46 protein-coding genes and 1 pseudogene are annotated in these 57,671 nt (G+C 64.2%); 18 read left to right on the top strand and 29 right to left on the bottom strand.

Features of this window, described 5'->3' with window-relative positions; all coding sequences use genetic code 11:
* Nucleotides 1-56: 56 nt before the first annotated feature.
* Nucleotides 57-832, bottom strand: a pseudogene (locus NKH52_RS26250) (SapC family protein).
* Nucleotides 833-889: 57 nt separating this feature from the next.
* Here NKH52_RS26250 and NKH52_RS26245 point away from each other — a divergent pair.
* Both NKH52_RS26245 and NKH52_RS26240 read left to right on the top strand, forming a co-directional pair.
* A complete protein-coding gene (locus tag NKH52_RS26245; RefSeq protein WP_352735765.1) occupies nt 890-1,186 on the top strand; it encodes a hypothetical protein in 297 nt (98 codons plus the stop codon).
* Nucleotides 1,187-1,196: 10 nt separating this feature from the next.
* Nucleotides 1,197-1,466, top strand: coding sequence for a DUF6916 family protein (locus NKH52_RS26240; RefSeq protein ID WP_352735766.1), 270 nt, complete (start codon nt 1,197-1,199; stop codon nt 1,464-1,466).
* A gap of 319 nt (nt 1,467-1,785) precedes the next feature.
* Here NKH52_RS26240 and NKH52_RS26235 read toward each other — a convergent pair whose 3' ends face one another.
* The 6 genes from NKH52_RS26235 to NKH52_RS26210 form a co-directional block, all read right to left on the bottom strand.
* A complete protein-coding gene (locus NKH52_RS26235; RefSeq protein WP_352735796.1) occupies nt 1,786-2,319 on the bottom strand; it encodes a GNAT family N-acetyltransferase in 534 nt (177 codons plus the stop codon).
* Nucleotides 2,320-2,337: 18 nt separating this feature from the next.
* Entirely contained in the window at nt 2,338-3,654 is a 1,317-nt protein-coding gene (locus NKH52_RS26230) for a DUF8189 domain-containing protein (RefSeq protein ID WP_352735767.1), read from the bottom strand.
* Between the two features lie 28 nt (nt 3,655-3,682).
* Complete coding sequence (locus tag NKH52_RS26225; protein WP_352735768.1) at nt 3,683-4,204, bottom strand: phage tail protein; 522 nt, start codon at nt 4,202-4,204, stop codon at nt 3,683-3,685.
* A 9-nt stretch (nt 4,205-4,213) separates the two neighbouring features.
* Complete coding sequence (locus tag NKH52_RS26220) at nt 4,214-4,687, bottom strand: phage tail protein (RefSeq protein WP_352735769.1); 474 nt, start codon at nt 4,685-4,687, stop codon at nt 4,214-4,216.
* 42 nt (nt 4,688-4,729) lie between these two features.
* Complete coding sequence (locus NKH52_RS26215) at nt 4,730-5,227, bottom strand: phage tail protein (RefSeq protein ID WP_352735770.1); 498 nt, start codon at nt 5,225-5,227, stop codon at nt 4,730-4,732.
* Nucleotides 5,228-5,488: 261 nt separating this feature from the next.
* Complete coding sequence (locus tag NKH52_RS26210) at nt 5,489-17,956, bottom strand: beta strand repeat-containing protein (RefSeq protein ID WP_352735771.1); 12,468 nt, start codon at nt 17,954-17,956, stop codon at nt 5,489-5,491.
* Between the two features lie 257 nt (nt 17,957-18,213).
* Between NKH52_RS26210 and NKH52_RS26205 the strand changes: the two genes are divergently transcribed.
* Both NKH52_RS26205 and NKH52_RS26200 read left to right on the top strand, forming a co-directional pair.
* Entirely contained in the window at nt 18,214-18,780 is a 567-nt protein-coding gene (locus NKH52_RS26205; RefSeq protein WP_245273202.1) for an invasion associated locus B family protein, read from the top strand.
* 67 nt (nt 18,781-18,847) lie between these two features.
* A complete protein-coding gene (locus tag NKH52_RS26200) occupies nt 18,848-20,092 on the top strand; it encodes a M24 family metallopeptidase (RefSeq protein ID WP_352735772.1) in 1,245 nt (414 codons plus the stop codon).
* A 204-nt stretch (nt 20,093-20,296) separates the two neighbouring features.
* Here NKH52_RS26200 and NKH52_RS26195 read toward each other — a convergent pair whose 3' ends face one another.
* The 5 genes from NKH52_RS26195 to NKH52_RS26175 form a co-directional block, all read right to left on the bottom strand.
* Complete coding sequence (locus tag NKH52_RS26195) at nt 20,297-21,733, bottom strand: amidase (protein WP_352735773.1); 1,437 nt, start codon at nt 21,731-21,733, stop codon at nt 20,297-20,299.
* Between the two features lie 320 nt (nt 21,734-22,053).
* Nucleotides 22,054-23,145 (bottom strand): Gfo/Idh/MocA family protein, encoded by a 1,092-nt coding sequence (locus NKH52_RS26190; RefSeq protein ID WP_352735774.1) that lies wholly within the window; start codon nt 23,143-23,145, stop codon nt 22,054-22,056.
* Nucleotides 23,146-23,450: 305 nt separating this feature from the next.
* Nucleotides 23,451-24,614 (bottom strand): ABC transporter substrate-binding protein, encoded by a 1,164-nt coding sequence (locus NKH52_RS26185; RefSeq protein ID WP_352735775.1) that lies wholly within the window; start codon nt 24,612-24,614, stop codon nt 23,451-23,453.
* A gap of 72 nt (nt 24,615-24,686) precedes the next feature.
* On the bottom strand, nt 24,687-25,547 hold the full coding sequence (locus NKH52_RS26180) for an ABC transporter permease (protein ID WP_127808615.1): 861 nt from the start codon (nt 25,545-25,547) through the stop codon (nt 24,687-24,689).
* Nucleotides 25,544-26,371 carry an ABC transporter ATP-binding protein gene (locus tag NKH52_RS26175; RefSeq protein ID WP_027037522.1) on the bottom strand — a complete coding sequence of 276 codons (828 nt, stop codon included), beginning with the start codon at nt 26,369-26,371 and terminating at the stop codon, nt 25,544-25,546. The genes NKH52_RS26180 and NKH52_RS26175 overlap by 4 nt, the downstream gene beginning before the upstream one ends.
* Before the next feature lie 336 nt (nt 26,372-26,707).
* On the opposite strand from NKH52_RS26175, the gene NKH52_RS26170 reads away from it, so the two are divergent.
* Nucleotides 26,708-27,652, top strand: a complete 945-nt coding sequence (locus NKH52_RS26170) for a MurR/RpiR family transcriptional regulator (protein ID WP_352735776.1) — start codon at nt 26,708-26,710, stop codon at nt 27,650-27,652.
* A gap of 116 nt (nt 27,653-27,768) precedes the next feature.
* Nucleotides 27,769-29,583 (top strand): NAD(P)/FAD-dependent oxidoreductase, encoded by a 1,815-nt coding sequence (locus tag NKH52_RS26165; RefSeq protein WP_352735777.1) that lies wholly within the window; start codon nt 27,769-27,771, stop codon nt 29,581-29,583.
* A 234-nt stretch (nt 29,584-29,817) separates the two neighbouring features.
* Here NKH52_RS26165 and NKH52_RS26160 read toward each other — a convergent pair whose 3' ends face one another.
* Both NKH52_RS26160 and NKH52_RS26155 read right to left on the bottom strand, forming a co-directional pair.
* Complete coding sequence (locus NKH52_RS26160) at nt 29,818-31,050, bottom strand: amidohydrolase/deacetylase family metallohydrolase (protein ID WP_352735778.1); 1,233 nt, start codon at nt 31,048-31,050, stop codon at nt 29,818-29,820.
* Nucleotides 31,051-31,078: 28 nt separating this feature from the next.
* Nucleotides 31,079-31,444, bottom strand: a complete 366-nt coding sequence (locus NKH52_RS26155) for a RidA family protein (RefSeq protein ID WP_013528752.1) — start codon at nt 31,442-31,444, stop codon at nt 31,079-31,081.
* 219 nt (nt 31,445-31,663) lie between these two features.
* Here NKH52_RS26155 and NKH52_RS26150 point away from each other — a divergent pair, with 219 nt between their 5' ends.
* The gene (locus NKH52_RS26150) at nt 31,664-32,149 is read left to right on the top strand and encodes a hypothetical protein (protein ID WP_352735779.1); all 486 of its coding nucleotides are present in this window, start codon (nt 31,664-31,666) and stop codon (nt 32,147-32,149) included.
* 79 nt (nt 32,150-32,228) lie between these two features.
* On the opposite strand, the gene NKH52_RS26145 is transcribed toward NKH52_RS26150, so the two are convergent.
* Entirely contained in the window at nt 32,229-32,864 is a 636-nt protein-coding gene (locus tag NKH52_RS26145) for a methyltransferase family protein (RefSeq protein ID WP_352735780.1), read from the bottom strand.
* A gap of 263 nt (nt 32,865-33,127) precedes the next feature.
* Here NKH52_RS26145 and NKH52_RS26140 point away from each other — a divergent pair, with 263 nt between their 5' ends.
* The 4 genes from NKH52_RS26140 (at nt 33,128) to NKH52_RS26125 (ending at nt 36,422) form a co-directional block, all read left to right on the top strand.
* Nucleotides 33,128-33,385, top strand: a complete 258-nt coding sequence (locus tag NKH52_RS26140; RefSeq protein WP_352735781.1) for a hypothetical protein — start codon at nt 33,128-33,130, stop codon at nt 33,383-33,385.
* Nucleotides 33,386-33,417: 32 nt separating this feature from the next.
* Complete coding sequence (locus NKH52_RS26135) at nt 33,418-34,215, top strand: COG4705 family protein (RefSeq protein WP_352735782.1); 798 nt, start codon at nt 33,418-33,420, stop codon at nt 34,213-34,215.
* Nucleotides 34,216-34,383: 168 nt separating this feature from the next.
* Entirely contained in the window at nt 34,384-35,061 is a 678-nt protein-coding gene (locus tag NKH52_RS26130) for a winged helix-turn-helix domain-containing protein (RefSeq protein ID WP_352735783.1), read from the top strand.
* Nucleotides 35,058-36,422 carry a HAMP domain-containing sensor histidine kinase gene (locus tag NKH52_RS26125; protein ID WP_352735784.1) on the top strand — a complete coding sequence of 455 codons (1,365 nt, stop codon included), beginning with the start codon at nt 35,058-35,060 and terminating at the stop codon, nt 36,420-36,422. Before NKH52_RS26130 ends, NKH52_RS26125 begins: the two co-directional genes overlap by 4 nt.
* A 143-nt stretch (nt 36,423-36,565) precedes the next feature.
* Here the strand turns inward: NKH52_RS26125 and NKH52_RS26120 are convergent, their stop codons facing one another.
* Nucleotides 36,566-36,994: an Lrp/AsnC family transcriptional regulator gene (locus NKH52_RS26120; RefSeq protein WP_292337749.1), complete on the bottom strand. Its 429-nt coding sequence runs from the start codon at nt 36,992-36,994 to the stop codon at nt 36,566-36,568.
* A 123-nt stretch (nt 36,995-37,117) separates the two neighbouring features.
* Here NKH52_RS26120 and NKH52_RS26115 point away from each other — a divergent pair, with 123 nt between their 5' ends.
* Complete coding sequence (locus NKH52_RS26115) at nt 37,118-38,221, top strand: saccharopine dehydrogenase family protein (protein WP_352735785.1); 1,104 nt, start codon at nt 37,118-37,120, stop codon at nt 38,219-38,221.
* A gap of 276 nt (nt 38,222-38,497) precedes the next feature.
* On the opposite strand, the gene lpdA is transcribed toward NKH52_RS26115, so the two are convergent.
* The 4 genes from lpdA to NKH52_RS26095 form a co-directional block, all read right to left on the bottom strand.
* Entirely contained in the window at nt 38,498-39,889 is a 1,392-nt protein-coding gene (gene lpdA, locus NKH52_RS26110) for a dihydrolipoyl dehydrogenase (protein WP_352735786.1), read from the bottom strand.
* 334 nt (nt 39,890-40,223) lie between these two features.
* Nucleotides 40,224-41,612 carry a dihydrolipoamide acetyltransferase family protein gene (locus NKH52_RS26105; protein WP_352735787.1) on the bottom strand — a complete coding sequence of 463 codons (1,389 nt, stop codon included), beginning with the start codon at nt 41,610-41,612 and terminating at the stop codon, nt 40,224-40,226.
* 1 nt (nt 41,613) lies between these two features.
* Nucleotides 41,614-42,627 carry an alpha-ketoacid dehydrogenase subunit beta gene (locus NKH52_RS26100; protein WP_352735788.1) on the bottom strand — a complete coding sequence of 338 codons (1,014 nt, stop codon included), beginning with the start codon at nt 42,625-42,627 and terminating at the stop codon, nt 41,614-41,616.
* Between the two features lie 3 nt (nt 42,628-42,630).
* Nucleotides 42,631-43,863 carry a 3-methyl-2-oxobutanoate dehydrogenase (2-methylpropanoyl-transferring) subunit alpha gene (locus tag NKH52_RS26095; RefSeq protein WP_352735789.1) on the bottom strand — a complete coding sequence of 411 codons (1,233 nt, stop codon included), beginning with the start codon at nt 43,861-43,863 and terminating at the stop codon, nt 42,631-42,633.
* 451 nt (nt 43,864-44,314) lie between these two features.
* On the opposite strand from NKH52_RS26095, the gene holA reads away from it, so the two are divergent.
* Nucleotides 44,315-45,358: a DNA polymerase III subunit delta gene (gene holA / locus NKH52_RS26090; RefSeq protein WP_352735790.1), complete on the top strand. Its 1,044-nt coding sequence runs from the start codon at nt 44,315-44,317 to the stop codon at nt 45,356-45,358.
* Nucleotides 45,359-45,447: 89 nt separating this feature from the next.
* Here the strand turns inward: holA and NKH52_RS26085 are convergent.
* Both NKH52_RS26085 and NKH52_RS26080 read right to left on the bottom strand, forming a co-directional pair.
* Nucleotides 45,448-46,394 (bottom strand): IS630 family transposase gene (locus NKH52_RS26085; protein WP_352735797.1). Its coding sequence is split into 2 segments (ribosomal slippage): nt 45,448-46,145 and nt 46,145-46,394, totalling 948 coding nucleotides; the frame shifts between segments, so codons are not numbered across the junction.
* A gap of 449 nt (nt 46,395-46,843) precedes the next feature.
* A complete protein-coding gene (locus NKH52_RS26080; RefSeq protein WP_352736827.1) occupies nt 46,844-47,251 on the bottom strand; it encodes an ACT domain-containing protein in 408 nt (135 codons plus the stop codon).
* A 157-nt stretch (nt 47,252-47,408) separates the two neighbouring features.
* On the opposite strand from NKH52_RS26080, the gene NKH52_RS26075 reads away from it, so the two are divergent.
* The 3 genes from NKH52_RS26075 (at nt 47,409) to NKH52_RS26065 (ending at nt 49,257) form a co-directional block, all read left to right on the top strand.
* The gene (locus NKH52_RS26075; protein WP_352736825.1) at nt 47,409-48,338 is read left to right on the top strand and encodes a bestrophin family protein; all 930 of its coding nucleotides are present in this window, start codon (nt 47,409-47,411) and stop codon (nt 48,336-48,338) included.
* A 110-nt stretch (nt 48,339-48,448) separates the two neighbouring features.
* Nucleotides 48,449-48,859, top strand: coding sequence for a DoxX family protein (locus NKH52_RS26070; protein ID WP_352736823.1), 411 nt, complete (start codon nt 48,449-48,451; stop codon nt 48,857-48,859).
* 134 nt (nt 48,860-48,993) lie between these two features.
* Nucleotides 48,994-49,257 carry a YMGG-like glycine zipper-containing protein gene (locus NKH52_RS26065; RefSeq protein ID WP_023811331.1) on the top strand — a complete coding sequence of 88 codons (264 nt, stop codon included), beginning with the start codon at nt 48,994-48,996 and terminating at the stop codon, nt 49,255-49,257.
* 80 nt (nt 49,258-49,337) lie between these two features.
* Here NKH52_RS26065 and rpsP read toward each other — a convergent pair whose 3' ends face one another.
* The 7 genes from rpsP to NKH52_RS26030 form a co-directional block, all read right to left on the bottom strand.
* A complete protein-coding gene (gene rpsP, locus NKH52_RS26060) occupies nt 49,338-49,739 on the bottom strand; it encodes a 30S ribosomal protein S16 (protein WP_023811330.1) in 402 nt (133 codons plus the stop codon).
* A gap of 51 nt (nt 49,740-49,790) precedes the next feature.
* The gene (locus tag NKH52_RS26055; protein WP_352736821.1) at nt 49,791-50,117 is read right to left on the bottom strand and encodes a chorismate mutase; all 327 of its coding nucleotides are present in this window, start codon (nt 50,115-50,117) and stop codon (nt 49,791-49,793) included.
* A 7-nt stretch (nt 50,118-50,124) separates the two neighbouring features.
* Nucleotides 50,125-51,747 carry a signal recognition particle protein gene (gene ffh, locus NKH52_RS26050; protein WP_352736819.1) on the bottom strand — a complete coding sequence of 541 codons (1,623 nt, stop codon included), beginning with the start codon at nt 51,745-51,747 and terminating at the stop codon, nt 50,125-50,127.
* Between the two features lie 278 nt (nt 51,748-52,025).
* The gene (locus NKH52_RS26045; RefSeq protein WP_352736817.1) at nt 52,026-52,976 is read right to left on the bottom strand and encodes a CPBP family intramembrane glutamic endopeptidase; all 951 of its coding nucleotides are present in this window, start codon (nt 52,974-52,976) and stop codon (nt 52,026-52,028) included.
* A 165-nt stretch (nt 52,977-53,141) separates the two neighbouring features.
* On the bottom strand, nt 53,142-53,741 hold the full coding sequence (locus tag NKH52_RS26040; protein WP_352736851.1) for a DUF1236 domain-containing protein: 600 nt from the start codon (nt 53,739-53,741) through the stop codon (nt 53,142-53,144).
* 63 nt (nt 53,742-53,804) lie between these two features.
* Nucleotides 53,805-54,902, bottom strand: coding sequence for a zinc-binding metallopeptidase family protein (locus NKH52_RS26035; protein ID WP_352736849.1), 1,098 nt, complete (start codon nt 54,900-54,902; stop codon nt 53,805-53,807).
* 91 nt (nt 54,903-54,993) lie between these two features.
* Nucleotides 54,994-56,241 carry a flavin monoamine oxidase family protein gene (locus NKH52_RS26030; protein WP_352736847.1) on the bottom strand — a complete coding sequence of 416 codons (1,248 nt, stop codon included), beginning with the start codon at nt 56,239-56,241 and terminating at the stop codon, nt 54,994-54,996.
* Nucleotides 56,242-56,382: 141 nt separating this feature from the next.
* Here NKH52_RS26030 and NKH52_RS26025 point away from each other — a divergent pair, with 141 nt between their 5' ends.
* Nucleotides 56,383-57,180, top strand: coding sequence for a lytic murein transglycosylase (locus NKH52_RS26025; RefSeq protein WP_013528807.1), 798 nt, complete (start codon nt 56,383-56,385; stop codon nt 57,178-57,180).
* Between the two features lie 106 nt (nt 57,181-57,286).
* The coding region (locus NKH52_RS26020) for a helix-turn-helix domain-containing protein (RefSeq protein ID WP_352735829.1) at nt 57,287-57,671 on the top strand (385 nt) is incomplete at its 3' end.

The following is a 57,671-nucleotide window of genomic DNA, read 5'->3' as shown; positions in this document are numbered from 1 at the left end:
ATACCGATTCAGCGGATCAGCAAGTTGCGCGCTCTGCCTCTTTAGACTCGAGAGCCTTACTCCGCCTTCCGCAGCGACGCCTGATGCACCAGCGAGGTCCAGCTGTTGGTCGAGGCGAGGTGGCAATAGAGCAGGCCGAGCGCGCCGGATTTGCGCAGGTCGAGGAACGCCTCGTCGCTCAATCTGTTGAAGGCCGGCTCGTCGATCACCTGGAAATCGGTGAGGTTGAGCACCTCGCCGCCTTCCAGCGTCACCTTGCTCTGGCGCGGTGAAAACAGGCTGTGTGCATCGATCTTTTCGACCATCTCGCGGGTGGCTCTGAAGTCGATCTGGAACTGGTTGCAGAAGGCGAGCGCCTGTTTGGTCGCTTCGGTCGGCTCGTTGCCGGTGAAGAACGGCAGGATCTTGTCATCGCGGGACGGCGCCAGCAACTGGTCGACGACCCGGTCGCTGGCCCGTTCGACGCACAGCGTCAGCCGGCCGGCCGTTGTCGGGTCTTCGGCCAGGATGAAGGATAGCGCCGGACATAGGCGGGGATGTAGTGCGGCCCGGTCCATTTGCCGTCGGCATCGACGAACAGGTTCTCGTTCTGGCGCACGCCGGTGATGATCACCGGCGACTTGGCCGGGCCGATAAAGACGATCGGGTAGGAGCGCATCGCCGCCGGCATTTCCGACGCGACCACCGGAATGGCGTGCGCGGAGCGGGCGAAGCCGAAGTCGCTGCGCGCGGTCAGGCCAAGCGAGCCGTGCCGCGCCGGATTGAGCGCCTCGGGCCTCGAATAGAACAGCGGCAACGCATCGCTCGCCACGTTCGTCTTTGCATCCGCCATCATCCGTCTCCCGCACGCCCATCAGGCTGCCAATGGTCCCGAAGCCGGGATCTATGCTTGTTTGCGCTGATCTTGGATCGAAAGGAATCCCGCGCAGGAACAAAGTACTACAGCGTCTCTTGCGCGCATAAAAGGACAGGCGGTGCTGTATTTTGGGGTTTTGCGGCGGCCGATTGTCTTGGGGAGCGCGACCGCCGGCCTGCCCGCCTCTGGACAGCTTGCGGCGAAGCGGCGACAGTGCCGCCGCTGGAGCGATTCCAGGAAAAGTGTGGAGCGGTTTTCCCTTGGCAATTGCGAAGAAACAAAAGCCGGATCAGCGATCCGAAGGCTGAACCGCTCCAGCGGATAGATTGAGGCAAACGGAATGGCGTCGGTGTCGGATTTCGAGCAGGGACAAACCTTCACCATCGAAGCCGGGGGCCGGCAGATCCCGCTCGAACTGAGCGCGGTCAAGCCCATCGCCGCCAGCCCGCGCCCGGGTGGCGGTTTCTCGCTGCTGTTCAAAGGCCCGCGCGAAATCGCATTGCCGCAGGCGACCTATCTTTTCACGGGGGAAAGCGGCAGCCACGAGATCTTCATCGTGCCGGTCGCCGCCGATGCGGCCGGGCGGCTTTACGAAGCGGTGTTCAATTAGAGACTTGACGCAGGGAGGTCTGATCGCTTCGAAATTAGCTGAAGCCTCTCCTCTTCGTTCGTCATCCTAGGGCGAAGCAGTCGCGAAGCGACGTCGCGGAGACCCTATGATCCATGCCGCGACTTTCGAGCGCGACAACGGTGCAATGCTGTTTTACTGCCGGCTCGGGCACCCAGGCTGTCCGAGGCCCTTCTTGAAGCGCAGCAATCTTGGACAAAGGTCGCGGCATGGATCCGAGGGTCTGCGCCGCGTCGCTCCGCTCCTTGCTCCGCCCTAGGATGACGAAGCTGGTGAGAGCCGCCGCTTGCGATGCTCGCCGTCACAAACCAGCCGCCCCGCCCCCCGGCGCACAGGCCATCAGGTCATAAACGCCCTTGTCCTCGACGACCGCGAAGCCCAGCGCGACATAAAGCCGTCTCGCCGGATTGTGCTTCTCGACATGGATCGACGCTGATTTGCCGGCTAACCATGCCTCGTCGATGAGGTCGCAGAGCAGTGCGGTGCCGTAGCCCTTGCGGCGATGATGCGGCAGGAAGGCGATGTCGATGATGCGGTGCTGGCTTGGCCAGCGCTCGACATAGAGGCGGCCGATGTCTTCGCTATCGCGTTCCACCACCAGCCAGTCGGCCTCGGGATAATGTTTTCGGTAATGCGCGTGCTGGGCCTGGAACTGCATGCCGAGGAATTCGGCCTTCTGCGCCTCGCTCCACGACGTCACCGCGAGTTCTTCGAGACGCGTCGAAGCATAGAGCCGCGACAGGAACGGCATGTCCGCGTCCACTGCCGCACGAAAGCGGAGCCCGGCCGTGTCAGACCGGGACCAGACCGGACGGGCCTGCTTCGCTTCCGCCACGCTGGCGTAAATCAACCGTCAGACCGGCGGCGTCAGGTCGCGCACGACGACGATCTGCTTGAGATTGTTGTCGGTCAGCGACGTCCAGTTATACTCCCATTCGGAACTGTCGATGCCCATCTGGTTGATCGTCCACAGGCCGTTGGTGCCGTCCGGCATGAGCGCCAGGCTGAACAAAGCGAGCCGGCCGTCGGCATTGTAGTTGAGCGCCAGGCGCGTCGAGCGAAGGGATGCGCCGAAATCGCGCCATCCCGACCAGTTCTGGGTATAGGCATCCCATTGCGCGTTGAATTGGAGGAAGTGCTGCTGGTCGGCGGCGACCAGCACGATATCGCCGTCGCCCTGGATGCCGGCGGCAAGCGCAAGGTTGGGCGCCCTGGAGTAGCCGGGTGTCGCCCACTGCGTCCACGTATCCGATCCGGCGGGCATCTGGCGCGTGTGCAGCACCTGGCCGTTCTGGGTCAGGGCGAACAGATTGGTGGCGCCCAGCGGGCCGACGACCGGCGCCATCTCGATGAAGCCACCTGTCTGGGTCGTGTCGATCTGCACCCAACCCGTCCAGTCGGCGGCCTTCAGGGCCTGCGCCTTCGCCTGCTGGCAGCGATAGAGATGCAGGTTCGAATTGATGCCGAACAGGGCGATGCGGCCGTCGCCTTGGCGTATCGCCGAAACCGTCACCAGCCCGCCGGGGATCTGGATCCAGTCGCTCCACGGTTTGGCCGGCGGCGTCAGCACGTCGACGGTGACGACGATCGGTGTCGTCGTGCCCGGCGGCGTGATGGTTTTCTGCACCTGCACGATCTGGTCCGGATTCTGGTAGATCCACCAGATGCGGCCCTGATTGTCGGTGACGAAGACCTCGATGCGGCCGTCGGCATCGCGCGCCATCGAAAGCTTCTGATAGGAGGTGGCGCCGGGCGGCGTGCCGATGCTCATCGGCGCGGTCCATTTTTCGACCGGGCCGATCTGGTTGGCGTCTTCGGTGATGAAGGACAGATTGGTGGTTCCCGATGGCTGCGCGACCACGGCGACACGGCCGTCCTTGGTGAGGCCCGCCGTCATGATCACCCAGGCGCCGGGCGCGATGAACGACCAGGCGGAAGGCCATGGCCCGTTCGGCGAAAGCTGCGCCTTCTGGATCAACTGCCCCTTGGCGGAATCGATCCCCACCACCATCAGCCGCGACAGTTCGAAGAAAGAAGTGCCGGCCGGCTTGTGCTGGTAAATGGGTGGAGGGCTGGACGGCGCCGGGCGGGCACTGGCCCTGGAAGCCGCTTTCGGCGCCGGCGTCTTCGCCGCGGGGGCCTTCGACTTCGGTTCTGCGTTCTTGGCCATCGTACGGTCCTGCCCTTTGGTTCGGAATTCAGCTTCTTGGCGGGAAGACGCCTTGCAGTGCGATGCAGAAATAACAGGTGAGATAGGGCTGCATGTTGTTGTGCGGCTGGTCGCCGCCGATCGGCCGCACCGCCTGATCGCTGAGAGGCGTCAAAGTGGCGGTCGCCGAGTAGGACTGCCCAGGAGCCGTCCGCGCGAAGGATCGTGCGGGACTTGGCGCCGCCAGATTGGCGGGATTGACGTTGGCCATCAAATTGTGCCCGTGCTGCGGCATCTCCGATATCAGCAGCGACACTGTCTCCGAACCACCCGGCTCGCCGAGATCGTGCAGCGAAAGCCCGGGGCCTTGCCCCGGGTGCATCGGCGCCCGGCCTTGCAGATCGGGCAAGGCAAAGTTGGATTTGCCGTCGCCGCCATAAGTGGTGCCGAGCAACGAGAACAGCGCGGTGTTCTGCGAGAGCGGGAGAAGCTGGCCATCGCACCAGGCCCAGCCCTTGGGCGCGAAATTGAAGGGAAAGATTCGGATTTCGGCGACGAATGGGTCAGCCATGATGTCCTCTCAGGTCGGCGACGGAAAAATGCCGAAAAGCGAAATGATAAAATTGACGCAGAGATACGGCTGGAAGTTCGTATGCGGCTGGCTGCCGCCGGTCTGCCCGGCCGTCTGCGGGGACATCGCCGCAACCGCCGGTGCCTCACGATAGATTTGCGACGCGCCGACCTGCCCGGTCATGTTGCCGGTCGGGGTGCTTGCCCCGGCATTGTTCAGCGAAGCAAGGAACGGATGCGTGTGCGATGGCATCTGCTGCGGCGTAAGCGTGATTTCTTCCACGCCACCGGTTTGGGAAAGAATGAAATCGGTGCTTTGATGGATCGGGAGGCGGCCGCGCAGGTCGGGCAGCGCGAATGTGCTCTGGCCATCGCCGCCGTAGGTGGTGCCGATCAGTTGGAAAAGCGTCTCGTTCTCCGAGATAGGCAGTAGCTGCCCTTCGCAGAACATCCAGCCGGCTATCGCGAAATTGCCGGCAAACATGCGAATTTCGCCAACGAAGGGTTGTCCCATGGCTGCGCTCCCTCAATTCGGCGACGGAAAGATGCCCTGCAAAGCGATGCAGAAGCTCAGGGTCAGAAACGGCTGCATGTTCAAATGCGCCTGGTTGTTGCCGACAGGGGCCAGCGTACCGGGATCCATCGCCGTGACGTTCCCGGGCGGCGTATAGGTGTTGGCGACGGTTGCGAGCAAATTGCCGGTGGGCACTGGCGTGTCGGCATTGGCAGTGGTGGCCTGCTCGACATGGCTATGAAACGGCAATTCCGCGATCGAAAGCGTGTGCGCCTGTTCGCCGCCGCGCTCGCCCAGCGTATGGGTGCCGCCGACATGGATCGGCACGCGCCCGCGATAGTCGGGCAGCGCGAAATTCACCCGGCCATCGCCGCCGAAGGTGGTGCCCAGCAGCGAAAACAGCGCCTGGTTCTGATTGATAGGCAGCAACTGTCCATTGCAGAGCGCCCAGCCCTTGGGTGCGAATATGAAAGACATAATTCTGATTTCGGAAAGAAATGGTTCCGACATCGCCGCCCCCTCGTTTGTTAAGACATACTAGCTCACAAATGCAAACTTACGCAACGTCACCGCGATCGCTAATAGCGAAATATTTCTGCTGCGTCTTTTATTAAAATTCTGCAGAAGCTCTGCAAAAAAGCGAGCAATCGTTATCTCTGCGCCGTTTCTGGCCATGGCTGAATACAAGCCTGATCTATAAGAACGGTCGCATAGAGCCGGACTCTAAGGGTTAATACCTCAGCATTGCTTACGACTGAATCATCCGGTTGATCAGGGCGGTGTTACCGGCAGTGTATTCACCAGCACGATTGTACCCGCTCCACCCGTATCATCGTAGGTAGGTGTACCGACATTGTCGTCCTGTACGACGCCTGCAGTGGTACCCGCAACCGAGCCGTTGCGAGACAGATTGAAGTGGGTGCTGGCATTGAAGTTGCTCAAGCTGACGTCCACCGCTGCATTTGGCCCGCCGACGAAGGTGTTTTGCTGCGCACCAGCACCACCAAGGACGAGGTTCATCGTACTTGTATCCGTTGCAGTGGCGCCATTGTCGGCAAAGAATGCGGCAAATGGGAATGCACTACCCGTTGCCGTCACACTGTTGCCGTACACCGACGCGTTCATCGTAGCGCCACCATCGTTGTTCTGCAGGTGGATACCGGTATTGCCCCAGCCGGTGATGGTGTTGTTCTGGATAAGCGTGGTCAGTGAACCGGACGCGCCCGCCGCACGGACGAAGATGCCATCGGAATTCGAGCCCGTTTTGGCAACCAGCGTGTTGCCGACGATCTTGCCGGTCATCGTGCCGAGGTCCTGGCCCTTGGCGACGAAGATGCCGACCGTGTCGAAGGCGTTGGCCCCACCATCGCTGTTGACGTTGTTCGAGATGTTGAAGGTCGTCGTCGCGGCGGACGTGTTGCCGGCAGAGCCGCTGCGCACCGAAATTGCGGTGCCGCCGCCCGGTATGATCGTCTGGCCATTGTGAAAAATATTGTTGGTGGCGACCACATCCATGGTCGCATTGTTGTTGGCGACCGCCTCGAAGAAGTCGGAGCGCGTGCCGGAGAACGTGTTGTTGTCCAACGTCACATTCGCGGTTGCGCTGTTGTAGACGGTGAAGCTGACATTATCGTTGCCGAGGGTCGAACTGATCAGGCCGAACGTGTTGCCGCTCATGGTCAGCCGATTCAGCGTGCCGCTGGTGTTCCAGACGGCGAGGTTGCCGTAAGCGCCGCCGCTGATGCTGGAACCGGTGATCGAGGCGCTGCCGAGCAGATTGTCGAAGCGGATGGCACTTTCTTCGATATTGCCGGCATTGTTGGAGCCGTTCACGCCGCTGATGGTCGTGCCGGTCATGGTGAAGCCGGTAACCGTCTTGCCGTAGATCGCGAAGTTGGAGAAGTCGTTGAGCTGCATACTGGTCAGCGACACGTTCGCCGTGCTGCGCAGGAAGATGCCGGTGCCGCCTGTGCCGGACGTGGTGTTCCCGACTGCGGTGTTGCCGTTGAGGATATCGCCGCCGGTCTTGTTCGCGATCGTGCCGCCGGAGCCTGCCGAGCCCGTTCCTGTGACGGTCAGCCCGCCGCCTGAGCCGGTGTTGTCGAGGACGATGCCTGCGTTGCCGCTCGATCCTGTGGACGTAATGCTCTGGAACGTCAGGCCCGAGCCGCCGATCGTCGTGTTGACCACGTTGAGCGCCGTGCCTGTGCCGGAGGTGATCGTGTTACCGGTGCCCTGCACCGTCACCGTCCCTCCGCCCGTGGCGCTGAAGCCGCCGCCGCTCGTTGTGTTGATCGCCAGCCCGCCATTGGTGAAGTTGATGGTCGCGCCGGGGTTGCTGGTCAGCATGACGGCGGCATTAACACCGGTCGAGAGCGTCTTGACCGCGCCGCCGAAGTTGATCGTGCCGCCGGCGTTGCTGAGCACGGCAATGCCCAGCCCGCCATCGCTGCGAGTGATCGTGCTGGCGCTGTCGAAATTGACCGAGCCGCCGGCCATGCCGCGGATGTTGGCGACATTGCCGCCGGGGTTGGTGATGTCGACATTGTTCAGGTTGACCACCGCGCTGACGTCGTCATTGCCTGGCGTGCCCTGGTCGCCATCGACGACAAAGGCATGGTTGGTGGCACCCGGGTCGGTCTGGATGGCGACGTTGTTGAAGGTGAAGGTGCCGGTCGCATTGTTGGTCGAATCGCCAAGGATGGTGATGCCGGCCGTGCCCGTCAGGCTGGCATTGTTGACGGTGACGCTGCCCGCCGCGCCGTCGATCACAATGCCGGTGCCGCCGGTGTCGTTGAGCCCGTTCGCCACGGCAGTGGTGAAATTCACCGAACCGCCGGCGGTGTCGGCGACGACGATCATGCGCTGGCCGGCGGTGGCTTGCGTGATCGTGCCGGCATAAGTGACGGTGGCGGTGCCGCCATTGACATTGAACGCGGTGCCGCTTGGGCTGATGATCGAGGTGCCGGTGCCGAAATTGAACGTGCCGCCCGAGCCGTTGAGGATGTCGACGCTGGCATTGCCGCCATTCAGCGTCGTCGTGCCGACGAAACTGTAGATGCCGTCCGCATTGTCGAACTGCAGGCCGGTGCCGTTCGTCGCCGACAGCGCGCCGGTGGCGAAGTTGAGCGTGCCGCTGTGGCCGCCCGCGACGCTGACCAGGGTGGCATTGTTCGACTGGCTGACATTCCCGGTATAGTTGAGGTTGGCGGTGCCGCCGTTGACAGCGATGGTTGCCGCGCTGCCGCCGACCAGCGTACCGGTGCCGAGATTGATCGTCCCCAACCCGATGACGTTGGTGAGGACGACGGCGCTGTTGCCGCCGGCGCCGTTGCTGGTCGAGGAAAAATTCATGCCGGTGGCCGCGACGGTGACGCCGCTCAGGTTCATCGCCACACCGGTGCCCGTGGCGATGGAGTTGCCCACGCCGGTGACGCTGACCGTGCCGGAGCCCGTGGCATTGAAGCCGGCGCCTGCCGAGGTCACGATCGCCAGCCCGCCACCGTTGAAATTGACCGTCACCGGGGCGCTGTTGCCGGCAATATCAACGCCAAGCCCGCCGCCGCTCATGCCGATGGCGTAGCTGGCGCCGCTGACGTTGTAGGTGCCGCCGGTGTTGGCGGTGATCGATATGCCGGTGCCCCCACCGGTAAAGCTGTTCGAGGCGCCGGACACCGTCACCGTGCCGCCTGCATTGTTGTTCAGCGATACGCCCAGCCCGCTAGCCGTCAGATTGCCGCTCAGGGCGACGAGGCCGGCGCCGGCAAGCCGGCTCTGGACATTCAGCGCCGGACTGAATGCGCCCGAATTGTTGACCGTGCCCGAATAGCTCACGGCAGCCGTGCCGCCGACGACATTGAACGACGCGCCCGTCGCCCCGCTGAGCGCGCCGGTGCCGAGATTGAGCGCTCCGCTGACATTGGTCAGGCTGACATTGTTGACGCCGCCGGCCGACGAGGCCGAATCGAGCGCGATGGTGGCGGCAACACCGGAGAGATTGATCGCTGTGCCGCCGGTTGCGTTCACCGTCTGGGCGGCAGCCGTAGCGGTGATGCCCATCGTGCCGCCGGTGGCGAGAATGCCGGTGCCGGCGGTGGTGTCGATGGTGACGCCATTGGTGAAGCTGGTTGTGCCGCCGGCCTGCGAGAGACCAACGCCGCTGGTCGTGTCGATGTTGGCGAGACCGGTGACGTTGAGCGTGCCGGTCTGGACTCGGATGCCGCCGCCTGTGTTGGGGACGGTGACATTGTTTACCGTCACCGTGTTGAAGTTGAAGGTCCCAGTGTTGGTGTTGATGGCATCGATGCCGAAGCCCGTCGTGTTGGTGATGCTTGTCGCGCCGGTGACGGTGAAGGTCCCGGCGACGCCGTCGAAGATGATGCCGCTGGCGCCGCCAAGGGCGCTGACGGTGGCAAACGTCATGTTGACGGTCAGCGGATCGAGATCGAATGCCGCGCCGTTGTTGGTGGTGACCACGCCACCGCTGTTGTTCAGCGTGAAATTGGTGGTCTTGGTGTTGGCGATGACACCGGTGCCGCCATTGTTGGCAAGGCTGAGCGTGCCCAGATCAAGGGTACCGCTGGTGTTGGTGAAGCTGAGGCCATTGCCCTGCACGCGAGCGCCTGGCGTGCCGATACCGAGCGTGCCGGCGCTGACCGTGCCGCCGGCGCCGTCGGAATCGAAGCGGACATTGTTGAAGGCGATGCCGCCGCTGCCGGCGCCGCCGGTCACCTTGTTGCCGGCAAACGACCTGATCGCAATTGAGTTGTCGGTCGCATTGATGTTCTGACCGGCGAAGGACGCTGCGAGGCCGGAGCCGGTCGATTGCAGCGTGTTGCCGTCAATCGACAGCAGAAGCGTATTGGCCGGAACTCCCGTGGTGGAGAAATCGAGCGCGTTGCCGCCGGCGGCGATGGTGTTGTTCCTGACGAAGAAACTGGAGGCGCCGGTCGCGTTGACGGCAACGCCCGCACCGGAACCGAGATTGCTGACGATCAGGTTCTGGATGCCGCCCGTGAAGATGCCGCTGCCTGATGTCGCCAGGTTGATGACCTGCGTGGCGTTGTTGCTCTGCAGGACCGGCCGCAGCGTGTCGATGCCCCCCGGCGCCGAAATGATCGGCGAGTTCTGCACCGTGGTGAAGTGGAACGCGGCGGAGGCGCCGCTGCTGGTGTCGACACCGAGCTGCGAAACATCGACGGCCGCGTCGCCGCTCTTGAAGGCGAGCAGCACCTGCCCGTCATCGAGGTTGAACGTGGTGCCGCTGAGGTCGATGGTTTCCTGGGCGCCGTTGACGTTCTTGTCGATCAGCACCACGACGTTGGCCGTGGAAGCCTGTGCGCCCGCGTAATTGCCCGGATTGGCGAGGCTGCCGTCGCCGGTGCCGCCTTCGGTGACGTAGTAGACGCTGATCGATGACAGGTTCGAAACGTCGCCGGTGAAATTGACGTCGTTGAAATTATAGTCGCCATTGGTCGGCAAACTGTCGGTGGTGTGGATGACCTGGCCACCGGTGGTTGCGATCGATGATTCGGCCGGACCGGCGCCGTCGCCGAACACCAGCCTGGCGTTGGTGGCGCTGGAGAACTGCACGCCATAGCCGACATTGGCGATAGCCGATTTCTGGCCGGCCGGATTGTTGTTGACGGTGTCGCCGAGCTGGATGGTGCCGGTGCCGGTGGTGCCGGCCATGTCGATGCCGATCGTGCCGGCGAAGCCGCCGCCGGCTACATCGAAATCGTCCGCGGTGATGTTGCTCACGCCGAGCGCCGCGCCGTTGAGGTCGAGGCCGACCGCATTGGCGGCATTGAGCCCGATGGTCAGGCCAGCGAAATTCAGCGCCGAGCCGAGCGTGCCGGAAACCTGGACGCCAGTACCGGTGATACCCTGCAGGTTGACCGCGCCGAGATTGAGGGTGCCGCCGCCGACATTGTTGAGCGATATGCCGGTCGCCGCGCCATTGGCCGAAATCGAATCGAAGTTGATGCCGCCGGCGCCGACCGTCGCGCCTGTTGCCCCGGCCACGACCGCCGTCGCGTCGCCAAGCTTCAGCGCCGTGCCGCCGTTCGTGGTGGTAATGGTGTTGCCGGCGCCGGTGACGCTGACCGTTCCCGAACCGAAGGTGCTGGCGGTGAAGCCGGCGCCGCTGGTGGTGGTGATGACGAGGCCGCCATTGGTGAAGTTGAGCGTGCCCTTGGTCTGCGGGTCCGGCACATACGCCGGCGCCTTGACGATGGCATCGTTGGCGCCGGTGTCGAATATCTTCGATGTGCCGGAGAAGGTGACCGTCCCGTCGGACGATCCGTTGAACAGGACGCCGGTGCCACCTTTGTGGTCGATGGTGCTCGAAATATTGTACACGCCGTTGGCGTGGCCACTGAACAGGAACGCCGCCGGCGTCACCGTCGTCGTCGAAACGACCGAGCCGCTCATGTTCAGCTCGGTCCAGTCGCCGCCGGCATTCAGCACATTGCCGGCGCTGACCTTGATCGAACCGTTGTAGTTCAGCGTCGCATTGATAAGGTCGTTGCCGCCGGAGAGGGTGATGGCCGAACCGCTGGTGCTTGTCGTCGCGCCGATGTTGGCGATGCCGCCATTGCCGCCGACATTGACGGTTCCGGTCTGCAAGCCGATCTGCGCAATGCCGACCTGGCCGCCATCGATGGTCAGGGTGGATCCAAGGGTATTGGCGATGTTTATGGTGCCAACCTGACCGCTGATCTCGAATCCATTGTTGCTGACGTCGAGATCGGTCGTGCCAGCGAAATTGACCACTCCTGCGCCGAACAGGCCGTTCAGCGAGGCGCCGGTGTATCCCGTGTCGGTCAGGCCACCAACGGCGCCGCTGCCGATGTTGACGTCGCCGGCGAGATTGACGCCCGACAACGCCACGCCGGCGCCGTCGCCATTGGCGCCGCCGCTGGTTGAGTTCGCCACGATGCTTTCGAAGGTGATGCCGCCAATGCCAACGTTGCTGGAGAACACCAGCAGTCCGTCACCGCCGGACGATATGGTGTTGTTGGCGCCCGTCACCGTGAGCCTGCCGTTGCTAGCGGGGACAAAGGGGGCGCCGACGCCGAACGCGACAAAGCCCGCCCCGATCGTCGTGATGTCGAGGCCGCCGCCGCTGAAATCGATCACGCCGTCCGTGTTGGGGGCCAGCGTGCCGGCGGCCGTGTAGTTGCCCAACACGCCGAGGCTGACGCCGTCGGTCGCGCCCGAACTGATCTGCTTGGTGGAGCCCGAGAAGGTGACCGTCGCCGCCGTGCCGTTGTCGATGCCTGCAACGACGATGTTGCCGCCATCGGTCGTGTTGATGGCGTCGACCAGATTGCCCGACAGCGTCACCGAGCCGCCGGTGAGTTCCTGGATCGAAACCGCAGCGCCGCTGCCGTTGCTGACGATGGTGCCGCCATAGGAGATATCAGCGTTGCCGCCGCTGAGGTCGGTCGCCGAACCAACATTGAAGGCGGTGTCCGCACCGGTGTTGGTCAACGTGCCGGTGCCGAATGAAGCTGTGCCGCTCAACCCCTGCAGGTCGATGCCGTTGCCGGCGCCGAAGGTCGCGCTGGTGGAGGTGAAATGGATGTCGGCCGTGATGCGATCGAGCATTGCCGCCTGCGCGCCTACGGTATCGATCGTTCCCGCGTCGACTTCGATCGTGCCCCCGGTGACGGCGGTGAAGGCCGTTACGCCGTCCGTCGAAATGTCGATATCCGCAAACTTGACGGTGGAGCCCGTATTGCCGGTCAGCGAGACGCCATTGCCGTTGACCGTCACCTTGTCGGTGAAATCGACCGTGCCGCCGCTGCGGTTGGCGATCGAGATGCCGCCGCCGGTCAGCGTGCCCGCCGGTCCGCTGTTGGGCAAGGTGCCGCGCGTGACCGTGATGTTGCCAGTGCCGCCATCGACGTCGAGCAGCGTGCCGGCGACGTTGACGTTGTTGTCTGTGATCGACAAATTGCTGTCGAGGCCGGCAACCTTGAACGCCGTCTGGCCGGTGGCGACATTGCTGACCGTGACGCCCTGGATGACGATGCCGCCGACATTGCTGAAGCCGGTAGCATTCTGGTCGATGGTGAAGACCGAACCGCTGCCGCCGCTGAAGTCGAACGCGGTGTCGCGCACCTGGTTGCTGCCGAGCAGCTGCAAGGTATCGCCGCCCGTGCTCTTGACCACGCCCTCATTGCCGGTGACGTTGCCGCCGGTGGCACCGAGATTGCCCTGGACATTGATCGGCTGGATGGTGCCGGAGGTGAGAATCGAGCTGCCGTTGCCGAAGCCGGTGATCGACTGGCCCGAATCGAGCGTGAACGGCGTGGCGCTCAGATCGACCGTGCCGACAAAGGCGAAGGTCAGTGTGCCGGTCATGGCATCGGCCTGAGCGGCCGTGACCGTGGTCACCGCGGCGCTGAGCCCGTTGGTGCCGGCGGCGATCACGCCACCGCCCTGGGAAATCATGACGACCGCGCCGACCGCGCTGGCCAGATGCGCGTTGCCGGTAAAGGCGACGTCATCGAAATCATAATTGCCGAGCGTCGGATCGAGCCCGATCGTGTTGACCGTATAGCCGCCGGCGGCCGCGCTGATGAAGGATTCCAGCCCGTCGCCCGCATTGCCGTCGCCAAAGGTGAAATTGGCGTTGGCCGACGTCGCCATTGTGCCGCCGGACGACAGTTCGACGCCGACGCCGACCTTCGAGATGCTGGAGCCCTGCAGGAAGGTGATGGTCTTGTTGCCGATGGTCGACGACAGGTCGATGCCGCGCGAGGTCAGGTCGTCGGTGCCGGTGATCGTCGTCACGCCAAAATCGGCTGTCGTTGACGAACCGCTGAAGTCGATGCCGGTCTGGTTGGCGCCGGAGCCCATCGTCACATTGGTTGTTCCAAATGTGACATCGGCATTGGTCAGGGCGAAGTTGATGCCGGCTGGACCGACGGTCGAACCCATCGTCACGCTGGTGGTGCCGAAGGTGACGGCGCCGGCATTGTTGGTGATGTCGATGCCATTGCCCGTGGCGCCCGACACGGTCACCGCCCCGAAGGTCGCCGATGCGGTGCTGGCGACATTGGCGACGGCCAGGCCAGTAGCCGTCGCGCCGGTGATCGACAGCGGAGCTGTGACGTTCAGCGTCGCGGTGCCGGCAAGGCCTGTGACGACGGCGCCACCGCCGCCCGTCGCAGACAGCGTCGAGCCGATGAAGCTGATCGCGCCGCCGACCGGGGGCAGCGACGAGCCGATCGCAAAGAGATTGCCGGTGCCGGTCGAGGTGACGCTGCCGCTGAAAGCCACCGAACCGCCGGTGGTGCCGTCGACCTTGACCGCCGTGCCGGGCGAGGCTGCCGAGCTGGATATGTTCGCCGAGACGGTGATCGCCGCGCTGCCGCCGGACACGACGACACCGTCGCCGGTGCCGGAATTGGTGATGGTGCCGCCAATGCCGATCGTGCCGGTGTTGTTGGCCAGGCTGACATCGGCGCCGGGAACATTCGTGGTGACCAGATTGTTGACGCTGACGGTGGCCGCGCTGCCCTGCACCAGGAAGCCCGGTCCGCCGACCGCGGTGTCGACCTTCGTTGTGCCGTTGAAACTGTAGGTGCCGCTGGCGACATTGTTGAGGCTGATGGCGACACCGCTGATGCGGTACAGGTCGACGCCACCAAAGGTGACGTTGCCGCCACTGGTGTTGCTGATGGCGATGCCGGTCGAAACGCCGCCGCCCGAACCGTCCACGGCGACGCTGGAGAAGTTCACCCCGGCCGCGCCGATCGTCATGCCGGCGATCTGGATGCCCTTCTCGTCCGGTCCGAGACCGGTCGTCACGGTGTTGCTGGAGCCGGTCACCGTCAGCCTGCCGCCACCGACGGCGCTGAAGGCGAAGCCGCCATCCGTGGTCAGGTCGAGACCGCCGGTGAAGCTGATCGCGCCGCCGGCATTGCCGGTCAGGTTGATCGCATTGGCCGCACCCGTGCTGGCGGTGATCTTGCCGCCGAACGTGGCACTGCCGGCGGTCATGTTGGAGACGTTCACCGCGCTGGCAGCAGCGGTCTGGTTGATGGTGCCGTCGTAGGTGACGGTGGGCTTGGCGTTGGTGATGGAGAAGGCGTTGCTGCCCGTGTTGGCGATGGAGCTCCCGGCCCCGAAGGTCAACGTTCCGGGCGAGCCGCCGAACCCGCCGACGACGCCGACGCCAATGCCACCGCCGGTGATGTCGAGATCGTCGAAGGTGGCGGTGCCGCCGAAATTGTTGGCGAACAGCGCGACATTGGCGGCGCCGGCGATCGTCGTGTTGCCGGCGAAATTGAAGGTCGCGTTCGTATCGACCAGCGCGATACCGGTTTGGTTCGGGTTCTGGATGTCGAGGTCCTTGACCGATACCGTGCCGGCCACGTTGTGGAGCATCAGCCCTATAGTGCCGCCGCTGACCGTGACGCCTTGGATGGTCAGGCCGGTGATGCCGGTCGCATTGATCCCCTCCGCCGCGCCACCCGAGATGTTGAAGTCGAGCAACGTGTTGCCGTTGCCCAGCGTCACGACATCGCCGCCGCCGGAACTGGTCAGCGTTGCCGCGCCCGCGGAATCCGATATGGATTCGTCATGATGGACGTTGGTGCCGGTGACATTCAACGGCACCCCGCCGAGCGAGAACTCGCGGCCGTTGCCGAACGACGCCAGTTCCTGTCCGTCGCTCAGCGAGAAGCCGGTGGCGTCGTCGATTGTGCCGCGGTTGACCAGGACAATGATGGCGTCGCTGGCGGTAATGCTGTCGGCATAGTCGATCGAGGCGAGGTCGGTGATCGACGTGCCGCCGCCCGAAGCCCCGGCCGCGACGAAGATATAATTGCGCGGATCGTAAAGTTGCGGGCCGGTAAACTGTGTCGTGCCGAAGGCGTAGTGGCCGCTCCCCTCATTGAGCCCGCGCGCATCGAGCGAGGCGGTGATGCCGGAGATGGAGCTGGAATCGCCGCCGAAGGTAAATTCGGCGTTGGCCGTGGCGCCCGGCGTGCCGGCAATGCCCAGCCGCACGCCGGTATCGACATTGGTGATGACGCCGCCATCGGCGATGGTGATGACCGCGCCGCCGACGCTTGGCGACGTCAGGTCGATGCCGATCGAGCCGGCGGCACCCGTGCCGGTGATGTTGAGCGACTGCGCGGTGAAATTGGTCTTGGATCCGGAGAAGTCGAGGCCGGTGCCGACACCCAGTCCGGAGATGACGATGTTGCCGGCGACCACCGCCGCATTGACGCCGGCAAACGAGATGCCGTCGGCGCCGGGGTTGGTGATGCTGATGTCGCCGAAGCGGATCGTCGCCGGAGAATCCGAAATGGCGATCGCCGGTCCGGTCGTGTTGGAGATCGTCGTCGCACCGTTGACGGTGAAGCTGCCCGCGACATTCTCGAGCACGACACCCGACGTGCCGCCGCTCTGGCTGATCGAGTCCAGCACCACATGGGCGGTGATCGGATCGATGAAGACCGCGGTGCCGCCATTGCCCGATACGGTGCCGCCCGTGGTGGTGAACGTGCCTCCGGTCGACGTGCCCTGAACGGTGATGCCGCGGTCGGTATTGTCCTGCGCATTGACGGTGGCGAAGGTGTAGGTGCCCTTGCCGGTGATATCGAGACCGTCGTCGAGATTGCCCTGCAGCAGCGTCGCGCCGGTGAAATTGTAAGTGCCGTCGCCGTCGATGTGCAGGCCGTCGAGGCCGTTGCCGGTGGCGGTGAAATTGGAGCCGGTGATGCCGGTCGAACTGCCCGTGAAGTCGGCGCCGTTGCCGCCCGCACCGGTGACCGTCACATTGGTCAGCGTCGCGCCGGTGATGTTGTTGCCGAAGATGCCGTCGGCGCCGCCGGTGATGGTGATGCCGTTGAGCGTGTTGCCGTTGCCCAGCGTGATGACGGGGTTGGCGACGTTGGTGCCCTGGATCGTGCCCTCGCTGCCGCCCAGGTTGAAGGTGCTGGTGCCGCCGCCGAAAAGCCTGGCGGTGACGCTTTCGCCGCCGCCGATGACGGTCTGGCCATTGGCGAGCGTCACGCCGCCGGTCGTCAGATTGCCGTTGCCGCCAAGCGCGACGACAAAGCCGTTCGCACCCGACTTGGCCACGGCGTCGTCCAGCGTCGTCGGGTCGGCCAGCGTGCCGGCGCCGGCCAGGCCGCCATCGGCGAAATAGAACTTGCCGAAGGCGGCATTGGTGGCGGCGTTGATGGCGACACGCGTCGTCGAGCCGCCGGTCAGCGTCTGTGACTGGACGCGGACGCCGATGTCGCCACGCACGCGCTCGTTGACGCGCTTGCGAAGGCCTTCGCTGACCGGATAGACCGGCTCCGCCCCGTTGTCGGCCCCATTGGCGGCATTGTCCGAGCCGCTGCCAGGATTGAACGGGATGTTCAGCCGCACACTGCCGGCGAACTGGGTGTCGTCGCGATTGTCGTTGCGGACCTCGCCGGCGAAGACCAGTTCCGTGTTGCTGCCGAAGACATCGCCGATCGTATACTCGAACCCGGCCTTGGCGCCGGTGACGCTGCCGTCGTCGCCATGCGGATCCTCGAAATGATAGCCGCCGATATCCAGCCGCAGCGAATGCTTGTCGGGCAGGGCGACCGGCACCTGCGCACCGATCTCGCCCTCGATGCCCCACGCCGCGTAGTCGCGGTGGTCGATGACCGAGATCTGCTCGATCAGCTGGTTGCTGACCATCGACAGGGTCGAGCTGGCCGAGTGATCCGTCGAATCGCCCTTGATCGGCAGATAGACGTTCACATGCGCATCGAAATGAGGCGTGATCGCCTCGGCGCCCAGCGTGGCGGCGGTGAACTGGGTGGAGTTGTAGTTCTCGATGTTGAGGTAGGCGTAGCCGCCGATCATCAGGTCCGGGTTGACGATGCGGCGAATGCCGAGGCCGACATCCTGGCCGAAACCATCCTTGAAATCGTGCTTGGCCCGGACATCCAGGAACAGCACGGATTCGGCCGTCTGCTTGAGCGGGATGAAACCTTCGAGCGCGGCGTTGCCGCCATTGTTGTCGGCGCCGATGATGGCGCGGATCTGCGGCTGCCACAGGCCGTTCGGATCGGCATGGGCCGCCAGACCGGAAAGGCCGAGCGCCAGCGTCGTCAGCGCCGTCGTCTTCCAAAGATGCCTGGCGATTGCCGAACGGCGATAGCTGGCGCGAACGTGGAAATCCTCCCCACGCGCCGCTATCTCACCAACTTGCCGAGAAGTCTCGGTAGTTCCCATCCCTGGCGAGTCCTCCGGGGACTACACGCGCCCCGTGTAGATCCTTAATCGAATTCTATTGTATAGCGAGTCTCGGGCGCTCCGATTTCTGAAAGCTCCCTGTAAAATTGTTCGCTGTATCCGAAAGGTCACAGTAATTTCGCCGGCTTGCTTGCCTCCGGTCGAGCTTTCGAAACAGTCGCGGGTGTTGTATCAAGCCGTGCTCGGGAGAATACCGGGCGCGGTGAGGAAACATGCAAGACGTCCGGCAAAATAACATGACAGCTACTTTAGCGAAGTCTAATTTACTTGGCGTGGCCGCGGGGCTGACCGCCCTGTGGCTTGGTCTGGCCGCCGGCCCAGCCCTTGCCGAAGATGCCAAGCCGGCCCAGCCAAAGCCGGCTGAAAGCAATGCAAAACCGGCCGATGCCAATCCATGGGCAGTGAACTGCTCCAGCGGTTCGGCGACCAGCGAGCTTCAGTGCCAGGTTTCGCAGAACCTGACCGAGGCCAAGACCGGGCAGCGCGTGCTGACCGTGACCGTGCGCCGCGACAACGGCAATGGCAGCCTCGCCATGCTGCTTGCCCTGCCACACGGCCTGTTCCTGCCGTCCGGCGCCTCCTTCCAGATCGACCAGGGCCAGAAGACGACGATTGCCATCCAGACCAGCGACCAGAACGGCGCTTATGCCGCCACGCCGCTGTCGGCGGATCTCATCAAGGCAATGAAGTCCGGCACAAATCTGAACATCGGCATGGAATCGGTCACCCGCAAGCCGGTCACCATCCCGGTGTCGCTGGCTGGCTTCACGGCCGCCGTCGCCAAGCTGGAATCGATCAAGTAGCTGCTGTCAGCGGCTTGATTGTCGATGCGCGGAGTGCTTCGTTGCCGCTTCGAACAGTGGGGAAATCATGACAGGCTTTGTCGATCGCAGGCGCGCGGCGCAACTGATGAAGCGCGCGGGCATCGCGGCGCTGGTGCTGTGCGCACCCGAGGCCTTCCACTATGCGACCGGCGCCTCGATCGGCCCGGCGGGACTGTTCCGGCGCGCCGGCGCCGGCTTCGTCGTCATTCCGGCTGACCCGGACCTGCCGATCGGCGTCGTGGTGGCGGATTTCAATGCGGGACAACTGCAACGGGCTCTGCCGGACACCGTCATCCGCAGCCACTCGATCTGGATCGAAACCGCCACGCTTGACGCATCGACGTCAGGGCAAGGGCTGGCGCAACGCATCGAGGCGGGCCTTGCTACGTCCGACCGGACGCCTGGTTTTTCCCGACCCGCGACCTTCGAACTCGCCCATTCCGTCCGCGAGCTGAAGGAAATCCTGATCGGGTTCGGACTCGAGCGTGCAAGGATCGGCATCGATCTCGATTTCATCGCCGCCGCCGATTTCTCGGCCATGCAGGCGCTGCTGCCGGCCTGCGCGATGGTCGACGGTTCAGCCGTTCTCGATCGGTTGCGAGCCATCAAGTCGCAACGCGAGATCGACCTGCTCCAGCAAGGCATCATCCTATCCGAAGCCGGGCTGGAGCGGCTGCAGGTCGATGCCATGGCCGGCATGCGTCAGGCCGATCTCATTGCCCTCTATCGGCAAGGCGTCGCCACGGCCGCGTCCGGCCTGTCCCATCCGGTCGCCACAGCCGAATATGTGACGCTCGGCGCCCGGCTCAGAAGCACCGATGCGAAAGCCATGCCGGGCGATCCGCTGAAGTGCGACATGGTCTGCACGGTCGGCGGCTACGCCTCCGACATGTCGCGCAACTTCACCTTCGGACCGCCATCCGTCGAGCAGGCCGAACTGCACTCGATCGCCGAGCGGGCCTTTGACGACGGGCTGGCATCCCTTGTTCCGGGAACCACGCTCGCCCAAGTGCATCGCGTGGCCACCGACAGCCTGGCGCGGCAAGGGCTGCGTACCTACCGCCGCGGCCATTTCGGCCATGGCGTCGGCCAGTCGGTCTTCTCAGAGCAATGGCCGTTCATTGCGGCCGACAGCGATGTCGTGATCGAAGCCGGCATGGTGCTGGCCTTCGAAATCCCGCTCTACATAGACCGCCTCGCCAGCTTCAATCTCGAGGACCAGTTCCTGATCACACCGGACGGGCCTGTTGCCATGAATCGTCTGCCGAGACGGCTGGAGACGATTGGATAGTCAGGTCTGTTAGTACGTGTCGCTGCCCCAAAACAGCTCCGGACTTTTGGGCGACAGGCAACGGGGTGTGTTGAGATTCAGGTCAGGCCGAGTCGAAAACGGTGGGTTCCGAGAACCGGAGCGGAGCGTACTTTGGGTACGCGAGCACCGGAAGCGCAGGAAGCCGGCGTTTGCAGGCCGGCATCACCTGAATATCGACATACCCTAAGCGCTCACCGGCGGCCGTTGCTGCTTCCACGGCATCTCCTGCTCCAACTGCGCCGACGCGGCCAGCACCGTTGCCTCGTCGCCGTAGCGGCCGACGAGCTGCACGCCGATCGGCACGCCGCCTTTCGACCAGCCGAGCGGCAGCGAGATCGCCGGTTGGCCGGAGATGTTGAAGGGGAAGGCAAACACCGAGTCCGCCCATTTGGCGTTGTAGCGATCGATGTCGGTTTCCGACATGTCGTAATAGCCGAGCGGGCGCGGCAGCTGCGTCAGCGTCGGGGTGATGAAGAGATCATAGGCGCCGAGGTCGCCGACGATGTCGCGGCCGACCTGCCTGAGCTGCTCGACATCGGAGATGTGCCTCGTACCGCTGGTCGAACGGCCACGCTCGATAATCGCAAAGGTGACCGCCTCCACGTCATTTGGCGTCACCGGCCGGCCGATGACCGTTTCAAGGTAGTCGAAGGTCGCCGCGGTCTGCACGCAGGTCATGTTGGTGTAGGTCTTCCACACAGCATTGGCGTCGAGCGGCATGTCATGCTCCTCGACATGGTGGCCGAGGCGCTCGAGTGCCGCCACGGTCGCCAGCACCGCCGCCTTCACCTCCGGATCGATCGCCGTGCCGTTGGGCGGCGTGACGGAAAAGCCGATGCGCAGCTTCTTCGGCGCCCGTGCCGAGAGATCGAGCCAGGAACCGTCCGGGACCGGCGGCGTATAGGGGTCGCCCGGCAGCGCGCCGGCGACCGCATCGAGATAGGCCGCCGTGTCGCGCACGGTGCGCGAGCAGCAGAGAAAATAGGCGCCGCCATACCAATAGTCGCCGAACGGCGCGAGGCTGACACGTCCGCGCGACGGTTTCAGCCCGACGATGCCGCAGCAGGAGGCCGGGATGCGGATCGAGCCGGCGCCATCGCTGGCCTCGGCGATCGGCACCATGCGCGACGCGATGGCCGCGGCAGCGCCGCCGCTCGAGCCGCCGGGCGTGATGCCTTCCTTCCACGGGTTCTTCGTCACACCGTAGAGTTTCGGCTCGGTGGTGATCGACCAACCGTTCTCCGGCGCGTTCGACTTGCCGACCAGCACCAGCCCGGCCGCCTTCATGCGGCGAACGACCTCGGTGTCGAAATCGGCGACAACGTCCTTCAGGTAGAATGAGGAGTTGGTGTTCGGCGCCCCGGTCCACGACGAGGCCAGCTCCTTGAGCAGGAATGGCACGCCGGCGAAGGGCGCTGATGTGTCGACCGTCTCGGCCTGGGCCCGCGCCATGTCGTAGAGGCGGTGAACGACGGCGTTGAGCATCGGATTGAGCCGCTCGACCAGCGTGATCGCCGCCTCGACAAGCTCGGCCGGCGAAACCTGGCCGCCGCGCACCAGTCCGGCCAGGTCGAGTGCGTCGGACTCGGCATAGGTTTTCAGCAGACTTTCGGTGACCATGTCTCTCTCCCAATTTTTCAACGTCGTTCGTTGATCTTGCCAACGTTTGGCGCCGCCTCCCGGCACCCTCTGTCGAGAGGGACCAAGGCACTCAAGAAACCTAGCTTTTCGCCTACGAATACCCCCACCCCTAACCCCTCCCCACAAGGTGGAGGGGGATTCTGTAGGCGCTGAACTCGGCAAATCACAGGCGTTTAACACCGAGGATGAAGAGCGCGGCAGCTTCCCTCCCCCTTGTGGGGAGGGTTAGGGTGGGGGTCCTTCTTCGCCAGAATCCATATGCGACAGCCTCGAATGGGGACGGGGAGATGGGAATTGCGTCAGGCCAGGTCGATGGTCCGCCCCAGCGCGATGCTCTGCTCGGCGGCGAGCACGATGCGCAGGCTGTTGACCGCCGCATCCATCTGCTCGGTCAGGTCGAGATCCTCGCGGATGGCGCGCAGGAAGAAGGCCTGCTCGCGGTCGCAGAGTTCCTGGTGGCCGGGCTCGTCCTCCATGCTGACGATCTCGTCGGGCTTGGAGAAATTCTTGTCGCCGTCGACAGCGGCATAGTGGATCTTCAGCGCGTCGGTCTTGGTGTGGCGGTCGATGTCGGCGGAGTTCGACACCTCGGCGGTGTCGGCGGCGCTGCTCGCCTGCTGTCCGGCGACGATCGACACCGCGCCCTTGGGGCCGACCACGTCCTTCACGAAATAGGCCGTCTCGCTCATCATCGGGCCCCAGCCGGCTTCGTACCAGCCGACCGAACCGTCATCGAAGGTGACGTGCAGGTGGCCGTAATTCTGCTTGTCGGCCTCCGCCCAGAGCTTGGCGCCGATGCCGTGCACGCGCACCGGTTTGGCGCCGGTCAGCTGGCACATGACGTCGACATAGTGGACGCCGCAATCGACGATCGGGATCAGCGAATCGATCAGGTTCTTGTGCCAGTGCCAGGCGCTGCCGCTGCTCTGCTGGTTGAGGTTGAGCCGCATCACCAGCGGCTTGCCGAGCGTCTTGCCGACCTCGATGAACTTGATCCATGACGGGTGGACGCGCAGGATATAGCCGAGCACCAGCTTGCGGTTCTTGGCGCGCGCCGCCGCGACAACCTTCTCGGCATCCTCATTGTTGGTGGCGAGCGGCTTTTCCATGAACACATGGCAGTTGGCGGCGATTGCCTTCAGCGCATATTCGGCGTGTGTGTTCGGCCAGCTGTTGATCGAGACGGCGTCCGGTTTTGTTTCCTTCAGCGCCTGGTCGAAATCCTCGTAGAGTGGGTAGCCGGCTAATTCTCCTGGTATCCTCGTGTTGCTCTTGATCGAGCGGCTCATGATGCCGACGATCTCAAAACCGTCGAGCCGGTGATACGCGCTGGCATGCGACGCACCCATATTGCCGAGACCCACCACCAGCACTTTCACTTTGTCGGACACCGCTACCTCCCAATTGATTGAATTGTGGACGGCGATCAGCGCCGCCGCTCACTGCCCTTCCTCTCCCCCGTCGATCGGGGGAGAGGTGTCGAGCTCAGCTCGACGGAGTGGGGGTCGACCTTCGCCGCCCGCCTAATATTTCCTGCGCGTCGGATTGTGCTGTCTTGCGGCGACTGCGCGTTTGGCGAACGCCTTCCCCCACTCCGTCGCCGCTTCGCGGCGCCACCTCTCCCCCCCTCCGGAGGGAGAGGAAAGGAGCCCGGCAGGGCAATGAGGGGCGGCGCCGACATGATCCGTTTGCGCCCCTACTTGATCGCCGAATCGAACAGATGCGCCTTGATCTTCTCGACATCGAGCGCGGCAAAGCCTTCCGACAGCTTGTATCCGTCGGCATCGGCCTTGACCTTGGCCTTGTCGAAATCATTGGCCGGGCCGATCAGCTCGTTGGTGCAGACATCCTCGGCCTTCACCGGAGCGGTGATCTGGCCGATCTTGTGGATCTCGTCGAAGAAGCCCTGCCAGCTCGCCATGTCGTGCGAGCCCCAGCCGCCGCGCTTGTCCATGTCGCCACGGAAGACATTGATCTGCTGCAGGATCGAGGTGGTGCCGAGCTCGGGTCCGAGATTCTTGGCCAGCGTCGGGAACTGCTCGAACACCGCTTCGACGGCCGCGCGTGGATTCTGGTAGCCAAACTCGAGGCCCATCGCCCAGCCGCGCAGGTACTTTTCCAGGAACGCCTTGCGGTCGGGATCCTCGAGATCGGCGGCGCGAACGACGAAAGTGTTGGCCGGCAGCTTCGAGTTCTGCACCCCGAGCCAGTATTCGAAGTCGAGCCCCTTGGCGATCCATTCGGCACGCAGGCCTTCCCACGACAAGGCGGCATCGCCCTGGCCGCCGGCCAGTGCCGTGCCCCAGGTCGGCCAGCCGGCCTCGACATATTTCACCTTCTTGATGTCGACGCCTTGCGCGGCCAGCAGCGGATCGGTGATCGACTGCCAGGCGGCGGAGCCGAGCAGGATGGTCTTGCCTTCCAGCTTCTTCAGATCGTTCGATCCCTCACCCTTGCGGAAGGCGATGCTGAACGTGTCGCGGGCGCCCATGTGGAACACCGACTTCAGCTTCATGCCGTTCTGGATGGCGAAGGAGAACACGCCGGGCGACGGGAAGCCCATATCGGCCTGGCCGACATCGACGAACTTCACCGTCGCGGTGCCGTCCGAAGGGCCCGGCTGCATGTCGGTGTCGAGGTCGCCGAAATAGCCGGCCTTCTTGGCCGCCCAGTAGGGATAGTCGTCGAGCACTTCGAGCGTGCCGCGCGGCGATATCCAGGTGAACTTTCCATAGGCCTCGGCCCTGGCTTTGAGGCCGGTGGCGCCGAGCGCCGTCGCCGTCACCAGTCCGGCACCGGTCACCTGCAGGAAGTAGCGGCGGCTGAGCCCCGCCGGATTGATCGAGATTTCTTTGGTCATGGCATTCCCCTTTTGTTGATTGTCAGTCTTGCCCTGTCGCCCGCCTCCCGGGCGTCTTCATACCTTCTGTTTTTATGCCTCCCAGCTCGCCCATTTCTTGCCGATCAGGAAGAACAGCACGTAGATCAGGATGCCGAGCGTCGACAGGATCAGCACCACCGCGAAGAACTGCGGCATCTGGATCATCGACGAATAGGTCGTCAGCCGGTTGCCGAGGCCGAAACCGCCGCCGACCATCTCGGCGCCGACCGCAGTCAACAGGCCGAAGATGGCGCCGATCATCAGCCCGACCAGGATCATCGGTAGCGCCATCGGCGCCCGGATCTTCCAGAAGATCTGCAAGGTGCTGGCGCCATAGGAGCGCGCCAGCGCGATCTTGGCGCTGTCGACGCGGCGAAAGCCGGTCGCGGCATTGATCATCACCATCGGCCCGGCGGCCAGCGCCACCGCGATGATGCGCGGCGTGTAGCCGAAGCCGAAGCGCAGGATCAGAAGCGGCACCAGTGCCAGCATCGGCGTGGTGACCAAGAGCAGGATGTAGGGCGCGACGATCTTCTCGGCGAACGGGAACTGTGTGATGACGGCAGCCAGCACCAGGCCGACGATGGCGCCGATGGTGAAGCCGGACACCAGCTCGACCAGCGTGTAGCCGAGATGCGGCGCGATCAGCGGGAACTCGTCGAACAGTGCATAGGCGATCGAGCTCGGCGGCGGCATGATGTAGAGCGGCACGTGGAAGAGCCGCAGCGCCAGTTCGATGCCGCCGATGATGATCACCGCCACGGCAAGAATGGCCGCCACCTCCTTGCCCGACTTGATGCCGGGGCCGCTGGCGAAGGCCGACAGATTGGTCAGGCTGACCTCCTGGCCATCGCCCGACTTGGCACCCGACTTGGACTTCGAAAATTCCGGAATGGCGTCGCCTCCGCTCACGGCCTGATCCTCACGATCTCGGCGCTCGGGCGCTCCGGCGCTTTTGGCCGCGTGCGTTCGCCGACAATGTCCATCTTGATACGGTTGGTGAGGTCGAAGACCTCTTTCGTCGCCATGATCTCCAGCGAGCGTGGCCGCGCAAACGGCACGCGATACTCCTTGGCGACACGGCCCGGCCGGGCGCTCAGCACCACGACCCGGTCGGAGAGGAAGATCGCTTCCTCGATCGAGTGGGTGATGAAGACGATGGTTGTCTTGGTGTCGAGCCAGATCTCCTCGACCAGCCGGTTCATCTCCTCGCGGGTGAAGCTGTCGAGCGCGCCGAACGGCTCGTCCATCAAAAGCACCGAGGGCTTCAGCGCCAGCGCCCGCACGATCGCCGCGCGCTGCTGCATGCCGCCGGACAGCTCGCGCGGAAACTTGCCGCCGAAGCCGTCGAGACCGACGCGGTTGAGCAGATGCGCGATCCACGCCCGATCCGGCTTTTCGCCCTTGATCTCGAACGGGAAGCGGATGTTGGCGTCGAGATTGCGCCACGGCAGGAGGTTCGCCTCCTGGAAGACGATGCCGATATCGGGATGTGGACCGGTGATCGCCTTGCCATCGAGCCGGATCTCGCCGCTGGTCAGGCTGTGCAGGCCCGACATCGACCACAAGAGCGTGGTCTTGCCGCAGCCGGAAGGGCCGACGATCGAGACGATTTCATTGGCGCTGACATCGAGGCTGCAGCGATCCAGCGCCAGCAGGTCGCCGGAGGCCGTGTGATAGATCTTGGTCGCGGCCTGCACGCCAAGCTTCGGCTTTTTTGCATCGCCCGTGTTCATCTGCCCCCCGGGAAGATTGCGCGATGATCCATTGGCTCATCCCTGCGAAAATCAGTCTGTAACTATCCTACTTTCCTGTCAAGCACCGGCGATGATAACTGTATCACGAAAATCGGGTGACATACCTATCTATTTGTTTTAATGGTATTTTCACGCCCTTGAAATACATGTTGCTTTCCTACATACTTCTGGACTGACACGGACTGGAGAGGAGAGGAGGAAGGTGAGCTTTCCCCAACGACACGCTGCGGTTGCGATGCGGTCGGGCACGTGGAGCCAAGGCGTGCAAACATGCTAAGACCGCAGCCTCGCAACCCAGGGAAAGACCAGGACCCCATGACCGAAGCTGGCAGCCAGGACGAGCCTGTTCCAGACCCCGATGCCGAGGGGCGCGATCCTGTCCGGCGCATTCCCGACATCATCTCGCTGGTCAAGGATTCCTATAGCGAATTGCGCCCGGCCGAACGCCGTGTCGCCGATGTCGTGCTCGACGACGTCAAATATGCCCTCGACGCCTCCAATGCCGCCCTTGCCCAGCGCGCCGGGGTCAGCGAACCGACGGTGACCCGGTTCTGCCGCGCCATCGGCTGCGAGGGTGTGCGCGACTTCAAGCTGAAGCTGGCGCAGAGCCTCGTCGTCGGTGCGCTCTATCTGGCCAAGTCGCCCTCCGTCAGCAATGACAATGGCATGCCGTTCTGGAACGCCGTGTTCGGCGAGGCGCGCCGGGCGCTGCAGGAGGCCGAGCGGCAGCTCGACCCGGCGCAGCTGCAGAAAGCCGCCGAGCTGATCGCCAAGGCGCGCCAGGTTACGGTCTTCGGCCTCGGCGGCAGCTCCTCGGCGCTGGCGCAGGAAACCCAATACCGGCTGTTCCGCTACGGCATCACAGTCAGCGCCCAGTGCGACCCCTATCTGATGCGCATGACCGCCTCGACGCTCAAGCCGGGCGATCTGGTGATCGCCATTTCGGCCACGGGACGCACCCGCGAAGTGATCGAGGCCGTCGAGCTCGCCAAGCATTACCGCGCCAACGCGATCGCGGTGACCGCGCCCGACACCGAACTCGCCCGCGCCTGCGACGTCAGGCTGACGGTGGCGGTGCCCGAATATCCCGACACGCTGAAGCCGACGGCCTCGCGCTTCGCCTTCCTGGCGGCGATCGACCTTCTGGCGGTGGCCTCGGCCTACAAGCTCGACGGTTCGGCCCGCGAGACGGTGCGCCGCATCAAATACAACGCCCAGATCCACCGCACCGGCAAGGAGATGGAGCCGCTCGGAGACTAGCTCCCTTCTCCCCGTTCACGGGGAGAAGGTGCCGGCAGGCGGATGAGGGGCGGCGCCGCGTTCGACAATTGAGATTTTTACGCCGTGTGCGGCGTGTTGCAGGAAGAGGGAAAGACATGCTCGAGATAGCCCCATCGAAACAGGCAGCCGCATGGCTCGGGTCCTTTGCCAAGGTACTAGAAGCGGGAGACGCGGCGGCCGTGACCAACCTGTTTGTCGATGACTGCTACTGGCGCGATCTTCTGACCTTCACCTGGAACATCACGACCATGGAAGGCCGCGAGGCAATCGCCGACATGCTGAAAGCTGCGCTGGCGACGACCAAGCCCAGGGCATGGCAGCTGATCGGCGAGGCAACTTCGGAGGAGGGCACCATCGAGGCCTGGTTCAGCTTCGAAACCGCGGTGGCGTCAGGCGAAGGCATCATGCGGCTGCGCGACGGCCGCTGCCGGACATTGTTCACCGCGATGACGGACCTCAGGGGATTCGAGGAGCGCAAGGGGGCGGGGCGGCCGCTCGGCGTGCGTCACCAGGCCGATCCAAAGCGCGAGACCTGGTCGGAGGCGCGGGCGCGCGAGACGCGCGAGCTCGGCACCGAGGAACAGCCCTACTGCCTGGTCATCGGCGGCGGCCAGGGCGGCATCATGCTGGGGGCGCGGCTGCGCCAGCTCGGCGTGCCGACCATCGTCATCGAGAAGAATGCGCGGCCGGGCGATTCCTGGCGCAACCGCTACCGCACCCTCGTGCTGCACGATCCGGTCTGGTACGACCATCTGCCCTACATCCCCTTCCCCGAAAACTGGCCGGTGTTCACGCCCAAGGACAAGATGGGCGACTGGCTGGAAATGTACACGCGCGTCATGGAGCTCAACTACTGGGTCGCCACCAAATGTCTCAGCGCGTCCTATGATGAGGCCGAAAAAGTCTGGACCGTGGTGGTCGACCGCGTCGGCCGGCAGATCACGCTGAAGCCCAAGCATATCGTCTTCGCCACCGGCGCCTACGGCCCGCCACGGCGGATCGATCTTCCGGGTGCCGACCGGTTCAAGGGCGAATTGCTGCACTCCAGCCAGTATGCCAGCGGCGAGAAATTCCGGGGCAGACGTGTCGCTGTCATCGGCGCGGCAAGCTCCGGCCACGATGTCTGCGTCGACCTCTGGGAAAGCGGCGCCGAGGTCACCATGATCCAGCGTTCACCGACGACGGTGGTCAAATCGAGCACGCTGATGGAAGTCGGCTTCGAGATCTTCTCGGAAGACGCACTGGCGCGCGGCATCACCACCGAGAAAGCCGACATGATCGTCGCCTCGACACCGTTCGCGCTGGTGCCCAAGGGCCAGCGGACGCTTTACGAGGTGATCAAGGCGCGCGACGCGGCCTTTTATGACCGCTTGCGCGCCGCCGGCTTCGCCCTCGATTTCGGCGACGACGAGACCGGCCTTCTGATGAAGGCCTACCGCACCGGCTCCGGCTACTATATCGATGTCGGCGCTTCCGACCTGATCATCGACGGCAAGATCGGCATCCGCAGCGGCGTCGCCATCAAATCGCTGACCCCGAGCGGCATCCTGTTCGAGGACGGCAGTGAACTCGCCGCCGACGCCATCATCGCCTGCACCGGCTATCAGTCGATGAACGAGAATGTCGCTGCGATCGTCTCGCGCGAGGTCGCCGACAAGGTCGGCCCGTGCTGGGGTCTTGGCTCGGGCGTCAAGGGCGACCCGGGACCGTGGCAAGGCGAGCTGCGCAACATGTGGAAGCCGACCGCGCAGGAAGCACTGTGGTTCCACGGCGGCAATCTGGCGCTGTCGCGCTTCTATTCGAAATATGTGGCGCTGCAGATCAAGGCGCGGATGGAAGGCATTGAGACGCCGGTTTTTGGGGCGGTTAGCAATTCAAGCAACGAGCGTCCTATGGATTCGTCATCCTAGGGCGAAGCAAGGAGCGAAGCGACGCGGCGCAGACCCTAGGATCCATGCCGCGCCATTCGTGCACGCGAAAGCGGACCAGAATCGGCTTTCAATGCACCAACGGCGATGAAGGGCCTATCGAACAACCATCCTGATCCGTCGCATTCTTCGGCAATGGTCACGGCATGGATCCTCGGGTCTGCGCGTCCGCTTCGCTTCCGCTCCGCCCGTGGATGACGAAGTCGCGCAGAACTTTCACTCATGCCGGTGCCCAAAGTGCCTCGCCGCCACCTCGACATGCGTGTGTGACGCCTGCGCCACGAAACGCTCGGTCTCGTTGTGATCAGCCGCCTGGTTCGGCCACCAGGTGCCGCCGATAACGATGCCTTCCGACACCAGCCTCTGGTCGGCGACCAATGACGCGCCGACCGCATCGACAAAGGTGAAGCGGCCCGGGCGCTGCCGGAGCACGGCGACATCGCCGACGGTGCCCACCGCCAGCGTGCCGAGATCAGGCCGCGCGATCGCCCGCGCCGGCGCTTGCGTGGCGGCGCGCAGGACCTCGACCAGCGGCATGCCGAGCGCCAGCAGCTTCGACATGCAGACCAGGATGTCGAAGGCCGGCCCGTCGACGCAGTAGAGATGCACGTCGCTCGAGATCACGTCCGGGGCCAGTCCTTCCTTAAGCATGGCGCGGGCGACGGCGAAATCGAACGAGCCCATGCCGTGGCCGATGTCGAAGATGACGCCGCGCTCGCGCGCCAGCCGCATGTCCGGCCGCACCGCGCCGGAAGCAAATACCGGCGCATTGGGAAACGGCCGGAAGCAGTGGGTGAGGATGTCGCCCTTGCGCAGGCGCGGCAAGACTTCCGAGCGGCCGGGCGGCGGCTCGTCGATATGCGCCATCAGCGGCAGGCCGGCCTGGTCGGCGGCCTCCAGCGCGAGATCCACCGGGGCGATGCCGCTGGTGCCGCCGGCATGCTTGCCCGAGCGAACCTTGACGCCGACCACCACATCGCGGTGCTCGCGCACGGCTGCGACCACCTCGCGCGGTTCGCACAGCCTGAGGTCGCTGCATTCGCCGACCGACACCGTCTGCGAGAAGCCGAAAATGCCGGCAAAGGAAATGTTGACATAGGCCAGGATGCGCACCTTCGAGCGCTCCATGACGTGGCGGCGGAAGCCGAGGAAATTGCCGGCGCCCGCACTGCCCGCATCGATGAAGGTGGTGGTGCCGCTCTTTGCGGCCAATCTATCGGCATCGACGCCGAGCGAGGTGCCGCCCCAATAGACGTGGCTGTGCAGGTCGACGAGGCCCGATGTGACGATGCAGCCGCCGGCATCGACGATCTGCGCGGCGCTGGTCACCGGGATATCGGCATCGATCGCGGCGACCCGGCCATTGGCAATGGCGACATCGCGCGGCGCATCGATGCCGGCCGCCGGATCGATCAGCCGTCCACCCTTCAGCAGGAGGTCGAATTGCATGGGGGGAACCTCCGCTTGGTTGCTTTGCCTACAGAGGCCGGTAGGCGACCGCCTCGACCTCGATCTTGATGTCGATCATCAGCCGCGATTCGACCGTGGTGCGGGCCGGCGGGTTTTTGGGGAAGTGCCGTGCATAGACCGCGTTGAAGGCGCCGAAATCGCGCGCATCTTCCAGCCAGACCGTGGTCTTCACCACATCGTCCATGGTGCAGCCGGCCAGTGCCAGCGCGGCCTTGATGTTGGCGAGCACCTGCTCGGTCTGTTCCGATATGCCGCCCTTGACCACGATGCCGTCGCTGCCGACGGGAACCTGGCCCGAGACATAGACGAGATCGCCGGCACGCACGGCGGGCGACAGCGGCACATGCGACGTTCCAAAACATTGCTTGGGCAAGGGAAGGCCTCCTCCGATGACAGGGCGGGGCGCCGTGACAGCGCCCGCTTCGATCGACATTTACCCCGATCGGGGCGATCCTCATAGAGGCCTTGTTGGAAAGCAACATTCCCAGGAATTCATGTTGCTTTATTACAGACGCGCTTGCATCCTGCGCTCTGGCGGCCCGCCTTGCAGCCGCAGCGCACAGACGCATTTGCCAGACCGGAGACAGCAGCAATGACCTACGACAAGAACCCGTTTCCGGCAGGCGATGCCGATCGCCACGCGCTCTGGGAAATGCTGGTGCGGCGCGACATCGACGCCTTCATCGGCCAGGACTGGGCCATGGTCGAGGATGATTTCGTCGGCGAGAGCTTCTTCGGCATGCATGCTCATTTCCTGCATAACGCCGACGCCTGGCGGCTGCAGTTTCCAAGGCTGGACATCTACCGCGACGAATGGCTGCGCCAGGCCAGGGAGACGGCGGCGACCAAATTCGCCGAGCCGCTGCGCGAGGCGCTGTTTCGCGTCACCAACATGCGCGACATCGATGTCGACGGCGACCGCGCCGTGCTGCACAAGAAATTCGACGGCTCGGTCGCCAAGGCGGACGGCAGCGTCGACCGCTTGAAATGGCAGACGCTGTATTTCTGCAGCAAGGTCGGCGGCAGCTGGAAGATCGCCGGCTTCGTCGGCTACATGCCGCATCCGCTCGGCAGCTAATGCATGTCGCCCAGAAGTGGCCCCGGTTTTGGGAGAACGGTATGCATGAGAATAGAGACCGGCAGCTGCAAGCCGCCGGTCAGTAGAGCGTGACGAAGGCCGGAAACAGCATGCCGGTCGCCCGGAAGTGCTCGACCAGTTCGATGGCCGGGAAGATGGCGAGGAAATAGAGCCCGTCGAAAAACGTGCGCTTCAGTGCCCGCGTCGAGAACCGCAGTTCGTCATCGTCACGGTATAGCAGCGGGTTTGGCCAGAACCGGGGCGTGCTTTTGGTGTAGGCAAGATAGGCCGGGCCGAACTTGCCGAGCAGAAATTCGGCTTCCTTGCGCGCCGTGACGCGAAAGATGAAAAAGCTGGCAAGCCCAAGCGCCACGGCCGCCATCAGCGAACCGTAGAGCAATCCGACGCCGACCGCGCCGACCGTCGAGAAGAAATAGAGGGGGTTCTGCGTTGTCGAGAACGGTCCCGTCGAGACCAGTTCCTCGTTCTTCTTGCCGCCGACATAGAGAATGCTCCAGAGCCGTCCGACGACACAGACGAGCACCAGGCAAAAGCCGAAGAATTCGATCGTTTCGTGCCCGTCCGAGCCCTCGCTCAGCGCCGGTTTGGTGAGAAACAGCAGCAACACCGCCAGCGCCGCCGCAACCCGCACGAAGATCAGCCGCTTGCGCTGGTCGAAGGCCTGCGAAACCCGCTTGAGGGAAGCGTAGGTCATTGGTGTTTTCCTGGGGCACTGACGAGTGCCCGTGGGCAATGGGCATGACATTGATGGCGGATGAAAGGCGCACGCCCTCTATCGGCGCAGCGCCGGGCGTTCGTAAAGGCCCTTTGCGCGACCACGCCCATTCTTACGAATTTGTATGCCGCCGGACAGGGTGATGTGAACTCTGCTGCCTATCCTTAGACGCCGGCCTGCCATTTAGGGGCCGGATTCAGTTGCGGCAGCCGGACCACCGGCATCAAACAAGGAATGGTTTCATGAGAAGATTTGCGCTTGCCATCGTAGTCGGCACCCTCGCCGTCTCCGGCGCGATTTCCCCGGTCTTTGCCGCCACCGCGCCTTGCGAGGAGACGCTGAAAGCCCTTCGCGCGGCCGAGGCAGCGGCCACGCTCAGCGCCGCCGACAAGACCAAGGTCTTGGAGCTGGAGAGCAAGGGCATCGAGCGCTGCAATGCGGACGATGACAAGCGAGCCGACGACTTTTTCGCCCAGGCCATGAAGGTCATGGGCAAGTAATTCCGCGAACCACCAGCCTCAGGATATCAGCCATGCTCTCTCCCAATGTGCAGAAGAAGATCGGACCGGACCACAACAGGGTTCCAGACGTCACCTTCGACTTCTGGCTGATCAAGCTGATGGCCGTGACCATGGGCGAGACGGCGGCTGACTACCTCGCCGTCAATCTCGGCCTTGGGCTGACCGTCACGTCGCTGATCATGACCGGCATCCTGATCGTAGCCCTCGTCCTGCAGTTCGCGCAGAAACGCTATGTGCCATGGGCCTACTGGCTGGCGGTGGTGCTGATCAGCGTCGTCGGCACGCTGGTGACGGACAACCTCGTCGACAATTTCGGCGTGCGCCTGCAGACGACGACGATTGCCTTCTCGGTTGCGCTCGCCGCGACATTCGCGGTCTGGTACGCCAGCGAAAGAACGCTGTCGATCCACACCATCTTCACCACCAGGCGCGAAATCTTCTATTGGCTGGCGATCCTGCTGACCTTCTCGCTCGGCACCGCCGCCGGCGACCTCGTCGCCGAAACCTTCGACATGGGCTATCTCACCACGGGGCTGCTGTTCGGCGGCGTCATCGCGATGATCGCGCTCGCCTATTGGCTGCTCAATCTCGACGGCATCCTGGCCTTCTGGCTCGCCTACATCCTGACGCGGCCGCTTGGCGCTTCCTTCGGCGACCTGCTGTCGCAGCCGGTCGAATATGGCGGTCTCGGTTTCGGCACCACCTTCACCAGTCTGATCTTCCTCGGCTGCATCGCGGCCCTCGTTCTCTATATGACATTGAAGAAAACAGCCGACGATGCCGACGAGATCCTGCTGGAGTCGGACTGACTGAGGGCGCGGACGTGCTTGCGTTGACCGGCGGCATGCCTTGGCGAACAGCAAAAAAGCCAATCGCTTTGGGAGCCGCTCCGAATACCTGCGGGCGCATGACATCCTAGGAACAAGCCCGCGCCGGTGATAGCCTGTCCGGGGTATCGGTAATCAACCGGAACAACGATGCGACTTCTTCTTGTCGAGGACGACCACAGGACGGCCGACTACATCGTCAAGGGATTGACCGAGGCCGGCCATGTCTGCGACTTGCTGCGCAACGGGCATGACGCGCTTTTCGCGGCGACCAGCGGCAACTATGATGTGATCGTCGCCGATCGCATGATCCCGGGCCTCGACGGCCTGTCGATGGTCAAGGCGGTCCGAGCCGCGGGCGTACGGACACCGGCAATCTTTCTCACCTCCGTCGGCGGCATCGACGACCGGGTCGAGGGGCTTGAGGCCGGCGGCGACGACTATCTGGTCAAGCCCTTCGCCTTCTCCGAGCTTCTCGCCCGCATCAACGCGCTTGGCCGGCGGCCTGCCGCGCAGGAGCAGAAAACCGTCCTGCGGGTCGCCGACCTCGAGATGGACCTGATCATGCGGCGGGTCACGAGGCAGGGCCAGCCGATCGATCTGCAGCCGCGGGAGTTCAGCCTGCTGGAAGTGCTGATGCGTGGCGAAGGACGCGTCATCACCCGCACCATGCTTCTGGAGCGCGTCTGGGATTTTCATTTCGATCCCCGGACTAGCGTCGTCGAAACCCATATCAGCCGGCTGCGGGCCAAGGTCGACAAGCCTTTCGAAACCCAGCTCATCCACACGGTCCGCAACACCGGCTATAGCCTGCACGCGCCGTCATGATCGGAACATGGTCCCGCCTGCTGCGCAGCACGCCGTTCCGGCTCGCCTTGACCTTCGCCTTCCTGTTCATGCTGGCCTTCGTTCTGTCGGGCGCCATCGTCTACCAGATGATGAGCGCCGATCTTGCCGAACGGCTCGACGAGACCATCAAGGAAACCTATTCGGTCGTGGCGGCGACCTATGCCGGGAACGACCTCGAGGACATGGTTGCCACGATCGAAAGCCATGCCAAGCTCAGCCCCAAGAAGGAGCAGCTGTTTTCACTGACCGACGCGGCCGGAAATCGCCTTGCCGGCAACTTTACCGCGGCCGGCCTTCCCGACGGGTTCTCGATGTTCGACGCGGTATTGCCCGGCGTGCCGCCGGACACCGAGTACCGTGCCTTTTCCGGTTCGATCGGCGGCAACAATCTGACGGTTGCCTTCAGCCTTTCCGAGACGGAGGAGCTGGAACAGGTGGCGCTGATGAGCTTCGGCTGGGCAACGCTGATCATCACCGGGCTGGCGGTCGCCGGTGGCGCCCTGCTTGCCTCGCGCGTCCAGCGCCGTCTCGACGGCATTGCCGCCACAATGGTGGATGTCTCGCATGGACGGTTGGACACCCGCATTCCCCTGACCGGCAAGGGCGATGACATCGACATCGTCTCCAGCCAGGTCAATGCCGCGCTCGATCGCCTGTCGGCGCTGGTCGAAGGCATGAAACAGGTCAGCGCCAACATCGCCCACGATCTGAAGACGCCGCTCAACCGGTTGCAGATGATCCTCGACACCGCGTCGGAAAAGAACCTGTCGGGTCAAAAGGTCGCCGGTGAACTGGCGGAGGCACATGCCGAGAGCCTGCAGATCAACGAGACCTTCGATGCGCTGCTGCGCATCGCGCAGATCGAGGCCGGCGCCCGCAGGGCGCGGTTCACCGATGTCGATCTGGGCGAGATCCTGCAGACCATCGCCGAGATCTACACCGACGTTGCCGAGGACGACGGAAAATCGCTGTCGTTGGCGCAACTGCAGGACACGACGGACCGGATCCATGGCGATCGCGAGCTGTTGACGCAGATGTTCGCCAATCTGGTCGAGAACGCGCTGCGCCATTGTCCATCAGGCACATCCATCAAACTGTCGGTGATGCGCCAGGGCGAACGCGTCGTTGCCAGCGTCGCCGACAATGGCCCCGGCATTCCGGCGGAAGAGCGTGAGAAAGTGTTCCAGCGGCTCTACCGGCTCGACCACAGCCGCTCGACGCCGGGCAGCGGCCTTGGCCTCAGCCTTGTCAGGGCCATCGCCGACCTGCACGGCGCATCGATTACGCTCGAGGATGGGCAGCCGGGTCTTGCGGTGGTGGTGAGTTTTCTCCCCCCTTGAGGGGGAGATGTCGCCGCAGGCGACAGAGGGGGTCGCCTCGCGTGAAGCGCTAACGCCCATCTGTCGCAAGGAGTCGCATCCGGTCGAACCGACCCCCTCTGGCCTGCCGGCCATCTCCCCCTCGAGGGGGGAGATCAGCAGCTTCACCGGTCGATGCGCGTCGACAGGATGATCGACGACAAAGTCCGCTCGACCCCGTCCATGGCGCCGATCTGGTCGAGCAGCATATCGAGGTCGCGGATCGACGGCGCGTCGACGATGACGATCATGTCGAAATTGCCGCTGACCGAATGCAGCGTCCTGACCGGCGCCAGGGCGCGCAGGCCGCGCACCACCTTGTCGGCGAGCTTGGGCGTGACGGTGAGCAGCACATGTGCCCGCACCAGCCCCTGCTCATAGTCCGGCGCCAGCCGCACACCATAGCCTGATATGATGCCGCGCTGCTCCAACCGTTCGATGCGGCTCTGCACGGTCGTGCGCGAAACGCCAAGCCGCCGCGCGAGCTCGGCGGTCGAGGCGCGCGCATTCTCGCGCAGCAGCGAAAGCAGGGCCTGTTCGGCGTCACTCAGCATTTCGACGATTCCTATCGGCAGATTGCGCAATCAGAGTTTCGTTTCGAACAATTCCACGCTTCCTTTCGACGGGCAAGCTGCGATTCTGCTCACAAGAACAAGCTTTCACGCGAGGGATCGGTCATGAAGAAAATTGTTGTTGTCGGCGCCGGCAAGATCGGCTCGACCATTGCCGAGATGCTCGCCGCCACGGGTGATTACCAGGTCACCCTCGTCGACCGCTCGGCGGCACAGCTCACTGCCGCCGAAGTGCCGGCCACGGTTGCGACGCTGGAACTCGACATCGAAGCCGCCGGCACCTTGGAAGCAGCACTCGCGGGCAAGTTCGCGGTGCTCAGCGCCGCCCCCTTCCACCTGACCACCCGCATCGCCGAGGCGGCGGCCAGTGCCGGCGTGCACTATCTCGACCTCACCGAGGACGTCGTCTCGACCCGCCGGGTCAAGGAATTGGCGCGTTCGGGCAAGAGCGCCTTCATTCCGCAATGCGGCCTGGCGCCGGGCTTTATCTCGATCGTCGCCAACGATCTCGCCAGCCGCTTCGACTCTCTGGAAAGCGTGCGTATGCGCGTCGGCGCCCTGCCGCAATATCCGTCCAACGCGCTGAACTACAATCTGACCTGGAGCACTGACGGCGTCATCAACGAATATTGCGAGCCCTGCGAAGCGATCGTCGAGGGCGAGCTGGTCGAAGTGCCGCCGCTGGAGGAGCGCGAGGAATTCTCGCTCGACGGCGTCACCTACGAAGCGTTCAACACCTCGGGTGGCCTCGGCACGCTGGCCGAGACGCTGAAGGGCAAGGTGCGCACGCTGAACTACCGCACCATCCGCTATCCCGGCCACGCCGCGATCATGAAGGCGCTGCTCAACGATCTCGGCCTGCGCCATCGCCGCGACGTGCTGAAGGACATTTTTGAAAGCGCCTTGCCGGCGACGCTGCAGGACGTGGTCATCGTCTTCGTCACCGTCTCCGGCCGCAAGAACGGCCGCCTGCTGCAGGAGACCTACGCCAACAAGATCTACTCGAAGCGTATCGGCGATCAGGTGCGCAGCGCCATCCAGATCACCACCGCCTCCGGCATCTGCGCCGTGCTCGACATGCTGGCCGACGGCAGCCTGCCGGCGACCGGCTTCGTCAAGCAGGAAGACATCGCGCTCGACGCGTTTCTGGCCAACCGTTTTGGCCACGCCTATGCGCAGGACGAAATGGTAAGCCGGCTGGCGAGCTGAACGATGGGCAGGTGGAGGAAAAGGAAGAGAGCTGACTCGTGTTGGCGCCCTTCTTCTCCCCCGTCGATCGGGGGAGAGGTGTCGAGTGAAGCTCGACGGGAGTGGGGGTCGACCGGCTCAGGTGTTATGATTTCGGACTAGAGGCGGTGCCTCGCCCTGATTGAGGCCCTGATTGAGTTGCCAGCGGCGGCGCATTTGAGGACCGGCTTCCCCCACTCCGTCGCTGCTACGCAGCGCCACCTCTCCCCCCTCCGGAGGGAGAGGAAAGGAGCCGTCTCAAATATGCAGCGCGTGGCCCAGCGCCTTGAGCGCCGCTTCCTGGAACCCCTCGCCTTGCGTCGGATGGGCATGGATCGTGCCGGCAATGTCCTCCAGCCTCGCGCCCATCTCCAGCGCCAGCCCGAACGCCGCCGCCAGTTCCGACACGCCCTGCCCGACCGCCTGGATGCCGAGCACCAGATGGTTGTCGGCGCGCGCCACAACGCGGACAAAGCCGTCCTCGCCCAGCTTGGTCATCGCCCGGCCGTTGGCGGCGAACGGGAATAGGCCGATCTTGATCTCGCCGCCGAGTGCCTTGGCCTCTTCCGGCGACAAGCCTGCCGTCACCAGTTCCGGATCGGTGAAGCAAACGGCCGGTATCGCGCGCTTGTCCCAGCTGCGCTTGTGACCGGCAACGATCTCGGCGACCATCTCGCCCTGCGCCATCGCCCGGTGCGCTAGCATCGGCTCGCCGGTGACGTCGCCGATGGCGAAGATGCCGCGCATCGAGGTGCGGCACTGCTCGTCGATGCGGATGAATTTGCCAGCCATATCAAGGTCGATCTGCTCGAGCCCCCAGCCTTCGGTCACCGGCTTGCGGCCGACCGTGACCAGGATTTTTCCGGCGGCGACCTTGGCGCTCTTGCCGTCCGACGTCTCGACCAGCAGCGTGTCACCCTTGGCACCCTTGGCCTTGGCGCCCGTCATCACCTCGATGCCGAGCGCGTTGAGCCGCTTAACCACCGGACGCGTGAGCTCGGCGTCATACTGCGCCAGCACGCGCGGCAGCGCCTCGACCACGGTCACCTTGGCGCCCATTTTGGCGAAGGCCATGCCGAGTTCCAGCCCGATATAGCCGCCACCGACGACAGCGAGTTTTTTCGGCACGTCGCTCAGGGCCAGCGCCTCGGTTGACGAAATCACCGGGCCGCCAAAGGGCAGGAACGGCAATTCGACCGGCGCCGAGCCGGTGGCGATGACGATCGCCTCGGCGCGGATGACTTGGCTTCCCGTCTCGGTCTCGACCTCCACAGTCTTGCCGTCGCGAAAGCTCGCCCAGCCATGCACGGTCTTCACCCCGGCCTTCTTCAGCAGGCCGGCGACGCCACTGTTGAGCCGGCTGACGATGCCGTCCTTCCAGGCGATTGTTTTGGCGAGGTCGAGCGTCGGCGCGGTGACCGAGATGCCGAGCGGGCTGTTGCCGCCTTCCATGTGCGAGACCTTCTCGAACTCTTCCGCCGCATGGATCAGCGCCTTGGACGGGATGCAGCCGACATTGAGGCAGGTGCCGCCCGGTTTGCCGGCTTCCACGATCACCGTATCGACGCCGAGCTGTCCGGCACGGATGGCGCAGATGTAACCACCGGGACCGGCGCCGATGACGAGCAGCTTGCAGGAGATTTCTTTCATGATGGCATCCTAACTATTTGTCGCGCCTGCTAGAAAAGAGTGCCCTGCAGCGATCCTTCGCGCCCCCCTTGAAGCGCGACATCTCCCCCCTCGAGGGGGAGATGTCGCCGAAGGCGACAGAGGGGGTCGCCGGGCGTAGAGCGCCAGCCTGCATCTGTCGCGCAAGGCGGTCGCGTCCAGTCGTACCGACCCCCTCTGGCCTGCCGGCCATCTCCCCCTCGAGGGGGGAGATTACGCGCTCCACTGCTTTCGCTAACTTTCGCCACCGTAAGAAGAAAACCGGCCCGACAGAGCAGAGGGGGACACTGTCTCGCCGAAATCTCCATCTCCGCCCTCAATCCACAAAAATCAGCGCCGGCGTTTCCAGCAGCGTCTTGATGCGCTGGATGAACACCGCCGCGTCCCAGCCGTCGATGACGCGGTGGTCGAAGCTGGACGACAGGTTCATCATCTTGCGCGGCATGAACTGGGTGCCGTCCCACACCGGCCGCACCATCATCTTGTTGACGCCGATGATCGCCACTTCCGGATGGTTGATGACCGGCGTCGTCGCCACGCCGCCCATGGCGCCGAGCGAGGTGATGGTGATGGTCGAGCCGGACAGTTCGTCACGCGTTGCCGTGCCGGACTTGGCCGCCTCGGCCAGCCTGATGATTTCGGCGCCGCACTCCCAGATGTCGCGCGCCTCGGCGTGCTTGACGACAGGCACCACCAGCCCGGACGGCGTCTGCGCGGCGATGCCGATATGGATGCCGCCATGCTGGTGGATGATGCCGGCCTCGTCGTCGAACAGCGAATTGAGATTGGGCTGGTCCGATATCGCCTTGACCATCGCCCGCATCAGGAACGGCAGCAGCGTCAGCTTCGGCCTCTCCACGCCAGGGCGCTTCTCGTTGTTGAGCGCGGCGCGCAATTCCTCGAGCGCGGTGACGTCGATTTCCTCGACATAGGTGATGTGCGGGATGCGCGATTTCGACAGCGACATCTTCTCGGCGATCTTGCGCCGCAAGCCCACCACCTTGATGTCCTCGACGGTATCGTTGCGGGCGAGGCCGGACATCCTGGCGACCTGCGGGCCGCGGGCCAGGAACGCCTCGATGTCCTCATGGCCGATGCGGCCGGCCGGGCCGGATCCCGCAACCTGTCTGAGATCGATACCTGCCTCCTTTGCCCGCAGACGAACAGCCGGCGAGGCCAGCGGTTTTTCGACCTCGGGACGCGGTGCGCCGGCGGGCGCGGCAACTCCGGATGTCGGCGCTGTACCCCCACCCCTAGCCCCTCCCCACAAGGGGGAGGGGGATTCTCTCTGCGCTGCTCGCGCACTTTTTGCGGAGGACTCTGATGATGGCGAAGTAGATTTTGCTCCGCCCTTGGAGGCCGTGGCGCGTCCCCCTCCCCCCTGCGGGGAGGGGTCAGGGGTGGGGGTACTCTTGGCGCCCACCTCGACTTCCTGCGCCGCCGCACCTTTCACATTCCCCTCGCCCGCCACCTTCAGCCGCACGATGGGCGAACCGATTGCCACCGTGTCGCCGATCTCGGCGCCCAGCCACAGGATTTCGCCGTCGACGGGCGACGGGATTTCGACCGTCGCCTTGTCGGTCATCACAGCGGCTAGCACGCTGTCCTCGCGGACGATGTCGCCGATCTTGACGTGCCATTCGACGAGCTCGGCCTCGGCGACACCTTCGCCGACGTCGGGCAGCTTGATGATGTGCTCGCCCATCTCAGGCCTCCATGGTTTCGAGGAGAGCGCGGCCGACCCGGGCGGGACCGGGGAAATAGTCCCACTCCTGCGCATGCGGATAGGGCGTGTCCCAGCCGGCGACCCGTGCCACCGGCGCCTCCAGATGGTAGAAACAATTTTCCTGCACCAGCGCCGACAGCTCGGCGCCGAAGCCGGAGGTCAGCGTCGCCTCATGCACGATGACGCAGCGCCCGGTCTTCTTGACCGAAGCGACGATGGTGTCGAGGTCGAGCGGCAGCAGTGTCCTGAGGTCGATGATCTCGGCATCGATGCCGGTTTCCTCGACGGCGGCCTGCGCGACATAGACCATGGTGCCGTAGGCGAGCACGGTGATGGCAGAACCTGGCCGGCGGATCGCCGCCTTGCCGAGCGGCACGGTGTAGTGGCCGTCGGCGACCTCGCCCAGCTCATGCTTCGACCACGGCGTCACCGGCCGGTCGTGATGGCCGTCGAACGGACCGTTGTAGAGCCGCTTCGGCTCCAAAAAAATCACCGGATCCGGATCCTCGATCGCCGCAATGAGCAGCCCCTTGGCGTCGTGTGGATTGGACGGCACCACGGTCTTCAGCCCCGACACATGGGTGAACAATGCTTCCGGGCTCTGGCTGTGCGTCTGGCCGCCAAAAATGCCGCCGCCGGTCGGCATGCGCACCACGATCGGACAGGTGAAATCGCCGTTCGAGCGGTAGCGCAGCCGCGCCGCTTCCTGCGTCAGCTGGTCGTAGGCGGGATACATGTAGTCGGCAAACTGAATCTCCACGCAGGGCTTCAGCCCGTAGGCGGCCATGCCGATGGCCGAGCCGACAATGCCGGATTCGTTGATCGGCGCATCGAAGCAGCGGCTCTTGCCGTATTTGGCCTGCAAGCCTTGCGTGCAGCGGAAGACGCCGCCGAAGAAGCCGACATCCTCGCCGTACACGACGACGCGGTCGTCGCGCGCCATCGACACGTCCATGGCGTCCCGAATGGCCTCGATCATGGTGCGTCTCGGCATGGCTCAGACTCCCGCCTGCTGCCGCTGGCGTCTGAGATGCGGCGGCATCTCGGCATAGAGCCCTTCGAACATGTCGCGCGTCGACGGCTTGCCGCCGGCATGCAGCGTGCCGTGGCTTTCCGCTTCCTTCTGCGCCGCGATCACCGTGTCGAGGATTTCCGCCTCGGCCTGCGCGTGCCGTTCGTCCGACCAGACGCCGAGCGCGATGAGATGGTTCTTCAGCCGCACGATCGGATCGCCGAGCGGCCAGGCGTCGGATTCGGTCTTGGGCCGGTAGGCGGAGGGATCGTCCGAACTCGAATGCGCGCCGGCGCGGTAGGTGACATATTCGACCAGCGTCGGCCCGAGATTGCTGCGCGCGCGCTCCGCCGCCCATTTGGCGACCGCATGCACCGCGAGATAGTCGTTGCCGTCGACGCGCAATGACGGGATGCCGAAGCCGAGGCCCCGGGCAGCAAACGTGCCCGAGCCGCCGCGCGCGATGCCTTGAAAGGTCGAGATTGCCCACTGGTTGTTGACGACGTTGAGCACGACCGGCGCCTTGTAGGTGGAGGCGAACACCAGCGCCGAATGAAAGTCGGATTCGGCCGTCGAGCCGTCGCCGATCCAGGCGGCTGCGATGCGCGAATCGTTCGATATCGCCGAGGCCATCGCCCAGCCGACCGCCTGGATGTACTGCGTCGCCAGATTGCCGGAGATCGAGAAGAAGCCGTGCTCCTTCGACGAATACATGACCGGCAATTGCCGGCCCTTCAGCGGATCGGCCTCGTTGGAATAGATCTGGTTCATCATCGTGACCATCGGATAGCCGTCGGCGATGAGCAGCCCTGCCTGGCGATAGGTCGGAAAATTCATATCGCCCGGCGCCAGCGCCTTGCGGAAGGCGCAAGCCACCGCCTCTTCGCCCAGATGCTGCATGTAGAACGAGGTCTTGCCCTGCCGCTGCGCCATCTGCATGCGGGCGTCGAAGGTCCGCAGCGTCATCATGTGGCGCAGGCCGGTGAGAAGCTCATCGCTGGACAGCAGCCCGGCCCAGGGACCGACGGCCTCGCCATTGCGGTTCAGCACACGGATGATCGAGAAGGCATGATCGCGGATGGTTCGCGGATCGACATCGATCTCGGGGCGCGGCACCGAGCCGGCCTTGGGGATCGGCACATTGGAAAAGTCAGGCGTCCCGCCCGGCCGCACTTCCGGTTCCGGAACGTGGAAACGCAACATCCCAGCATCGGCCATGACCTTTGTCCTCCAATGTTGCCTGGTGCCGATATTTGCATATCTGCGCCGCCAGGCCAGTGCGAATTCGTCGGGGTAGCATGCGGACGTCGGTCCCGGCCGCGCCGGCCGATCCAGCCTCCCCAGCACCAAGATGAAGATATGTCGACGAAATTTCTTGTCGATGTTGGGGGACGGCGCGCAATTAGGGAGAAGGTTGGGCTGGGTTTGCCGGAAGATAAGGTGATTGGCGAAGGCGGCGAAGCGGCTAATCTCCCCCATCGAGGGGGAGATGTCGCCGAAGGCGACAGAGGGGGTCGCCCAACGTGAAGCGCCAACCTCCATCTGTCGCAAGGAGGTCGCATCCAGTCGAACCGACCCCCTCTGGCCTGCCGGCCATCTCCCCCTCGAGGGGGGAGATCACGCACTCCACCAGTTCACCTCGCCCCCGCATCATGCTAACCAACCCGCCATGGCACAGAAGAAAGCTTACGAGGTCGATGGGTGGCTCGCGAAGCCGGACCAGCGCATTTCGATCGTCCTGCTTTACGGCCCCGATCGCGGCCTCGTCTCCGAGCGGGCGAAGGCCTTTGCCGGCAAGACCGGCCTGCCGCTCGACGATCCCTTCTCGGTGATCAGGCTCGAGGGTTCGGAGGTCGACCGCGACGAGGGCCGGCTGCTCGACGAAGCGCGCACCGTGCCGATGTTTTCCGACCGGCGCCTTTTGTGGGTGCGCAATGCCAGCGGCCAGAAGGCGCTGGCCGACGACGTCAGGGCGCTGACGGCGGAGCCCGCGCGAGACGCGATCATTCTCATCGAGGCCGGCGATCTCAAGAAGGGCGTCGGGCTGCGCGCCATCGTCGAGGCGGCGGACACTGCCATGGCGCTGCCATGCTATGCCGATGAGGCGCGCGACATCGACGGCGTCATTGACGCCGAATTGGGCAAGGCCGGCATGTCGATGACCATGGAGGCGAGGCAGGCGCTGCGTCGCAATCTCGGCGGCGACCGGCTGGCCTCGCGCGGCGAGGTCGAGAAGCTCGTGCTCTACGCACATGGCCAGAACGAGATCGGGCTGGAGGAGGTCAAGGCGATGTCGGGCGACGTCTCCGGCGCCTCTTTCGACGATGCGGTCGACGCGCTCCTCGAAGGCAAGATCGGCGACTTCGACACCGCCTTCACCCGCCATTGCCAGTCTGGCGGCCAGCCCTTCCTGGTGCTGTCCTCGGCAATGCGGCAGTTGCAGCAGATCCAGACCATGCGCGGCCAGATGGAGTCCGGCAACCGCAACGCCGCCTCGGTCGTCGCCGCCGCCCGCCCGCCGGTGTTTTTCTCCAGACGCAAGCTGGTCGAGAAGGCGCTGGAACGTTGGAACGTCGACGCGCTCAGCCGCGCGCTGATGCGGCTGCAGACGGCGGTGCTGCAGACCAGGCGGCGGCCGGATCTATCGGTGGCGTTGGCGCGGCAGGCGCTGCTGGGTATTGCCGTGGAGAGCAGCCGGCTGGCGCAGAGGTAGGAGATTGGCCAATCTCCCCCCTCGTGGGGGAGATTGCTGGCAAGCCAGAGGGGGGCTGTCCCGCCGGCGCCTCTATTGGCTAGAGCGTTTCAGGTTTTGACGGAAGCATATCCTGCGTTTTCGAAGTAGTTTCTGCATTCGTTGGGTTCGATGGTTGATACGAGGTGGCCGAGATGTCGCCATGTGTCTTCGATGGTTCGCTTCTGGGCCGCTCGCATCCAGTGTTTGATCTTGGCGAAGGCTTGCTCGATCGGGTTGAGGTCGGGCGAATATGGCGGCAGATACCAGAGTCTGGCGCCTGCGGAGCGGATCATCTGCCCGATAGCAGCCGACTTGTGGGAACCGAGATTGTCCATGACGACGATGTCTCCGGGCTGGAGCACTGGCACGAGTTGCTGCTCGACATAGGCGCGGAAGCTCTGGCCGTTGATTGGTCCATCGAAGACGCAAGGGGCAGCAAGCCGGTCGAGCCGCAGGGCGCCGAGGAAGGTCAGCGTGCGCCAGTGGCCGTGTGGGGCAAAGCCGCGCAGGCGTTTGCCGCGCGGTCCCCAACCCCGCAGCGGAGCCATGTTGGTCTTGATCCAGGTTTCGTCGATAAACACCAGCCGTTCTGGATCGAGACCCGCCTGCCAAGAGCGCCAGCGTTGCCGTCGCCGTGCGATGTCGGCGCGAGCCTGCTCAAGGGCGAACAGCGTTTTTTTAAACCGCAACCCCTCGCGCCGCAGGAAGTGCCATACCGTATCGTGCGAGACCTTTACACCGCGTGCCGCAAGTTCGTTTTTCAGCCGTGTAGCGACAAATGCGGCATCTGGTTGATCCGCTCCACAATGAAGGCCCGGTGCGGCTCCAGAACACGCTTGCGGTGGCCGCCCATCTTACCTGGCGCCACAGACCCATTGGCCCGATAGCGCTGCGACCACTTCACCGCAGACGAGACCGCAATGCCAAAACGAGCCGCTACCGAACGGCAGCTCTCGCCGGCCTCGATCGCTCCAACAACACGCTCACGAAGATCGTTTGAAATGGGAGCCGTCATGAGATGCTGGCCTCCGATCCAGCCAGCATCTTGAATCACAAAATCACTCCGACGGGAATCCCACAGATTCAATCAAATTCTGAACCGCTCTAGAAAGCGCCACCTGACAGCTTGTCAGCTATTCGAAAGTGACTACGGCTGGCGTTCCTTCACGCCCCCCTCTGCCCTACTGGCATCTCCCTCACGTGTGCAGGGCTGTCGCATATGGAATTCCTGAGATGTCTGCCCGGCACGGACCCCCACCCCTAACCCCTCCCCACAAGGGGGAGGGAGACTTCCGTTGGCGCTGGCCCAGGAGCATCGCCTGTCTTTTCGGCGCCAAGAAGAATTAAAGGCACGCGGCAGCGTTCCCTCCCCCTTGTGGGGAGGGTTAGGGTGGGGGTTCTTCTTCGCAAGAATCCATATGCGATAGCCCTGCTCAAGGGGGGAGATCGGCAGCTCTGACCGCGCTACGCTCTGTTCTCCTCGGCCAACTCCGTCAGCAGCTCCAGCGCTTCCTCGGCCCGGTCCGCCGGCACGAACAAATGGTCGTGATAAAAAGCCGAAACCGGGTTCACGCCGATGCCGGCGGCGGCGAGCCGCGTGGCGATGGCGGCGAGGAAGCCGACGGCTTCCAGCGACGAATGGATGTTCAAGGTCAGCATCCGGCAGCGGAATGAAGCGGTCAGTGCCGCAGCGCTGGCCTTCCCCTCGGTTACGATCAGCGTCACGCCCTCACGCTCACGAAAGATCATCACCGGTTCGAGGCCTTCCGGCTGAGCGACGCCAGGCGCCAGCGTGGCGAAGACATAGGTGCCGGCCAGCAGTTCCGGCGTCATCGATGCCAGCAGTGTCTTCAGATCGGTCTCGCCGGTCATTTTTCTCTTCTCTCGACTGATGTGGTGGGCCGCAGCCCGCAACTCCTCAATATCCACGCCCGTCGGGCGCCGATAGCCTGCAAGGGCGACATGGCGATGTCGCTGGCGGCCGGGCTTGCAGAGCTGTCGCATGGCACAATAAAGGAGGTGAGGGCCGATGCCGGTCCGTGAAAGGCCTTCGATGATCGTTCGCCCGCGCCCCACATTCCTGCAGCTGTTCTTCATCATGCGCGGTTCGGTCGTGCCACGCATCCTGCCGCAGATATTGGGCTTCGCGCTTTATTCCGCGATCATCCTGGCCGTGGCGCGCCGGTTCCAGCTTGATTTCAGCGTCTTCAACATCACGCCTTTCGGCCTGGTCGGTGTGACATTGTCGATCTATCTCTCGTTCCGCAACAACGCCGCCTACGACCGTTGGTGGGAGGCGCGCAAGCTGTGGGGCGCGCTGGTCTTCGAAATGCGCAACCTGGCACGCGCCACCACCAGCCTCATCCCGGATCAGACGGAACAGCGCGCCTTGCTGATGGAAGCGCTCGCCTTCTGTCATTTCCTGCGCGGGCAGTTGCGCAAGATCGACAGCATGAAGGATGCCCGTGCCTTCATCGACGCCGAGGCGGACAAGGCAGCAGCCTTTTCCAATCCGGCGGACGAGATGGTCAGGCGCATGGGCCGGCGTGCCAATGCCCAGCGCCGGGCGGGCGACGTCGACACGATCGGCTTTCGTATCCTCGATGAGAGGCTCGCGTCGATCGCCGCCATCCAGGCTGGCTGCGAGCGGATCGCCGGCACGCCCTTGCCGTTCGCCTACACGCTGCTGGTGCATCGCACGGCCTATATCGTCTGCCTGCTGCTGCCGATCGGCCTGATCTCGACCGCCGGCTGGGCAACGCCGCTGTTCACGGCGCTGATCGCCTACACCTTCTTCGGCCTCGACGCGCTTTCGGAAGAGCTCGAGGATCCGTTCGGCACCGAGGCCAACGACCTCGCCCTCGACGGCCTCTGCCGTGTCTGCGAAATCTCGGTGTTCGAAGCGCTGGGCGAAACGCCGCCCAAGATGATCCCGGCGGAAAAGTTCTATTTTTCGTAGGTGAAGCGCGCGGGTTTAAAAGAATCCGCCGCGCTGTCGGATCGCGGCCCCGTGCCACGTCCTTGGATCGACCCCTGCGAAAAGGGCTCGAACCATCAGGAGGGACCACCATGAGCATTTCCGAAACCGCGCCCGTCTCGCCGGGCGCTTTGTGGACCGGCCGCGTGCTCAGCGGCGTCATCGTGCTGTTCATGATCTTCGACGGCGCCATCAAGCTGCCGCCGCTCGATATCGTCACCCAGACGATGGTGCCGCTCGGCTGGCCGGCCGATGCGAATGTCGCGCGCATGCTTGGCGTCATCGGCCTGATCTCGACCGCGCTCTACGCCTTGCCGCGCACCGCGGTGCTCGGCGCCATCCTGCTCACCGCCTATATGGGCGGCGCCATCGCCACCAATGTCCGCGTCGACAACCCGATGTTCTCGCACATGCTGTTCGGCGTCTATCTCGGCATTATCCTGTGGGGTGGCCTGTATCTGCGCGATGCCAGGGTCCGCGCGCTGATCCCGTTCAGCCGATAGATCCGATCGAAGCATCGCTTTCCGCTCGAAGCCTGGAACCCTTTGCCGGGCAATGTCTTAGGGATCGAATCGCCGAGTTGCGAGTTAGAGATTCGCCTGGCGGCGGAGGCGGCCCCTATCGGAGAGGAACGACGATGAAGAAAACGATGCTTTTGATGGCGCTGCTGGTGCCGCTCGCCGCTTGTTCGCAAACGGAAAAAGGCGCGGCCGTAGGCGGCCTCGGTGGCGCTGCCGTCGGTGCGGCGGTCGCTGGCGATCCGGTTGAAGGCGCCGTCGTCGGTGGCGCTGTCGGCGCCGTGGCCGGTGCGCTGATCGGCCGGGCGAGCGAGAGCGGCGAATGCCGCTATCGCGATCGCCGGGGCCGCGTCTACATCGACCGCTGCCCGAGCGGTTATTGATCGGCAGCTCTTACAGACAGAACCGGACAGCAAAACGGCGGGCCTTGGCCCGCCGTTTCCTGGATGCGATAGGGCAATACTTATTCGGCGGTGGCGGCTTCCGCCTCGGCCGGTGCTGCTGCGGCGGCCGCAGCCGCGGCAGCGGCGTCTTCCTGCGCCTTCTTCAAGAGCGAAGCACGTTCCTGCGCCTTCTTGCCCGGCTCGGCCTTCTTCGGGTTGGAACGGGCGTCGCGCTTGACGAGGCCGGCCTCGTCGAGGAAACGCAGCACGCGGTCGGTCGGCTGGGCGCCATGCGCCAGCCAATGCTTGACGCGGTCGGCGTCGACCTTGACGCGTTCGCCATCCTTCGGCAGCAGCGGGTTCCACGAGCCGATCGACTCGATGAACCGGCCGTCACGCGGCGAACGGGCGTCGGCAATGACGACGTGGTAGTAAGGGCGCTTCTTCGAGCCCGCACGGGCCAGTCGGATCTTCAAGGGCATTTATTTTCTCCTAAAAAGGCTGATTTGGTTGATCGGTTGGTGGCTGGTTTCTCAGCCGGCTTTCATCACGCCGTTGGAAGCGGCGATCTGTTCGTGGTGGCGGATCACTTCGCGGACGACGAAGTTGAGGAATTTTTCCGCGAAATCCGGGTCGAGATGGGCATCCTTCGCCAGCTGGCGAAGCCGGGCGATCTGCTGCTGCTCGCGTGCCGGGTCGGCCGGGGGCAGGCCATGCGTCGCCTTCAGCACACCGACCGCCTTGGTGCAGCGGAAGCGCTCGGCCAGCATGTGGATGAGGGCCGCGTCGATGTTGTCGATCGAGGCGCGGTAATCGGCCAGGAGAACGCGGGCGTCGGCCATGTCCTTCTCTTCGTTCATGGCGTCCTCACTTCTTCTTGCCAAGGCCGGGCAGCCCGCCACCGCCGAGGCCGGGAAGCCCGGGGAGTTTCATGCCGCCGGGCAGACCTGGCATGCCGCTGGGCAGGCCACCGCCGCCGGGAAAGCCTTTCATGCCGCCGCCAAGGCCGGCTGCCTGTGCCTGCTTCTGCAAGGCTTCGAGCTGCTTGGGGTCCATCTTCGACAGGTCCGGCATGCCGCCGCCCATCATGCCGCCACCCATGCCCCCGGGGCCGCCCGGCATCATGCCGCCGAGGCCCATCTTGGAGGCGAGGCCACCCATCATGCCGCGCATCAGGCCGCCGCCTTTGCCCTTGCCGCCCATCGCCTTCATCATGTCGGCCATGCCGCGATGCATCTTGAGCAGCTTGTTGATTTCGGCCGCGTCGGTGCCGGAACCGGCGGCGATGCGCTTCTTGCGCGAATGCTTGAGCAAATCGGGATTGGCGCGCTCGGCCTTGGTCATCGACGAGATGATGGCGAGCTGGCGGCCGAACATCTTGTCGTCGAGACCGGCGGCGGCCATCTGGTCCTTCATCTTGCCCATGCCGGGCATCATGCCCATGATGCCGCCCATGCCGCCCATCTTCGACATCTGCTGAAGCTGGCCGGCGAGATCGTTCAGGTCGAACTTGCCCGACTGCATCTTCTTGGCCATCGCCGCCGCCTGTTCGGCGTCGATGTTCTCGGCGGCCTTTTCGACGAGCGAGACAATGTCGCCCATGCCGAGGATGCGGTCGGCGATGCGCTTGGGGTGGAATTCCTCCAGCCCGTCCATCTTTTCGCCAGTGCCGATCAGCTTGATCGGCTTGCCGGTGACGGCGCGCATGGAGAGTGCAGCACCACCGCGGCCGTCGCCGTCCATGCGGGTCAGGACGAGGCCGGTGATGCCGACGCGCTCGTCGAAGCTCTTGGCCAGGTTGACGGCGTCCTGGCCGGTCAGCGAATCGGCGACCAGCAGGATTTCGTGCGGGCTCGACACCTTCTTGATGTCGGCCATCTCGACCATCAGCGGCTCGTCGATATGGGTGCGGCCGGCGGTGTCGAGGATGACGATGTCGTGGCCGCCGAGCTTGGCCGCCTGCACGGCGCGGCGGGCGATGTCGACCGGCGACTGGCCGTCGATGATCGGCAGGGTGGCGACCTTGACCTGTTCGCCGAGCTGGCGAAGCTGCTCTTGCGCGGCAGGACGCCGCGTGTCGAGCGAGGCCATCAGGATCTTCTTGTTCTGACGCTCGGAAAGACGCTTGGCGATCTTGGCCGAAGTGGTCGTCTTGCCCGAACCCTGCAGGCCGACCATCATGATGACGACCGGCGCCGGGGCATTGAGATCGATGGCGACGCCCTCGGCGCCGAGCATCTCGACCAGTTCGTCATGGACGATCTTGACGACCATCTGGCCGGGCTTGATCGATTTGACCACGGCAGCGCCGACGGCCTTCTCGCGCACCTTGTCGGTGAAGGAGCGCACCACTTCCAGCGCCACGTCGGCTTCGAGCAGCGCACGGCGCACCTCGCGCAGCGCCGCCGAGACATCAGCCTCCGACAGCGCGCCGCGGCCGGTCAGGCCGTTCAGGATCGAACCAAGACGTTCCTGTAGCGATTCAAACATTCGTTTTCCTTTTCCCCGGCATCCGGATGATGCCCGAGAGGTAATGCGTTCGCGCCCAGTGTCCAACCAAAAGCCAAAACCAAAAAGCACCCGGGGGCGCTCAGCGCTGCCGGGTGTTGGCTTCCAGGATCGATTTACAGCACTTCACCTCAAAGAGGCTTCGGCGTCCTGGTCGGCTTGCTCGGAGGGATACTCGTCGCGGAATTCGGGGCGTGTAGACAGGAAATCGGACGCAGAGTCAAGACAAAGACCGGATTGCGTCGTTCCCGGGCCTGCAATCAGGCCGTGCTCGCCCGGTCCGGAAGCTCGGCGGCGACCTTGAGCGGAGAACGCGGATGTAGAAGCAGCACGATGGTCAGCAGGCTGCAGGCGATGCCGATGAAGGCGATGAGAACCGCATCCGACGTCGCCCAGCCCGGTCCTTCGAGCGGCCTGGCGTTGAACAAGGCGAAGGAATTGTAGCTTTCCTGATGCGAGATCAGCAGGAAGCCGGTCAGGTTGTTGCCGAGATGAGCACCCAGGGCGGCGCCGAGATTGCCGGTTGCATAGACCACCAGCGTCAGCAGCAGCGCGAAAGCGGCGATCGACGCCAGCACGCAGGCATTGATGGCTGGCGACGAACCCGCGCTCCAATGCAGCGAGGTGAACAGAAGGGCCGGCAGCAGGGCCCAGATGAACGGGCTCTTGAACCGGCTGGCGAGGCCGCGCAGCAGATAGCCGCGAAACAGCAGCTCTTCCGAAGAGGTCTGCAACAGGGTGAGCGCGGCGATCGGGATCACAAACAGCAGCCAGGACGAGAGGCTGATCGGGCCACGCGCGATCTGCGGCTGCAGCAGATAGAGCAGGATTTCGGATATGAACGACGTGATCAGCACCGCGATCAGCCCTTTGAGGAAGCCGGGCCATGAAACTCGTCGGCTGTTGCCGAGCAGCGCCGACAGCTTCTCGCCATGCACCCAGCGCATCGCGACCCACAGGCCGATCCAGATGCCGGCAAACGAGACGAGCGCGGTGAGGATGCCGAGGGGCAAAGCGAGGAGGCCCTGAATGCCGGATGATGGGGTCGCCTGCCAGGCGATGAAGGCATAGGTGCCGCCGACCAGCACGGCCACGGTGGTTGCTGCCCAAAAAAGGACCACCATCCCCGTTCCGAGAAACAGGCGCGGTAAGGTCGTCCTGGCGTTCGGCGAATACCTGTAACGCTCGAAGGCGGCCGGATCGATGGTCACGCGGGCTCCTTCCCAAGTCATCGCCTGTTGACTAACCGATGGCCGGGAAAATCGGAATAGTTTTTCCGCAAAGGACTAAGCCAGAGCGGCGCAGGAGAGCGCCGCGCGGCAGCGCCGCCTGCTGGCGGCCGCTGCTGTCGCAGCGGCCGCTTGTGCCGATTGTCGTCAGCGAACGACGTACATGATGCGCCGGGTCTGCGGATCGATCAGCGCCCGCTGGCCGTTCACATAGACATAGCGGTAATTGTAGTCCGGAATCTCGCGCAACTCGACGGTATCGGGCAGGGTCGCGCCGGTCACCACTTCGCCTTCGAGATAGATGGGATCGAGGCGATGCGTGTCGACATAGGTGCGGACTTCAGCCGGGGGCGAAGGGAAGTTATCCACGACCGGATCGCTGGCGATGATCGCGCCGGTATAATCGGTCGAGTAGTTGCCGATGTCCTCCGGCGGCGAGACGACAGCAACGCTGGAGCGCCGTTCCGTCAGCACCACCCGGCTGCCGCCTATATCGGCCGTCACATAGTCGGAATAGACCCAGCCCTGGCCGCCGGCCTCGGCTATGGTGCACCATTTGCTGTTTTCGATGCAGCCATTGAGCGTTGCCGACTGACCGGCGGCGAGCACGCCGATCACAGGGTATTGCGGGCCGGGCCCGGCGCGCACGTTAAGATCGGTGACGGCTGAGACGGCGGTATCGGCAAACGCGGCGCCCGACATCACGGTCAGCATTCCGGCTACCGCAGGAAACAATAGGGAGTTCATGGTTTCTCTCCGTTTTCATGGTCCCTCGCCAGCGAAAACGGGGCAGCAGCTCATGCGTTCCCGCTAAAGCGCCTGCGCCAACTCACGATTTGTTCCGTGTTCTTTCGGCAAATCGGTCAGAAGTTCGTGAACGAATTCCAATTTCCGCGCCGTGACGTCCGAAATGACGAAGGGGTAGAGGTCGGGCAGACCCATGCAGCGGTTGATCGAATTGGAGGCCTCCGACAGCACCAGCCAGCGGGCAAGGATCTTTTCGAAAGGCTCGGGCGCGGTCGCCGGCTCCGAGGGTGCTGCCTGCAATTCGCCGCCGGTGTCGCCGCGCGGCAAGTCGTTGGCCTCCACCGTCTCCAGCCGGCCGAGCGGAAAGTTCAGCGCGTGCACCATTTCCAGCGTGTCGGTGATGTGCAGGTGGTGAGCCCAGGTCTCGGCCCAGTCCTCCCAAGGATGCGAGGTGGCATAGGCCGAGATGTGGCCCTGCTGCCAGTCGGGCGGCGCACCATTGGCATAATAGGCCTTCAGCGCCTGCTCGTAATCGGCGCGGTCGTCGCCGAACAGTGCGCGGAAAGCTTCGAGCCTGTGCGGATCGTCGCGGATGAGGCGGTCCCAGTAGTAGTGCCCGAGTTCGTGGCGGAAATGACCGAGCAAGGTGCGGTAGTTCTCGCCCATCTCGACGCGCCGCTTCTCGCGCTCGGCCGAATCCGCCTCGGCGACATTGAGCGTGATCAGGCCATTGTCGTGGCCGGTGAGGATCCGCTCGCCGCCGGGGCCGCCGCCGATCGGATCGGCGAGGAAGTCGAAGGCCAGGCCGACCTCGTCGGCAGGGGTCTGCTTGGGCGCCACCGTCAGCCCGAAGGCCAGCAGCGAGTAGATGGCGCGCTTCTTCGCCGCTTCGACGCGGATCCAGCGGCGGCGGTTGCCGTCGACGGAGAGGTCCGGGATCAGCTGGTTCAGCACGCAGGCGCGGCAAAAAGCGTGACCCGGTTCCGCCATCCAGTTGCAGGCGCATTCATCGGCGTTGGTGCACTGGAAGACGCCGTCGACGCCCGCCAGCGCGAAACAGGTGTGCTCGGGATCGTAGAGCACGGGGTTCCCGCAGTTCAGGCACTGGGCGTTCTCGAAATAGATACGATGGCCGCAATGCGGGCAGTCGAAGAGTTTCATGTCGGTCTCAATTCACCGGAGGTGACATAGATGTTCACGGCGGCCCGTGCCCAACGCGAACAGGCGCGCGGCGTTCCACATTTTCCTGAAGCTATTTGGCCGCAAGCTGGGCGACAACCTGTCTTGCCACCGCTTCGCCCGACAGCCGTGCGCCGCCGCAGGTCTGCATCAGAGGACCGGCCAGGTGCTCGCCGGCGAAGAAGATCTTGTCGGCCACCGGCTGCATGAGTGCCGCGCGCGCCAGCGAACGGCCGGGGCGGGCGGCGGCATAGGCGCCGCGCACGAAGCGCTCGCCGCCCCAATTGGTCATCATTGCGCGTCCGACATGCTTGCGCGTATCGCCGCCGAAGATGCCGCACAGCCGGTCGACGACGAAGTCGATGCCGGCCGCCTCGCCGGCCGCCGACATTTCCCAGGCGAAATCGCCGCCGACAAAGCCGACCACCAGATCGAGGTCGAACGGGAAGCACAGGAAATAGATGTCGTGCCTGGCCATCCGTTCGATCAGCAGGTCGTCGAAGGGCTGCAGCCCGAGCCTGGTGCCCGATATTTCGACCGGCAATTTGGTCAGCATGCCCATCGGCAGGTCGAAGAAGGCGCCGAAATGCGTGTCGGGCAGGGCCGGCGAGAACGCGATCTCCTCGAAGGCGAGCACCGCCGGCGAAGCGGTGACGATCACCGCTTTGGCGCGGACGGTGCCGCGATCGGTGACGCAGGCGACGCCGGGCACGTCCCACAGGATCTTGCGCACCGGCGTCGACAGTTCGACCGGCACGCCGGCGCCGAAACGCGCCACCAGGGCGCCAAGACCCTCCTTGCTGAAGTAGTTCGGATCGAGATCGGCAGCGGCCTGGAAGTCCATGATCGAGATCTCGTCCTCGTCGGCGCCGAAATCCATCGGCCCGGCGAAGGTGGCGGCGGCGCGCGGTGCATGGCCTTTTGCCAACAGCGCCGAAAGACGATCGTCATCTCCGTCCTTCGCTTCATGCATGGCCAGCAGTTCGAACAGCTTTGCGTCGGCGGCCTTCATGTCGGCTTCTTCCGCTTCGCTCGCCTTGCGCTCGCGGTAGTAGAGATGATCGACGTTCATGTCGTGATGATGCAACGTCCAGCCTGCGGCCTGGGCTTCGGGAAAATAGGGATTGCGGTCGGCGGCATGCAGCCAGGCGCAGCCGATGTCGAAAGGCACGCCGAAATGCTGGTCGCTGGTCCAGGCTCGCCCGCCGATTCGGTCCATCGCTTCGAGCAGCGTGAAGGAAAGTCCCGCCGCTTGCAGGGTCCTGGCAGCGGCAAGACCCGCCGAGCCGGCGCCGATGATGACGACATCAACGTCTTGCATGCAGAGCCCCTGCCACAATAATCACTTGATCCTAGGCAAATTCCACGGCATTCGCCAGCATTGCAGCGGTGACAGTGACAAGTGCGCGTTTCGCTGGCAAGTTCGCAATTGGGACGTGATTCAGGCAACCAGGAGATCAACATGGCAATTCTTGCCAAGGGAAAGATGTTTGCAGCGGCCGTGGTGGCGGTGCTTGCGCTGGCGACGGGCGCACAGGCGGCAGCCAGCTGCGGCAAGACCGGCGCCGGCTTCGAAGCCTGGAAGCAGGACTTTGCCGCGCAGGCCAGGTCGGAAGGTGTAGGCGCCAAGGGGCTGGCCGCTCTGGCCGGGGCAAACTACGCGACAAAGACGATCTCAGTCGACCGCGGCATTCACAAGGCCTTCAGCGGCTCGGTGGACGATTTCATGCGGCGTCGCGGTGGCGCAGCGATTATTTCCAAGGGCCGGTCGCTGAAAAAGTCGAATGCCGCGCTCTTCTCCAAGATCGAAGCGAATTACGGCGTGTCGCCGGGCGTGTTGCTCGCCATCTGGGGTATGGAAACCGGCTTCGGTTCGGCTATGGGAAACCAGAACACCGTCTCTGCCATTTTGACGCTTGCCTATGATTGCCGCCGGCCGGGGTTCTTCTACCCGCATGCCATCGCAGCCCTGAAGCTGGTTGATCGCGGGGCGTTGACAGCCTCGTCGGTCGGGGCCGCACATGGCGAGATCGGACACACGCAGTTCCTGCCCGGAAACGTCCTGAAATATGGCGTCGGCGGCGGAAACCTGCGCGACAAGGGTACGGCGCTGGCTTCCACCGCCAACTTCCTCAAGGGCCATGGCTGGCGGGCGGGCGCGAGCGCGAGCGCGAATATGGGCGCGATTGCCGGCTGGAATTCCGCGAGCGTCTATCAGCAGGCCATCGCCCGCATTGCCACGGCGATCGACGGCGATTGACGGGCAATGCACCGGGCAGAAGGCCCCGGTCATTTTTGACTTGATCGAAAACCCGGCGTGAATGAACTGACCCCCGAAAGTTGGACATCAACCTTCGGGGGTTTTCATGTCCAAACACAGCGAGAGTTTGAAGCGCACTGTTGTTGATCGTTATTTGAGTGGTGAAGAGAGCTATGCAAGCGCCGGTGCAGCCGACGGCGTAGATGCTGCGACGGTGCGCAAATGGGTTGCGAGCTATCAAGCGCACGGGGTTGCCGGCCTCGCTCGCAAGCTCAGCCACTATGACGGCGAGTTCAAGCTGTCGGTTCTGCACCGGATGTGGGAGGATGGACTGTCCTGCCGACAGACGGCCGCGCTGTTCAATATCCGCAACGCCGGCTGCCTTCCGGACTGGGAGAGGCGCTATGAAGCCGGTGGGATAGAGGCGCTCGCGCCGCGCCGCAGAGGAAGGCCGCGATCGATGTCAGACCCGCCGTCGCCTGGCGAGCCGC

The sequence above is a fragment of the Mesorhizobium sp. M1066 genome (assembly GCF_040318635.1).
Taxonomy (GTDB): domain Bacteria; phylum Pseudomonadota; class Alphaproteobacteria; order Rhizobiales; family Rhizobiaceae; genus Mesorhizobium.
This window is presented reverse-complemented; position numbering and strand designations above follow the sequence as displayed.

Coding starts and splice junctions, on each gene's coding strand:
- NKH52_RS26140 (WP_352735781.1), top strand. CDS start 33,128: ATGAGAAGATTTGCGCTTGCCATCGTAGTCGGCACCCTCGCCGTCTCC.
- NKH52_RS26215 (WP_352735770.1), bottom strand. CDS start 5,227: ATGTCGGAACCATTTCTTTCCGAAATCAGAATTATGTCTTTCATATTC.
- NKH52_RS26025 (WP_013528807.1), top strand. CDS start 56,383: ATGGCAATTCTTGCCAAGGGAAAGATGTTTGCAGCGGCCGTGGTGGCG.
- NKH52_RS26170 (WP_352735776.1), top strand. CDS start 26,708: ATGACCGAAGCTGGCAGCCAGGACGAGCCTGTTCCAGACCCCGATGCC.
- NKH52_RS26195 (WP_352735773.1), bottom strand. CDS start 21,733: ATGGTCACCGAAAGTCTGCTGAAAACCTATGCCGAGTCCGACGCACTC.
- NKH52_RS26205 (WP_245273202.1), top strand. CDS start 18,214: ATGACAGCTACTTTAGCGAAGTCTAATTTACTTGGCGTGGCCGCGGGG.
- lpdA (WP_352735786.1), bottom strand. CDS start 39,889: ATGAAAGAAATCTCCTGCAAGCTGCTCGTCATCGGCGCCGGTCCCGGT.
- NKH52_RS26200 (WP_352735772.1), top strand. CDS start 18,848: ATGACAGGCTTTGTCGATCGCAGGCGCGCGGCGCAACTGATGAAGCGC.
- NKH52_RS26240 (WP_352735766.1), top strand. CDS start 1,197: ATGGCGTCGGTGTCGGATTTCGAGCAGGGACAAACCTTCACCATCGAA.
- NKH52_RS26135 (WP_352735782.1), top strand. CDS start 33,418: ATGCTCTCTCCCAATGTGCAGAAGAAGATCGGACCGGACCACAACAGG.
- NKH52_RS26230 (WP_352735767.1), bottom strand. CDS start 3,654: ATGGCCAAGAACGCAGAACCGAAGTCGAAGGCCCCCGCGGCGAAGACG.
- NKH52_RS26075 (WP_352736825.1), top strand. CDS start 47,409: ATGCCGGTCCGTGAAAGGCCTTCGATGATCGTTCGCCCGCGCCCCACA.
- rpsP (WP_023811330.1), bottom strand. CDS start 49,739: ATGCCCTTGAAGATCCGACTGGCCCGTGCGGGCTCGAAGAAGCGCCCT.
- NKH52_RS26185 (WP_352735775.1), bottom strand. CDS start 24,614: ATGACCAAAGAAATCTCGATCAATCCGGCGGGGCTCAGCCGCCGCTAC.
- NKH52_RS26065 (WP_023811331.1), top strand. CDS start 48,994: ATGAAGAAAACGATGCTTTTGATGGCGCTGCTGGTGCCGCTCGCCGCT.
- NKH52_RS26080 (WP_352736827.1), bottom strand. CDS start 47,251: ATGACCGGCGAGACCGATCTGAAGACACTGCTGGCATCGATGACGCCG.
- NKH52_RS26175 (WP_027037522.1), bottom strand. CDS start 26,371: ATGAACACGGGCGATGCAAAAAAGCCGAAGCTTGGCGTGCAGGCCGCG.
- NKH52_RS26145 (WP_352735780.1), bottom strand. CDS start 32,864: ATGACCTACGCTTCCCTCAAGCGGGTTTCGCAGGCCTTCGACCAGCGC.
- NKH52_RS26095 (WP_352735789.1), bottom strand. CDS start 43,863: ATGGCCGATGCTGGGATGTTGCGTTTCCACGTTCCGGAACCGGAAGTG.
- NKH52_RS26035 (WP_352736849.1), bottom strand. CDS start 54,902: ATGAAACTCTTCGACTGCCCGCATTGCGGCCATCGTATCTATTTCGAG.
- NKH52_RS26130 (WP_352735783.1), top strand. CDS start 34,384: ATGCGACTTCTTCTTGTCGAGGACGACCACAGGACGGCCGACTACATC.
- NKH52_RS26030 (WP_352736847.1), bottom strand. CDS start 56,241: ATGCAAGACGTTGATGTCGTCATCATCGGCGCCGGCTCGGCGGGTCTT.
- NKH52_RS26220 (WP_352735769.1), bottom strand. CDS start 4,687: ATGTTTGCCGGCAATTTCGCGATAGCCGGCTGGATGTTCTGCGAAGGG.
- NKH52_RS26165 (WP_352735777.1), top strand. CDS start 27,769: ATGCTCGAGATAGCCCCATCGAAACAGGCAGCCGCATGGCTCGGGTCC.
- holA (WP_352735790.1), top strand. CDS start 44,315: ATGGCACAGAAGAAAGCTTACGAGGTCGATGGGTGGCTCGCGAAGCCG.
- NKH52_RS26055 (WP_352736821.1), bottom strand. CDS start 50,117: ATGAACGAAGAGAAGGACATGGCCGACGCCCGCGTTCTCCTGGCCGAT.
- NKH52_RS26210 (WP_352735771.1), bottom strand. CDS start 17,956: ATGGGAACTACCGAGACTTCTCGGCAAGTTGGTGAGATAGCGGCGCGT.
- NKH52_RS26225 (WP_352735768.1), bottom strand. CDS start 4,204: ATGGCTGACCCATTCGTCGCCGAAATCCGAATCTTTCCCTTCAATTTC.
- NKH52_RS26105 (WP_352735787.1), bottom strand. CDS start 41,612: ATGGGCGAGCACATCATCAAGCTGCCCGACGTCGGCGAAGGTGTCGCC.
- NKH52_RS26100 (WP_352735788.1), bottom strand. CDS start 42,627: ATGCCGAGACGCACCATGATCGAGGCCATTCGGGACGCCATGGACGTG.
- NKH52_RS26040 (WP_352736851.1), bottom strand. CDS start 53,741: ATGAACTCCCTATTGTTTCCTGCGGTAGCCGGAATGCTGACCGTGATG.
- NKH52_RS26115 (WP_352735785.1), top strand. CDS start 37,118: ATGAAGAAAATTGTTGTTGTCGGCGCCGGCAAGATCGGCTCGACCATT.
- NKH52_RS26160 (WP_352735778.1), bottom strand. CDS start 31,050: ATGCAATTCGACCTCCTGCTGAAGGGTGGACGGCTGATCGATCCGGCG.
- NKH52_RS26070 (WP_352736823.1), top strand. CDS start 48,449: ATGAGCATTTCCGAAACCGCGCCCGTCTCGCCGGGCGCTTTGTGGACC.
- NKH52_RS26125 (WP_352735784.1), top strand. CDS start 35,058: ATGATCGGAACATGGTCCCGCCTGCTGCGCAGCACGCCGTTCCGGCTC.
- NKH52_RS26150 (WP_352735779.1), top strand. CDS start 31,664: ATGACCTACGACAAGAACCCGTTTCCGGCAGGCGATGCCGATCGCCAC.
- ffh (WP_352736819.1), bottom strand. CDS start 51,747: ATGTTTGAATCGCTACAGGAACGTCTTGGTTCGATCCTGAACGGCCTG.
- NKH52_RS26120 (WP_292337749.1), bottom strand. CDS start 36,994: ATGCTGAGTGACGCCGAACAGGCCCTGCTTTCGCTGCTGCGCGAGAAT.